Consider the following 57136-nt stretch of genomic DNA (forward strand, 5'->3'; position numbering starts at 1 on the left):
GCGTCCGGCAACGGCAAGGGGCAGATCTTCGTGAAGGGCGAGGTCATCAAGACGGTGCCCGAGTCGAAGATCGTCGAGACGCTCATCGAGGAAGCTCTGAAGATCGCCGAGCAGATGGAGAAGGACGGCATCGCCTCCGGCGAGCCCGAGGTCTCCGTCAGCTGAACCGATGACTCGCACCACAGCGCCCCGCCCGACGAACCACGTCCGGCGGGGCGCTGCCGTGAGCGACCTCACGGCCTCCCACAACCCCTGTTCACAGGCACGGGCGGCACGGATGAGCCGTGTCGGTTACAGTGCGGAAATCAGCAGACCGCATGGTGAGGCCCCCTCGTGTTGACGCAGACCACCACCCGGGTCCTCGAACCCAGCGACCTCGGAGCCGCTCTCGCCATCCTGGAGAGCGAGCCCGTCGCCAACGCCTTCGTGACGTCCCGGGTCCAGATCGCAGGTCTCGATCCCTGGCGCCTCGGCGGCGAGATGTGGGGCTGGTACGCCGACGGACGGCTCCGCTCGCTCTGCTACTCGGGCGCCAACCTCGTCCCCATCTGCGCCACCCCCGAGGCCGTCCGGGCCTTCGCCGACCGGGCCCGCCGGGCCGGCCGCCGCTGCTCCTCGATCGTCGGCCCCGCCGAGCCCACCGCCCAGCTGTGGCGACTCCTCGAACCCGGCTGGGGCCCCGCCCGCGAGGTCCGGGCGAACCAGCCGCTGATGGTCACCGAGAGCCCGTCCGCCGACGTGACCCCCGACCCCCGGGTCCGCCGGATCCGCAAGGACGAGATGGACGTCCTGATGCCGGCCTGCGTGGCGATGTTCACCGAGGAGGTCGGCATCTCCCCGCTCGCGGGCGACGGCGGACTCCTCTACCAGGCCCGCGTCGCCGAACTCATCGGAGCCGGCCGCTCCTTCGCCCGGATCGACGACGGCAAGGTCGTCTTCAAGGCGGAGATCGGCGCCGCGACCCCGCAGGCCTGCCAGATCCAGGGCGTCTGGGTCGCCCCCGAACACCGCGGCCGAGGACTCTCCGAGACCGGCATGGCGGCCGTCCTGCGCTACGCGCTCGCCGACGTCGCCCCCGTCGTCAGCCTCTACGTGAACGACTACAACACCCCCGCGCGCCGGGCCTACGCCCGGGTCGGTTTCCAGGAGACCGGCGCGTTCATGAGCGTGCTGTTCTGACCGGCCGGCGGGCCGCCCATCCGTACCCCGTTGCCCACCGGGGCCAGTAGGGTCGGCGCATGGCAGCAGTTCCCGGGGGCGGACCCCGCACTCCCAGCGTCCGGATCGGGCCCATCGATCTCGCCGCGCGCGTGGACGAGGCGCTCGCCGTACAGGCCGTCGCCTTCGGCCTGGGGCCCGAAGAGGTCGAGGTACGGCGCCACATCGTCCTCAGACACCTCGACCACCCGCACGCCCGCGCCCTCGGCGCCACCACCCCCGGCGGACGGCTCGTCGGCTTCGTCTACGGAATGCCGAACGAGCGCGGCCAGTGGTGGTCCACCGTCGTCGAGCCGTACCTCCGCGCCACCGGCTGCGTGCACTGGCTCGACGACTCGTTCGTCATCACCGAACTCCACGTCCTGCCGGAGTTCCAGAACCACGGCATCGGGCGCACGCTGATCACCACCATCACCGACGCCGCCGACCAGCCCCGGTCCATCCTCTCGGCCATCGACACCGAGAGCCCGGCACGTGGTCTGTATCGCAGCCTCGGCTACCAGGACCTGGCCCGGCAGGTGCTCTTCCCCAGCGCTCCCAAGCCGTACGCCGTGATGGGAGCCCCGCTCCCGCTGCGTCGCAAGGGCTAGGGCCTGCACCGGCCGCCGGCAATGGATTTCCGCCCACCCGCACCGCCCGGCTAACCTCCTGCACATCACCCTTTCCGAGCAGGAGTTCATCATGGCCCAGGTCCAGCGCATGTCCCGATTGATGATCAAGACACTGCGCGACGACCCGGCCGACGCCGAGACGCTCAACCACAAGCTGCTCGTCCGGGCCGGATACGTACGTCGCACCGCGGCCGGAATCTGGACCTGGCTGCCGCTCGGCAAGAAGGTCCTGGAGAACATCACCCGCGTCGTGCGCGAGGAGATGGACGCCATCGGCGGCCAGGAGGTGCTGCTGCCCGCGCTGCTGCCCAAGGAGGCGTACGAGGCGAGCGGCCGGTACGACGAGTACGGCGACCTGCTGTTCCGGCTCAAGGACCGCAAGGGCGCCGACTACCTCCTCGGCCCCACCCACGAGGAGATCTTCACCCAGGTCGTCAAGGACATGTGCTCGTCCTACAAGGACCTGCCCGTGATCCTGTACCAGATCCAGACCAAGTACCGCGACGAGGCCCGTCCCCGCGCCGGTGTGCTGCGCGGCCGTGAGTTCCAGATGAAGGACTCGTACTCCTTCGACACCACCGACGAGGGTCTCGCCGAGGCGTACCAGCTGCACCGCGCCGCCTACATCCGGATCTTCGAGCGCCTCGGCCTCGACCACCGGATCGTCTCCGCCGTCTCCGGCGCCATGGGCGGCTCCGCCTCCGAGGAGTTCCTCGCGCCCGCCCCGGCCGGCGAGGACACCTTCGTCGACTGCCCCGACTGCGACTACGCCGCCAACACCGAGGCCGTGACCTTCAAGGCGGTCGCCGCGGACGGATCGGCGCACGGCCCCGTCGAGGAGCTGGACACCCCCGACACCCCGACCATCGAGTCGCTCGCCGCTTTCCTGGGCGTCGACGCCTCCGCGACCCTGAAGAACCTGCTGGTCAAGGTCGACGGCGAGATCGTGGCCGTGGGCGTGCCCGGCGACCGCGAGGTCGACCTCGGCAAGCTCGGCGAGCACCTGGCGCCCGCCGTCGTCGAACTGGTCACCGCCGAGGACTTCGAGGACCGCCCCGACCTGGTACGCGGCTACGTCGGCCCGCAGGGACTGGAGAAGGTCCGCTTCATCGCCGACCCCCGCATCGCCGCCGGCACCGCCTGGATCACCGGTGCGAACAAGCCCGGCACCCACGCGAAGAACGTCGTCGCGGGCCGCGACTTCGAGGTCGACGACTACCTCGACGTCGTCGTAGTCGAGGCGGGCGACCCCTGCCCCAACTGCGGCGCCGGCCTCCGGGTGGACCGTGCCATCGAGATCGGCCACATCTTCCAGCTCGGCCGCAAGTACGCCGACATCTTCTCCCTCGACGTCCTCGGCCAGCAGGGCAAGCCCGTCCGCGTCACCATGGGCTCGTACGGCATCGGCGTCTCCCGCGCCGTGGCCGCCCTCGCCGAGCAGACCGCCGACGACAAGGGCCTGTGCTGGCCCCGCGAGATCGCTCCGGCCGACGTCCACGTCGTCGCGGCGGGCAAGGCGCTCCAGACCGAGCTGGCGCTCGACGTCTCCGAGAAGCTGAACGCCGCCGGCCTGCGCGTCCTGGTCGACGACCGTCCGGGCATCTCGCCCGGCGTCAAGTTCACCGACTCCGAGCTCATCGGCGTCCCGAAGATCCTGGTCGCCGGCCGGCGCTCGGCCGAGGGCGTCCTGGAGCTGAAGGACCGCCGCACCGGCGAGCGCGAGGAGCTCACCGTCGACGAGGCGATCGCCCGCCTCACCGCCGGCAGCTGACCCCACGAGAAGCCGCAGGCCCCGCGCACCGCGCGGGGCCTGCGGCTTTCGTCAGCTCACAGCCAGCTCGCGAACTCCAGCGTCAGCTCGCCCTCCTGGCGGCGGCCGGCCGCCAGCGCCCGGGTCCCCGACTCCACCGCACGGAACAGCGTCCAGCCGTGCAGCCGCTCCCGGTCCACGTCCAGCGAATCGGCGAGCCTCTTGATCCTGCGGCGGGCCGTCACCGCGCCGCCGGGGGAGGCGATCAGATCCTCGACGCGGTCGCGGACCAGGCGCGCCAGATCGTAGGCACGCTCACCGACCAACGGCTCGGGACCGACCGTCAGCCACGGCACCCGCTCACCGGCCAGCACCTTGCTCTGCCGGAAGTTGCCGTGCAGCAGCAGGAGTTCGGGGGAGTGGGCGACCAGTGCCTCGCGCGCCGCGAGCGCTGCGGAGACCAGCGGCTCCAGGCCCGGGTCGGCCGCCGCGCTCGCCCGCATCGGCTCGATACGGTTCCCGGTCCGTTCGGCGACCGTCTCGAAACCGTGCCCGGCCGGCGGCTCCACCCACAGCCTGCGCACCGTCCCGGCCGCCTCCAGCAGCGCCTTCGCCTCCGGCAGCGAGCGCAGCGACACCTCGGGGTGCAGCCGCTCCAGCAGCAGTGCGCCGGGGGCGTCCGCGATGAGCCGCACCGCGCCCCAGCCGTTCCAGTGGGCCAGCGCGGCCCGCTCCAGCTCGGGTGCGGCCCCGGGCGGCGCGATCTTCAGCGCGGCCGGGGTGCCGTCGGCACAGGTCACCAGCAGGACCAGACTGCTGCGGCCCCCGGGGGCGGCGACCCGCTCCACTGTCGTGTTCTGCCCGGTGGCGGACAGTGCTTCCTCGGTCAGTGCGGGAAGCCGCGCGAGCCAGTCGGCGGCGCCTTCGTCCCCGTACGACTCGCCCAGCGCCCGCACCAGACGCTGCGGCGGTTCGAAACCCATACGTGCCTTGTTCCCTTTCAGAGCTGCTTCAGTGCGTCGCGCCGGACCCGTTCGTCCCACCGGCCCCGGTCTTCGCGGCCGTCCCGGTCTTCGCGCCGGTGCCTTCGGAGGCCCGCTCGGCGAGCCCGGGAAAGGCTACGCCGCTGCCCCGCCAGCGGACCGCCCGCACCGCGGCCTCCCGCATCGCGTCGGCGGCCTCCCGCCTGAGCGGCCCCTCGGCGGCCCGGACGAGGTCGGAGTACACGCCCGCGACCCGGTCCTCCAGCACGGCCGCCAGCCGCACCGCCGCCGCCGGGTCCGGCACGGCGAACGGCAGAGCGTACGCGGCCTGTGCCGCCACCGGCTCACCGCCCAGTCCGCGCACGGTCCGCACCAGCGCGTCGCGCCGGGCCCGGTGCGCGTGGTGGGCCGCCGCCGCCTCGGCCCGGCGGCCCTCGGCGACCCGGCCGCCGACCACCCCGTACCCGTACACCGCCGCGTGTTCGGCGGCCAGGGCCGCCTGTGCGGCCTTCTGTGTCCCGGCGCTCATGACGAGGTCTCCTTGGCCAGTTCGGTCAGCAGATAGGCGTGGGCCGCGCCCGCCGCCGCGATCGACGCCAGCAGCCGGGCCAGCTCCGGCGGGGCCTCCATGAGGGCCGCCAGGTGCGCGTCCGCGGCACGGCGTTCCGCCGCGGCCAGTTCCCCGACGGCGGCCTTGGCGCCGGTCGCGCGCGAGCGCGTGAAGCCGAGCGCCTGCGCGCCGTCGGGGGCCAGCGCCTTCGCGTGGGCGCGCACGGCGTCCCGCAGCGGCGCGAGCCCGGCGGCGGTCGCCGGATGGGCCCTGATCACGTGCTCGTACCCGCCGAGCAGCTCCAGGCTGGTCCGTGCGGCCGTCGTACGGATCCGCTTCTCCGCCCGTGCCGCTGAGGCCTGCTCGGCCGTGGTCGCCGCCCCGGACCGGGCGGAGTCCTTCCCGCTCCCGGCGCCGTCACCGCAGCCGGCCAGCACCGCCCCCAGGGCGATGGCTCCCGTCGCGGTGAACACACCCCTGCGCGTCGTCCCCGTGCGCCGCACCTGTTCTCCTCTGAGCCTGGCCCTGACTTGACTGGATCTGTCCTGAAGTGATCACCGCAGGCGAGCGTACCCGCGGCCGTGAGGCCGGCGGACGGCAACACCCCTCGGGACCGGATACCCTTTGACCTGACACGCGACGATCCCCACAACAGCACACGCGGCCGAGGAGTCACCCGGATGAGCACCACCGAGAGCGAGAGGCTGCGCGGGCTGCTCGAACCGCTCGTCAGCGCCGAACAGCTGGATCTCGAAGAGATCGAGGTGTCCCGGGTCGGCCGCCGCCGCGTGCTGCGGATCGTCGTGGACTCCGAAGAGGGCGTCGAGCTGGACGCCTGCGCCGATCTGAGCCGCGCGATCTCCGAGAAGCTCGACGAGACCGACGCGATGGGCGACGGCGAGTACACCCTCGAAGTCTCTTCCCCCGGTGCCGACCGTCCGCTGACGGAGCACCGCCACTACGTACGTGCCACGGGCCGCCTGGCCAAGCTCAACCTGCACGAGGGCGGAGAGCTGGTGGCCCGCATCCTCGCCGTGGACGAGGACGGTCTCGACCTCGAAGTGCCGGGTGTCAAGGGCCGCAAGCCCACGTCCCGCCGGGTCGCCTTCGACGAGATCGCCAAGGCGCGCGTGGAGATCGAATTCAGCCGCAAGGACAAGAAGGAAGAGGAGGCGTAGCCGTGGACATCGATGTGAAGCTCTTGAAGGGCTTGGCACAGGACAAGGAGATCCCCTTCGACGTGCTCGTCGAGGCGATCGAGTCGGCCCTCCTCATCGCCTACCACCGTACCGACGGGAGCTACCGCCGCGCGCGCGTGAAGCTCGACGAGCGCGGCCATGTGACGGTGTGGGCGAAGGAGGACCCGGCCGACCTGGAAGAGGGCCAGGAGCCGAAGGAGTTCGACGACACCCCGTCCGGCTTCGGCCGGATCGCCGCGACCACCGCCAAGCAGGTCATCCTGCAGCGGCTGCGCGACGCCGAGGACGACAGGACGTTCGGTGAGTACGCGGGCCACGAGGGCGATGTCGTCACCGGCGTCGTCCAGCAGGGCAAGGACCCGAAGAACGTCCTGGTCGACATCGGCAAGCTGGAAGCGATCCTGCCGGTGCAGGAGCAGGTGCCGGGCGAGGAGTACACCCACGGCCTGCGGCTGCGTACGTATGTCGTACGGGTCGCCAAGGGCGTGCGCGGCCCCTCCGTGACGCTGTCGCGGACCCACCCCAACCTCGTGAAGAAGCTCTTCGCGCTGGAGGTTCCGGAGATCGCCGACGGTTCCGTCGAGATCTGCGCGATCGCCCGCGAGGCCGGTCACCGCACCAAGATCGCGGTCCGTTCGACCCGTTCCGGGCTGAACGCCAAGGGCGCCTGCATCGGCCCCATGGGCGGCCGGGTGCGCAATGTCATGGCCGAGCTGCACGGCGAGAAGATCGACATCGTGGACTGGTCGGACGACCCGGCCGAGATGGTGGCCAACGCGCTGTCGCCCGCACGGGTGAGCGAGGTCGAGGTCGTCGACCTCGGCGCCCGGTCCGCCCGGGTCACCGTGCCGGACTACCAGCTGTCGCTGGCGATCGGCAAGGAGGGGCAGAATGCCCGCCTGGCCGCCCGTCTCACCGGCTGGCGCATCGACATCCGCCCGGACACCGAGACCGATGCCGAGCGCGACGTCGCCGACCGGGAGCGCGCGGAGCGGGCCCGCGAGCGGTCCGAACGCCGCTGATCCGGTGCCCTGCGGGGCGCTGATCCGGCGCTCCGCGCGGACTGCCGGGAATATTTCTCAGCGGCATGCCGCTGAGATCACGACAACATCCGTTCGATTTTTGCCCCAAAGGGGTGAGGTCGGTGCGGGGAGGTAGACTTAGCCGTGTCTGGCCGGACGCAGGCCCGTCCTTGCCCTGAGCGAACCTGTGTGGGATGCCGGGAGCGGGCGGCCAAGAGCGAGTTGCTGCGCATCGTCGCGGACGAGGACGTTTGTGTCCCCGATCCTCGCGGTACGCTGCCCGGCCGGGGTGCATATGTACACCCCGCCTCCGTCTGTCTGGACCTGGCGGTTCGCCGCCGGGCCTTCCCCCGGGCCTTCAAGGCCAAGGGGCCGTTCGACCCCGCCGCAGTGCAGCGGTTCGTCGAGCGGGTGACACCGTAAGAAATGAACGGCACGGGACCCCGTGCGGTCAGGTACCTCGCGAGTTGGAAGTAGGTCGAGATTGCGATGAGCACTCGATGAGTACGCGATGAGTACGCCCATGAAGTAGCGACGGTCCGGCGGTAACCCGGACCTAAAAGGAGCGAAGTGGCTAAGGTCCGGGTATACGAACTCGCCAAGGAGTTCGGCGTCGAGAGCAAGGTCGTCATGGCCAAGCTCCAAGAACTCGGTGAATTCGTCCGTTCGGCGTCCTCGACGATCGAGGCGCCGGTTGTACGCAAGTTGACTGACGCACTGCAGGGGCCCGGCGGCAACGCCGGCAAGTCCGCTGCGAAGCCTGGCGCGCCCCGTAAGGCGACGCCCGCAAAGCCCGCAGCGCCCTCCCCGGCCGCTGCGGCACGTCCCGCTGCCCCGAAGCCCGGCGCCCCGGCCCCCAAGCCGGCCCCCGCCGCCCCGGTGAGCAGCACCCCCGCAGCGCCTTCCGCGCCGGCTGCCGGCCCGCGTCCGGGCCCGAAGCCCGCGCCCAAGCCCGCTCCGGTGACCCCGGTGCCCGCCGCCGAGTTCTCGGCTCCGGCTCCGGCCCAGCCCGCTGCCCCGCAGCAGCAGGCCCCGCGTCCCGCGGGTGCCACCCCCGGTCCCCGCCCTGCCGGTGGCCATGCCCGTCCGGCCCCGGCCGGCGGTCAGCGTGACGGTGGCCAGCGTGACGGCGGCCGTGGCGGCGAGCGCGGCGGCGACCGCCCCGCACGTCCCGCGGGCCAGGGCGCACACCCCGGTCCCTCCGGGCGACCTGGCGGCGCACGTCCGGCCGGTCCCCGTCCGGGCAACAACCCCTTCACCTCCGGTGGCTCGACGGGCATGGCCCGTCCGCAGGCGCCCCGTCCCGGCGGCGCCCCGCGTCCCGGTGGCGGCCAGGACCGTCCGGGCGCCCCGCGTCCGCAGGGCGGCCCCGGTGGCGCTCCGCGGCCCCAGGGCCAGGGCGGCGCCCGTCCGACTCCGGGTGGCATGCCCCGTCCGCAGGCTCCCCGTCCGGGCGGTGCCCCCGGTGGTAACCGTCCGAACCCGGGCATGATGCCGCAGCGTCCCGCTGCCGGCCCGCGTCCCGGTGGTGGCCCCGGCGGTGGCCGTGGTCCCGGTGGCGGCGGTCGTCCCGGCGGCGGTGGCGGCGCAGGCCGTCCCGGCGGCGGTGGCTTCGCCGGCCGTCCGGCCGGTCCCGGTGGCGGTGGCGGCGGTTTCGCCGGTCGTCCCGGTGGCGGCGGTGGCGGTGCGGGTCGTCCCGGCGGTGGTGGCGGCGGCTTCGGCGGTCGTCCCGGCTTCGGTGGACGTCCCGGCGGCCCCGGTGGCCGTGGTGGCACACAGGGTGCGTTCGGCCGTCCCGGCGGCCCCGCGCGTCGTGGTCGCAAGTCGAAGCGGCAGAGGCGCCAGGAGTACGAGGCCATGCAGGCCCCGTCGGTGGGCGGCGTCATGCTGCCTCGCGGCAACGGACAGTCCGTCCGCCTGTCGCGCGGTGCCTCCCTCACCGACTTCGCGGAGAAGATCAACGCCAACCCGGCGTCGCTCGTCGCCGTGATGATGAACCTCGGCGAGATGGTCACGGCGACGCAGTCCGTCTCCGACGACACCCTCAGGCTGCTCGCGGACGAGATGAACTACGTCCTCGAGATCGTCAGCCCCGAGGAGGAGGACCGCGAGCTGCTCGAGTCCTTCGACATCGAGTTCGGCGAGGACGAGGGCGGCGAAGAGGCCCTGGTCTCCCGTCCGCCGGTCGTGACCGTCATGGGTCACGTCGACCACGGCAAGACCCGACTGCTGGACGCGATCCGCAAGACGAACGTCGTCGCGGGCGAGGCCGGCGGCATCACGCAGCACATCGGTGCGTACCAGGTCTCCTCCGAGGTCAACGGCGAGGACCGCCGGATCACCTTCATCGACACCCCGGGTCACGAGGCGTTCACCGCCATGCGTGCCCGTGGTGCGAAGTCCACCGACATCGCGATCCTCGTGGTGGCGGCGAACGACGGTGTGATGCCCCAGACGATCGAGGCGCTGAACCACGCCAAGGCGGCCGAGGTGCCGATCGTGGTCGCGGTCAACAAGATCGACGTCGAGGGTGCCGACCCGACCAAGGTGCGCGGTCAGCTCACCGAGTTCGGTCTGGTGGCCGAGGAGTACGGCGGCGACACGATGTTCGTCGACATCTCCGCCAAGCAGGGTCTGCACATCGACCAGCTGCTGGAGGCCGTGGTCCTGACCGCGGACGCCTCGCTCGACCTGCGGGCCAACCCGGAGCAGGACGCGCAGGGTATTGCGATCGAGTCCCACCTCGACCGCGGCCGCGGTGCCGTCTCGACGGTCCTCGTCCAGCGCGGAACGCTGCGCATCGGCGACACGATGGTGGTCGGCGACGCGTACGGCCGTGTCCGGGCGATGCTCGACGACAACGGCAACAACGTCGAGGAAGCGGGTCCGTCGACCCCCGTCCTCGTGCTCGGTCTCACCAACGTCCCGGGTGCCGGCGACAACTTCCTGGTGGTCGACGAGGACCGTACGGCCCGTCAGATCGCCGAGAAGCGTGCCGCCCGTGAGCGCAACGCCAACTTCGCCCGCAAGGGTGTCCGGTTCTCCCTGGAGAACCTGGACGAGGCGCTCAAGGCCGGTCTGGTCCAGGAGCTCAACCTCATCATCAAGGGCGACGCGTCCGGTTCGGTGGAGGCTCTCGAGTCCTCGCTGCTCCAGCTCGACGTCGGCGACGAGGTCGACATCCGGGTCCTGCACCGCGGTGTGGGTGCGGTCACCGAGTCGGACATCGACCTGGCGACCGGCTCCGACGCCATCGTCATCGGCTTCAACGTCCGCGCTGCCGGGCGTGCCCAGCAGATGGCGGAGCGCGAGGGTGTCGACGTCCGCTACTACTCGGTGATCTACCAGGCCATCGAGGAGATCGAGGCGGCCCTCAAGGGCATGCTCAAGCCGGAGTACGAAGAGGTCGAGCTCGGTACGGCGGAGATCCGCGAGATCTTCCGCTCGTCCAAGCTGGGCAACATCGCCGGTGTGCTGGTCCGCTCCGGCGAGGTCAAGCGCAACACCAAGGCGCGCCTGCTGCGCGATGGCAAGGTCATCGCGGAGAACCTCAACATCTCCGGTCTGCGCCGCTTCAAGGACGACGTCACCGAGATCCGCGAAGGCTTCGAGGGTGGTATCAACCTCGGAAACTTCAACGACATCAAGATCGACGACGTCATCGCGACGTACGAGATGCGCGAGAAGCCGCGAGGCTGATCCACGGGGAACTCCGGGGGACAACCCCCGGAGCTCTCCTCAACAGTCGGGGCCGGTCGACGGGTCGTATTTCCGTCGATCGGCCCCGGCCGTTCCGTGTACGGTTCTGGTGTCCCTGCCAAGCACTGGCAGGGCGCGAACCCGAACCGGCGGGACATCCGGACACACATGTATGTGGGGACACTGTCCTTCGATCTGCTTCTCGGCGACGTACGGTCGTTGAAGGAGAAGCGCTCCGTCGTCCGTCCGATCGTCGCCGAGCTCCAGCGGAAATACGCGGTGAGCGCGGCGGAGGTGGGCGGTCAGGATCTCCATCGCAGGGCCGAGATCGGCCTTGCCGTGGTCTCCGGGGACACCGGACACCTCACAGATGTTCTGGACCGGTGCGAGCGACTGGTGGCCGCACGGCCGGAAGTGGAGCTGCTGTCCGTACGACGGCGGCTGCACAGCGACGAAGACGATTGAGCAAGGCGAAGAAGGAGACGGACCAGTGGCCGACAACGCGCGGGCGAAAAAGCTGGCGGACCTCATCCAGGAGGTGGTCGCCGAGAAACTGCAGCGCGGTATCAAGGACCCGCGTCTGGGTACGCACGTGACGATCACGGACACCCGGGTCACCGGTGACCTGCGGGAGGCCACGGTCTTCTACACGGTCTACGGCGACGACGAGGAGCGGGCGAGCGCCGCGGCCGGTCTGGAGAGCGCCAAGGGCATCCTGCGCTCGGCGGTCGGAGCGGCGGCGGGGACGAAGTTCACGCCCACGCTGGCCTTCGTGGCGGACGCCCTGCCGGGCAACGCCAAGGCGATCGAGGACCTGCTCGACCGGGCGCGCGCCTCGGACGCCCGGGTGCGCGAGGCGTCCTCGGGCGCCACGTACGCCGGTGGTGCCGACCCGTACCGCAAGGCGGATGACGAGAACGACGAGGACACCGCCTCCGAATGACACCGCAGAAAACGCCGGACGGCCTTGTCATCGTCGACAAGCCGTCCGGCTTCACTTCGCACGACGTCGTCGCCAAGATGCGCGGCATCGCACGGACCCGCCGGGTCGGCCACGCCGGCACCCTGGACCCGATGGCGACGGGTGTTCTCGTGCTCGGTGTCGAGAAGGCCACCAAGCTGCTGGGCCATCTCGCACTGACCGAGAAGGAGTACCTCGGCACGATCCGGCTCGGCCAGAACACCGTCACGGACGACGCGGAGGGCGAGATCACCTCGTCCACCGACGCCTCCGGGGTGACCCGTGAGGGCATCGACGCCGGGGTCGCGGCCCTGACCGGACCGATCATGCAGGTGCCGTCCAAGGTCAGCGCCATCAAGATCGACGGCAAGCGGTCCTACGCGCGGGTGCGCGGCGGCGAGGAGTTCGAGATCCCGGCCCGGCCGGTGACGATCTCGTCCTTCAACGTCTACGACGTACGCCCGGAGACCGCCGAGGACGGCACGCCGGTCGTCGACCTGGTCGTCTCCGTGGTCTGCTCCTCGGGTACGTACATCCGCGCGATCGCCCGGGACCTGGGCGCCGGGCTCGGCGTCGGCGGGCATCTGACCGCGCTGCGGCGCACCCGGGTCGGGCCCTACGGCCTGGACGCGGCGCGGACGCTCGACCAGCACCAGGAGGAGCTGACCGTGATGCCGGTGGCCGAGGCCGCCGCCTCGGCGTTCCCCCGCTGGGACGTGGACGAGAAGCGCGCCAAGCTGCTGCTGAACGGCGTACGGCTGGACATGCCGTCCTTCCCGCCGGGGCCGGTCGGCGTCTTCGGACCCGACGGGCGGTTCCTGGTCCTCGTGGAGGAACAGAAGGGCAAGGCCAAGAGCCTCGCCGTCTTCGCCTGAGAGCCTGGTCCCGGGACCATCGTGGAGCGGGCGGGGCATTCCCTGCGCCCGCTCCACGATCCCCCACCATGTTCTGTCCTCCGGACGCCGTTAATTCACCCCGACGGGCAGGCGCTCGGAGTGAATCAGGGGTGCATTCGGGGGCGCTTTTACTCCGAGTGGCCCAGGCGCTGATCATCGGACCTAACGTTCGGACCATGGCAAGCGGGGACCGGGCAGCGCTGGTACGTATCTGCGATTCGGCCGGTCGGCCGCGGGGGACCGGGTTCGTCGCGGACGACCGGGGCACGGTGGTGACCAGCCACGAAGCGGTCGACGGCGCCACCCGGCTCGTTCTGCACGGCGCGGGCGGCCGCAGCCGCACCGTCGAGGCCGACGACATCACCGCACTGCCCGCGCTGGACCTCGCCCTGCTGCACACCGGGGGCCCCGCCGAACTGGGCGTGGAGCCCGCCCCGATCGCCCTGCGGGACCGGATCGACGCCGGTACGTACGTGACGATCGCCGCGCACGGCTGGCGCGAGGCCCGGGTGCTCGGCACCGCCCCCGTGACGTACACCGCGAACGGCCGCTGCCACCGGATCGGCGCGGCGCTGGAGCTGGCGCTCGGCACGGACGGCAGGGACGCGCTGCGGCTCGGCGGAACGGCCGTGGGCGGGCCCGTCGTCGACCCGGAGAGCGGCGCGGTCATCGCCGTGCTGGGCAGCGCGCTGTGCGCCGGGCACACGGGCGCGGGGTTCGCCGTGCCGCTCCGGCCGGCGGGCACCGGAGGTCCGCTCGACGCGCTGCTGCGGTGCAACGCGACGAGCGTTCCCGGGTACGGACGTGACCTGAATCTCGCGGGCGCCCTGCACCTCACCGCGACCTCGCTCGGCTCGGCGACCGGACCGGACGCCTCGCCCGATCCGGTCGAACGCCCGGACGTCATCGCGGAGTTCGCCGCCTTCGCGGCCCCGGACGGCCCCGCCGTCGTCCTCGCCCTCGTCGGAGCGCCCGGCACCGGCCGCACCACCGAACTCGCCGCGCTCACCGCACGCCGGGCGCGCGGCCCGGTGCCCGCACCCACCCTCTGGCTGCGCGGCGCCGATCTGCTGGCCGGCGACACCTCGGTCGCCGACGCCGTCGCCCGTACGCTGCGCCGGGCCGGACGGATCGTCACCGCCGCCGGAGCCGGGGGCGACATGTCGGCCGCCACCCCCGAGCGGGTGGCCCGGCTGGCCGAGGAGTCCGGGAGCCCGCTGCTCGTCCTGCTGGACGGCCCCGAGGAGATGCCCCCAGCGCTGGCCCACGAGTCGGCCCGGTGGACCGCCGCCACCGTCGAATGGCTGCGGGGCAACGGGGTCCGGCTGGTGGTCGCCTGCGGGCCCGAGTACTGGGAGAGCGCCGGTGCGCTCTGCCCGCCCGGCGCGCTCCACCGACCCGCCAGGCCGGCCGGGCGGCTGCCCCTGGCGGTCCGCCTCGGCGACCTCACCCCGGTCCAGGCCCGACGGGCCGCCGAGCGGTACGCCATCCCGCCCGGTGCGCTCGCCCCCGGCCACGACCGGCACCCGCTCACCCTGCGCCTGCTCGCGGAGGTGCGCGCCGCACTGCCCGGGGACGTCGCCGGGCAGCCCGAGACCGAGGAGGTCTTCGCCGCCCACCTGGACCTGATGTGTCTGCGCATCGCGGTCCGGATCGCGGCCGCGTCCGGCCGGGCGCCGGGGGGCGGCGCGGTCCGCAGGCTGGCCGCGCGGGTGGCGGGGCAGGTGCATGAGGCGGCGCGGCGCTGTCTGGGCCCCGGGCAGGGGGAGCTGGGCCGGGAAGCCTTCGAGGAGGTCTTCCCGTGGCGCACGGGCTGGGCGTCCGCCGTCCTCACCGAGGGCCTGCTCGTCCCGGCGGGCGCCGGATACCGCTTCGCGCACGAGGAGCTGGGGGACTGGGTGCAGGGCGCCCACCTGGACGTGGACGCGGCGCTGCACGCGCTGGTGCACCGGTGGCACGCGGACGGGGAGCGCGACGACCGCCGGGTGCCGCGGCCCCGGCAGCCGGGGTCGGCGACGGGCCGGGCACCCCTGCCGGATGCGGTGGTGGCAGGGCGGCGCGCTTTGCCGGACGTGGTTGTGGCAGTGCCGCGCACCCCGCCGGACGCGGTGGTGGCAGTGCCGCGCACCCTGCCCGTACCCCGCCATCGCATCGGCCCGGTGATCCAGGCCCTGCTGCTCCTGGGCCGCCGCCGGGGGCCCGCCGCGCTCTCCCACCAGCTGGCCGATCTCATCGCGGCGCTGGACCGGCTGTCGGCGCAGGCGGACCCGGGCGCGGCGGACACCGCCAATGGCCGCGACGGGGCGGACGGCGCACCGGGGCATGACGCCCGCTGGTGGGCGGTCCGGCTGCTCTCCGAGACCCTGCTCCGGGTGCCCGACGCCCGTCCGTATCTCGGCGTGCTGCGGCTCCTGACCGGCCGGGTGGTGCGCCGGGCCGCCGCGGGCGGGCCGGCCGGGCCGGGGACGTACGCCGCGTTCGGGCCCTGGTTCTGGCGGCGGCTCAGGCTCTCCGAGAAGGACCGGATCGACCTGTTCCGGCGGCTGGTCCCCGCCGACGGCCCGCCCCCCGGCGACCCCCGAGCCGACGGCGACCGCGCCTGCGGCACGTACCCCGGCGACAGTGGCGAGCGGTTCCTGGACGCCGTGGCCCGGCGGCTCGTCGACCGGCCGCGCACCGTGCAGCCACTGCTCTGCGAGTGGTTCACCGACGAGCGGCCGCTGCCCGCCGGGGACGGGGACGCGCTGCGGCCGACCGTGGCTGCGGCGGCCCAGGCGCTCCTCTACGCCCGCCGGGACCTGGCCGTCGACGATCTGACCGACGCGCTCGTCTCGACCCCCCACCCCAGGGCCGAGGAGCTGCTCGCCACGCTGGCCGAGGACGAGCCCGCCGCGCTGTGCCGGGCCGCCCACCGCTGGGCCCACGACGAGGACCGGGGCGCCCGCCGCACCGCCGCCGCCTCGTACGCCCTGATCACCGCCGCCCACGCCACCCGCGACTTCGACCGCGAGCTGCTGCGCGGATCGGCCCTGGCCCTGCTGGCCCGCCCGGCCGACGCCGCTCTGCACGGGGCCGCGCTCACCCTCCTCGTGCAGGACCCGGGGACCAGGGACCGATATCTTCCGCAGGCGCTCCGGGCCTTCGTCGCGGGCGGGCCCGCGCCGTCCGCCGAGGCGCTCGCCGTCGCCCTGCCCTCCCACCCCGAGCCGGTGCTCGCCGCGTACCGGGAACGGCTCACCCGGCCCGACGACGGGGCAAGCGGGACGCTGTGCGCGCTGGCCGGGATCGACGCCCCCGCACTCGCCCTGCACACCGCCGGGCTGTTGCGCGCCTACATCGACAGCCACCCGGACGACGCCGTGCACGCGGCCTCGTACCTCGACCGGAGACTGGAGCGCGGCCCCGCCGCCCGCGCCCTGCTGCTGCCCCTGGTGACCGGGCTGCTGCGGGACCGTCCCGTGCCGCCGCCGGTGCGCGGCGCGCTCGCCGGGGTACTCGCCGCGCCGGGGAGCCCCGCCTCCGCCCCGCTGCGGGAACAGCTGCTGGAGGTCCTGCTGGACTTCGAGCAGGACGCCCACCGGGATCCGGCCGTGCTCGACGCGCTGCTGCGGGCCGCCGCGACCGGCTCCGGCACCCGCGCCCCCGCCCGCACCCGCGCCCTGGTCCACCGCACCGGGACACTGCTCGTCCGGACCCCCGAGGGCGCGGCCCGCTTCGACCGCCGGCTGGTCGAGCTCGCCCGTGACGTGCCCGGATTTGCCGCACTGGTCACCGGGTGGCTGGCCGAAGCCCCACAGGAATGGGCGGCGCTCGTCGGCCCCGCTGCACGGCGCACGATGGAAGCGCTGGACAGCGCGAAGGCGATGCCGATGCAGGCCGCGCGGCGTGAGCATGGCAGTCTTAGACCTGCGTAAGAGACAAACCCACGTACACAAGTTCGGGCGAGGAGCGGTCAGAGTGCAGCGCTGGCGTGGCTTGGAGGACATCCCCCAGGACTGGGGACGCAGCGTCGTCACCATCGGCTCCTACGACGGGGTGCACCGCGGACACCAGCTGATCATCGGCCGGGCCGTGGAGCGCGCCCGCGAGCTGGGCGTACCGTCGGTCGTGGTGACCTTCGACCCGCACCCCAGCGAGGTCGTACGGCCCGGCAGCCATCCGCCGCTGCTCGCCCCGCACCACCGGCGTGCCGAGCTGATGGCGGAGCTGGGGGTGGACGCGGTGCTCATCCTGCCGTTCACCGCCGAGTTCTCGAAGCTGGCGCCGGCCGACTTCATCGTGAAGGTGCTCGTCGACAAGCTGCACGCGCAGTTGGTCATCGAGGGGCCGAACTTCCGCTTCGGCCACCGGGCGGCCGGCAACGTACAGCTGCTCACCGAGTTCGGCGAGACCTACGACTACCGCGTCGAGGTCATCGACCTGTACGTGAGCGGCGAGGCGGGCGGCGGTGAGCCGTTCTCCTCCACCCTCACCCGCCGCTTGGTGGCCGAGGGCGATGTCGCGGGCGCCGCCGAGATCCTGGGCCGCCCGCACCGCGTCGAGGGCATCGTGGTCCGCGGCGCGCAGCGCGGCCGTGAGCTCGGCTTCCCCACGGCCAACGTGGAGACCCTGCCGCACACCGCGATCCCTGCCGACGGCGTCTACGCGGGCTGGCTGAACGTGAACGGCGAGGCGATGCCCGCCGCGATCTCGGTCGGCACGAACCCGCAGTTCGACGCCACGGAGCGCACGGTGGAGGCGTACGCGATCGACCGCGTGGGTCTCGACCTGTACGGGCTCCATGTCTCGGTGGACTTCCTCGCGTACGTGCGAGGGATGCTGAAGTTCGACTCGATCGACGAGCTGCTCGTCGCGATGGCCGGCGATGTGAAGCGGTGCAGCGAGCTGATCTCCGCGTACGAGCGCGGCTGAGCCTTTTCCCGTACGGGACCACGCGGGGCCGGGACCGTCGTCTCCTCGACGGTCCCGGCCCCGCGTCGTGCCCTGATCCAGACGAAAGACCCTACGCCCGTGCCTTCGCGGCCGCGGCAGCCCAGTGGCACGCCACCTGGGTCTCCTCGCCGCCCGCGAGCACCGGCAGGTCCTTCGTACGGCAGGCGTCCGCGACTCCCGCCCGTTCGGCCTCGCCCGAGGCCAGCACCTGGCAGCGGGCGTGGAACCGGCAGCCGGACGGCACCCTGGACGGGTCCGGCGCCTCACCGGTCAGGATCACCGGCTCCGCCCCGGACTCCGGCAGCACCGACAACAGCGCCTGGGTGTAAGGATGCTGAGGAGCCGTCAGGATCTCCTCCACCTTGCCCGTCTCCACGATCCGCCCCAGGTACATCACCGCGACCCGGTCCGCGATGTTCCACGCCAGCCCGAGGTCGTGCGTGACCACCAGAGCGGACAGGCCCAGCTCGTCCCGCAGCCGCAGCAGCAGCGCCAGGATCTCGCCGCGCACCGAGGCGTCCAGCGAGGCCACCGGCTCGTCGGCCACGATCAGTTCCGGCTCCAGCACCAGCGCGCCCGCGATCACGACCCGCTGGCGCTGACCGCCGGACAGCTCGTGCGGATACCGCAGGAAGAATCGTTCCGGCGGACGCAGTCCGGCCCGGGACAGCGCCCCGGCCACCGCCTCCCGCTCGTCCCCGGCGTACCCGTGGATCCGCAGCCCCTCGGCGACGGCGTCGTACACCGTGTGCCTCGGATTGAGCGAACCGCTGGGGTCCTGGAGCACCAGCTGGACCCGCTTGCGGTACGTCTTCAGCGCCCGGCTCGCGTAGTCGAGCGGCTTGCCGGCGAAGGTGACCTGCCCGGACGTCGGCGGGACCAGGCCCAGCAGCGAACGGGCCAGCGTCGTCTTGCCGCAGCCCGACTCGCCGACCAGCGCGACGATCTCGCCGGGCCGGATGTCCAGATCGACGCTGTCCACGGCACGCGCCGGGGCGGCCCCGCGCCGGCCGGGGAAGGTGACGTGCAGCCCCTGAGCGCTGAGCAGGGGAGTGATGGGTGTCATGGTGTGCTCCTTGCTTCCTCGGCGCCCGGCAGGGCCTGGGCCGCGGCCGCCGCCGGCTTCACCAGCACACAGGCGGCCCGCCGCTGTGGCCCCGCGTCCCGCAGCTCCTGGTCCTCGGTCGCGCAGGACTCCAGGGCCGCCGGGCAGCGCGGGTGGAAGGTGCAGCCGCCGGGCAACGCCGAGGGGTCCGGCGGATCGCCGGGCAGCCCGCGGGGCGCGAACCGGGAGGCCGGGTCGCCGATGCGCGGGAACGCGCCGGACAGGGCCTTGCCGTACGGGTGGTGCGCGTTCTCGTAGACCTCGGACGCCGGGCCCTCCTCGACGACCCGGCCCGCGTACATCACCGCGAGCCGGTCGCAGGTGTCCGAGAGCACCGCGAGGTCATGGCTGATCATGATCAGGCCGAGGTCCTGCTCGGACACCAGCTGCTCGATCAGCCGCAGGATCTGGGCCTGGATCATCACATCGAGGGCCGTGGTCGGCTCGTCCGCGATGATCAGCCCCGGGTCGCAGGCGAGCGCCATGGCGATCATCACGCGCTGGCGCTGACCGCCGGAGAGCTCGTGCGGATAGGCGGAGGCACGGGCGGCGGGCAGCCCCACCTGCTCCAGCAGCTCGCCCGCCCGCCTCGCTGCCGCGGCCTGGGTCGCCTTCTTGTGCAGCAGGATCGGTTCTGCGATCTGGTCCCCGATGCGGTGCACCGCGTTGAGCGAGTGCATCGCGCCCTGGAAGACGATCGACGCCCCCGCCCAGCGCACCGCCCGGACCTGGCCCCACTTCATGGCGAGGACGTCCTCGCCGTTCAGCAGGATCCGGCCGGACACCTCCGTACCGGCGGGCAGCAGCCGCAGCAGCGCGAGCGCCAGCGTCGACTTGCCGCAGCCCGACTCACCGGCGATGCCGAGCTTCTGCCCGGCGTCGACGGAGAGGTTCACACCGCGGACGGCCTGTGCCCCGCCGGCGTACGTCACCGTGAGGTCCTGTACGTCGAGAAGCGGTGTCTTCTGGATGCTCGTCGTGCTCAACGGGCCACCCCCAGCTTGGGATTGAGGACGGACTCGATGGCGCGGCCGCACAGCGTGAACGCCAGGGCCACCAGGGCGATGGCGATGCCGGGCGGTGCCAGGTACCACCAGTCGCCCGCGCTGACCGCGCCCGCCTCGCGGGCGTCCTGGAGCATGCCGCCCCAGGAGGTGGTGGTCGGGTCGCTGAGACCGAGGAAGGCCAGGGTGGCCTCGGTGAGGATCGCGCTGGAGATCACCAGCGTGGTCTGCGCCAGCACCAGCGGCATCACGTTCGGCAGCACGTGCCGGACCATGATGTGCCCGTGGCCGCCGCCCAGCGCGCGGGCGCGCTCGATGTACGGGCGGGACTCCACCGCGAGCGTCTGGGCCCGGACCAGCCGGGCCGTGGTCGGCCAGGTCGTGACCCCGATCGCGATGATGACCGTCCACATCGAGCGGTCCATCACCGTGGCGAGCGCGATCGCGAGGACCAGGGTCGGCATCACCAGGAACCAGTCGGTGATCCGCATCAGGACCGTCGAGTACCAGCCGTGGAAGTGGCCCGCGACGATGCCCACGACCGTACCGATGGCGACGCACAGGAACGCCGCGAGCAGGCCGACCGTCAGCGAGACCCTGGTGCCCCACACCAGCAGCGCCAGCACGCTGCGCCCGAACTGGTCGGTGCCGAGGGGGAATTCACCGCTCGGCGACTCCAGCGCGCCACCGGGGGCGCCGGTGACGCTCTGCGAGTCGGCCCCGACGAGCTGCGGCGCGAACACGGCGACGAGCGCGATCAGGACGAGCGCGCCCAGACCCCACAGTCCGCTCCGGTGGCCGCGGTACTCCCGCCAGAAACGGGCGGCGGACCGGCGCTTGCGCGCGCGGGCCAGCGCACGCGGATTCTGCGCGGGCTCCGCCTTCGTGGGCGTGGGCGTGGGCATGGATTCGGTCGTCATCGGCCCACCCGGGGATCGAGCAGCGGATAGAGCACATCGGCAAGGGTGTTCGCCAGGATCACCGCGGTGGCGAAGACGAAGAACAGCCCTTGCACGAGCGGGAGATCGGGCACGCTGAGCGCCTGGTAGAAGAGGCCGCCGAGGCCCGGCCAGGAGAACACCGTCTCGACCAGGATCTGTCCGGCGACCACATGCCCGAGGTTCACGAACATCAGGGTGAAGGTCGGCAGCATCGCGTTCGGCACGGCGTGCTTGCGGCGCACGACGTCGTCCCGCAGCCCCTTCGCGCGGGCGGTCGTCAGATAGTCGCTGCCCATCTCGTCGAGCAGCGAGGAGCGCATCACCAGGAGCGTCTGCGCGTATCCGACGGCGACCAGTGTGACCACCGGCAGGACCAGGTGGTGCGCCACGTCCAGGACGTAGGCGAAGCCGGTCTCATTGCCCGACTCCAGACCGCCCGTCGGGAACATCCCCGGGATCGGGCCGATGCCCACCGAGAAGACGATGATCAGCAGCAGGCCCAGCCAGAACGACGGCACCGAGTAGAGCGTCAGCGCGAACGCGGTGTTGAACCGGTCGCTCATGGAGCCGTTGCGCCAGGCGGTACGGGTGCCGAGCCAGACGCCGAGCGCGGTGTACAGGACGTACGACGTGCCGGTCAGGAGCAGGGTCGCCGGGAGCGCCTCGGTGATCTTGTCGATCACCGGCGCGTGGAACTGGAACGAGGTGCCGAAGTCGCCCGTGAGGGCGTCGCCGACGTAGCTCGTGAACTGCTGCCACATCGGCTGGTCGAGGCCGAACTGTCGCCGCAGCGACTGGAGTTGTTCCGCGGACACGGGCCGGCCACCCGTCATCTGCTTCACCGGGTCGCTGGGAATGAGCCGGAAGAGGAAGAAGCTGGTGACCAGGACCGCGAACAGCGACACCGCTGCTCCCGCGATCTTGGCCGCCACGTATTGGAGATAGGCCTTGGTGTTGCGCGCCCGTGGACCGCGGGCGGCCGACGGGCCGGCCGGAGCCGGGCCGTCGGTGTCCGCGTCCGCGATCTGCACGAGCGCCGGAGTGCTGTCAGCTGTCATGGGGAACTCTCGTTACTCGTGCTGCACGTGGAGGGGCCGGCCGACGATGTGAATGTTCACCGGCCGGTCCCTCTCGACCCGTCCGGGTGACTACTCGCGGTCGTCAGCCGTGTTGCGGCGGCGCTTCGCGATGAACAGCCCACCACCGGCGAGCACCACGACCACCACGATGATGCCGATGACGACGCCGGTGGAGCCCGACCCGCCGGAGCTGTCCGAACTGCCGCCGGATGCGGGAGCCGCCGACCACCAGCTCCAGTAACCGTCCTGGCCGTAGATGTTGCCGGCCGCCTCGGGCATGGTCGTGATCGACTTGATCTGGTCGGTGCGGTACGCCTCGACCGCGTTGGGGTACGCGATGACGCTCATGTACCCGGAGTCGTACAGCCACGACTGCATCTCGTTGACGATGCCGGTCCGCTTGGCCGGGTCGTACTCGGCGAGCTGCTTCTTGTAGAGCTCGTCGTACTGCTTGTCGCAGATGAAGTTGTCGGTGGCGGCGCTGTCCTTCGCCTTGATCGGCAGCGCGGCACAGGTGTGGATGCCGAGGACGAAGTCGGGGTCCGGGTTGACGGACCAGCCGTCGAAGGCGAGGTCGTACTCACCGGCGTACCAGGGCACCGAGACGTCGTCGAGGCAGTCGACCTTCAGGCCGATGCCGAGCTTGCCCCACCACTCCTTGAGGTACTTGCCGATCGCCTTGTCGTTCGGGTCCGTCGCATGGCAGAGGATGCGCAGGTCGAGCGGCTTGCCGTCCTTGCCGACCCGCTGGTCGCCCTTGAGCTTGTAGCCCGCCTCGTCGAGCAGCTTGGCCGCCTTGGCCGGGTCGTACGCCAGGCTCTGCTCGGCGGTCGGCTGCCAGTGGTACGCGGAGAAGCGCGGCGGGATGTAGCCCTGGCCCTCGACCGCGTGGCCCTGGAAGACCTTGTCGATGACGGTCTTGCGGTCGATGGACAGGAAGAGGGCCTGGCGCACCTTCTGGTCGAGAAGGGCCTTGTTGCCGTTGCCGAACTTCTTGCCGTCCTTGGTCTGCGCGCCCGGGTTGGTGGCCAGCGCGAAGAAGCGGCGGCCCGGACCCTCGTTGACCTTGATGTTCTTCTCGCCCTTGAGGGACGCGGCCTGAGCGGGCGTCAGCGCGGGGGAGCCGGCGACGAAGGAGACCTCGCCCTTGCGGAGCGCGGCGACCGCGGCGTCCTGGTCCTTGTACGTCTTGAAGATCAGCTCGTCGAACTTCGGCTTGCCGCGCCAGAAGTCCTTGTTGGCCTTGAGCTTCACATACTGGTCGACCTTGTAGTCGGTGACGACGAACGGGCCGTTGCCGACGATCGGGAACGTCTTGTCGTTGTTGAACTTGGAGAAGTCACCGACCTTCTCCCAGACGTGCTTCGGCACTATCGGCACATCGAGTGCCGCCATGGTGGCCTGCGGCTCCTTGAGCTCGATGACCAGCTGCGTGGGGCTGGGAGCCGTCACCTTCTTGAAGTTCGCGACGAAGTTGCCGTTGGCCTGCGCGGCGGCCTCGTCGGTCATCATCTTGTTGAACGTCCAGGCCGCGTCCTCGGCGGTGGCCTGCTGCCCGTCCGACCACTTGGAGTCGGACCGGATGGTGTACGTCCAGGTCAACTTGTCCGCGGACGGCTCCCACTTGGTGGCGAGGCCGGGGATCGCGTGGTTGTCCTTGGGGTCGTAGTTGGTGAGGAAGTCGTACATGAGCCGGGAGATGCTGGTGCTCATGAGCCGCTGAGCGAGGAACGGGCTCAGCGAGTCGACGCTCTGTGCGACGGCGACGGTCAGTGTCGACTTTCCGCTGTCGGCGGCCTGCGCCTGCTGCGGCGCGGCACCGAGCGGCACACCCGGGACGATGGATCCGGCGGCCAGCGCCAGTGCGGCGGCACCGGAGGCCAGGAGAACACGCAGACGTGAGCGTGGCTGGGCGGAGCGTGGTGGAACTCTTTCGACCATGGTCAGGGACCTCGCGTCATGACTCGCACGGAGAAGGCGGGTTGATCTGTGGTTCGCCAGCTGGTGAAGCGAAGGTTTATCAGCGGGGGTCGAGCTGCGTCAACGGTCATCGAAACCGCGTGTGGTCTGCGGGAATGCAATGAGGGCCCACACCGTGGAGACGGTGCGGGCCCTCATTGGTTTAGACCTCTGATGCCTTACTGCTGAGGCGCTGGCGGCGGCTGCTGCGGCCATCCGGCGGGCGGTACCGGACCCTGCAGCTCCGGCGGAACCGGCTGGCCGGGCTGCCCCTGCTGCCATCCGTTCTGCTGCGGTCCCGGGAGGCCGGGCTGCGGCGGATACGGCTGCGGGGGCTGCTGACCGCCGTACGGCTGCTGTTGCTGCGGGTACCCCTGCGGCTGTGGCTGCTGCGGGTACCCCTGCGGCTGCTGCTGCTGCGGGGCGTACTGCTGCTGGCCGGGCATCGGCGGGGCGTACTGCGGCGGCGGGGTGGAGCCGTTCGAGGTCCAGAGCCCCTGCTGCTGCTGGGCGCGGGCGAAGTCCTCGGCGACCATCGCGGAGAGATTGAAGTACGCCTCGCGGGTCTTGGGCCGCATCATGTCGAGGTCGACCTCGGCACCGGCCGACAGGTGCTCGTCGAACGGTACAACGACCACGCCGCGGCAGCGTGTCTCGAAGTGCTGCACGATGTCATCGACCTTGATCATCTTGCCGGTCTCGCGGACCCCGGAGATGACGGTGATGGAGCGCTGCACCAGCTCCGCGTACCCGTGCGCGGAGAGCCAGTCCAGTGTGGTGGACGCGCTGGACGCACCGTCGACCGACGGCGTCGAGATGATGATCAGCTGGTCGGCGAGGTCCAGCACCCCGCGCATCGCGCTGTAGAGCAGGCCGGTGCCCGAGTCGGTGAGGATGATCGGGTACTGCTTGCCCAGCACGTCGATCGCGCGCCGGTAGTCCTCGTCGTTGAACGTCGTGGAGACCGCCGGGTCCACGTCGTTGGCGATGATCTCCAGTCCGGAGGGCGCCTGCGAGGTGAACCGGCGGATGTCCATGTACGAGTTGAGGTACGGGATCGCCTGGACCAGGTCGCGGATGGTGGCACCGGTCTCGCGGCGCACCCGGCGGCCGAGCGTGCCCGCGTCCGGGTTGGCGTCGATGGCGAGGATCTTGTCCTGCCGCTCGGTGGCCAGGGTCGAGCCGAGGGCGGTGGTCGTCGTGGTCTTGCCGACGCCGCCCTTGAGACTGATGACCGCGATCCGGTAGCAGGACAGCACGGGCGTACGGATCAGCTCCAGCTTGCGCTGCCGCTCGGCCTCCTCCTTCTTGCCGCCCAGCTTGAAGCGGGATGCGCCGGACGGAGTGCGGCTGCTCTTCGCCTTCTGCTTGCCCCGGACCAGCCGGTCGGAGGAGAGCTCCACGGCGGCCGTGTACCCGAGCGGGGCGCCGGGCACGGAACGCTCGCGCTGGTCATGGGTGACCGGGGTCGGCCAGGCGCCCCCGGTGCGGGGGTCCACGGGCTGTCCCTGCTGCGGGTGTCCCTGCTGGGGGTGTTGGGCCTGTTGGGCCTGCTGGGCCTGCTGAGGCTGCTGGTGCTGGGCCTGCTGCTGGGCCTGCTGCTGAGGAGTGATCTGCGCGGGCAGGTGGGGCGCGGGCTGGGCCGGCGGCAGCGGGGCCTGGCTTCCCTGCGGGACCTGCGGCGGCAGGGGTGTGCCCGGCTGCGCGGGCCACTGGGCACCCTGGGCCGGCTGGGCTCCCTGGGGCGCATGGGCTCCCTGGGGCGGCTGGGTTCCCTGGGCCGGCTGGGGCTGGGGCTGGTGCGGTGCCTGCGGCTGCTGTGACGCCTGCGGGAATCCGTAGCCACCGCCCTGGGGCGGGGTCTGCTGGGCCGGGGGAGCGGGCTGCTGCGGGAATCCGTAACCGCCCTGGGGCGGTTGGGGCGCCTGCGGCTGCTGAGCCGCCCCGGCCTGCGGGAATCCGTAGCCGCCGGGCGCCTGGCCGGTCGGGCCCGGAGCCGGCCACTGCTGGGCCGGCTGGGGCGCGGTGGGCTGCGGCGCGGCGGGCTGGAAGGCGGGCGGCAGCGGCGGCAGGGCGCCCTGTGGCGGCGCGGGCGTCCAGGGGCTCGGTGCGACGGGCGCGACGACACCCTGCGGCGCGTCGGCGGGCGGTACGTCCTGGGGGGCCGCGTCAGCGACGGCGGCGTCGGTGAGGGCAGGGGCGGCAGCGGAGCCCTGCGGCCCGTCCGCCGGGGCATCGGCCGAGTCCGCGCCGGGGGCCGGGGCGGCAGCACCATCGGGCTCCTCGGCGGACGCGTCCGAAGTCTGCGCGGGGGCAGAAGCGGAGCCGGTACCGGGCGCTTCATCCGTACCCGTACCGCTGTCACCGGCACCGGTCTGCGCGGTGCCCGGGCCGGTGTCCGAACGGGCGTCCGAGTCCGGCCCCGAGTCGCTCCCGGCGTCGTCCCCGTCCCCGCCCCCGGCCTCGTCCGCCGAGCGCCCCTCGATCTCCGCGATCTGCCGCTTCAGCGAGGCCGGCGAGAACCGCATCGTCGAGCCGCTCTCCACGTCGCCGCTCCCGAACGGGTCCGACACAACGCCAAAATCCCCTGTCCCGCCCGCGGGAGCAGGCGCGGCGTCATCCGCCGAGGACTGGGCGGGAACCGGCGCCGGCATGGGTGCGGCCGGCATGGGCGCGGGTGGTGCGGGCGCGGGCGGTGCGGGAATGGGCGCGGGCGGCGCCGGCGTCCAGTCGGAGTCGAAACCGCCCCCGGGAGCAGGCGCGGGCACGGACAGCGGCGTTCCGCTCGGCGGCGGAGGCGGCGCCAGATGCGTACCGGCACCCCCCGACGAGTCCCCCGGCGCGTTCTGCGTGTACCAGGCGGGCGGGGTGTAGTCGATGGTGAACTCACCCGTCATCTCTGCGGGCTCCGCGTCGGACGACTCGTCGACGGGCTTGTTCCAGCCCCCGCGGATCTCGTCCCGATCGCCGTTCACTTTGCCTCCTGGTGTGGTCGAGCACCCTTGTGCCGTGGTGGGTGGGGGCGACCGTTTCCGTCTGTCCGACCGCCCGGCTCTCCCCCTGGGACACGCATTGCCTGCCCGCAGGTTCCTCTGCCGCGCCCGGACCCACCCTAATCGTCATGGGGCCCGCTCCGGCAGGGCGTACGGCACCGCAAGAACTGTCCCGTGCATCACGTACTCGCCCCGGGAGACCGAATACGGCGGAGCGCACAGATCGAAGCCGTTGATTCGCGACATATCCGGACGAGGTGAAGAGGGGCCGCGCCCTCACGAGGCAGCCACCCCCTCACCCGGCCCGTGCCTACGTGAGGTCGAACTCACCGTCCCGTGCACCCAGTACGAAGGCACGCCACTCGGCCTCCGTGTACCGCAGCACGGTCTCCGGGTCCAACGACGAGCGCATGGCGACCGCACCGCCCGGCAGATGCGCGATCTCGACCCGTTCCTCCACGTTCTCGGTCCCCGGTGCGCTCAGCCACGTCACGTCCGAGATGTCGAGAGCGTAGAGCTCTTCCTTTTCCTGCTGGGTGCCCATGTCGGCGTCCCTTCGATCGAGCGGTGTCGTTCCCCCGCCATCCTTCCGGAAGCGGCAGGTCCAGGGTCGCGAACAGAAGAGTTCAGCCCATCCGGTCAGTCCAGCCCGGTCCCCGGTCGGTCCCAGGTCAGTCCAGTTCCGGCCAGTCCAGTTCCCGGTCGGTTCCCGGCCAGTCCAGTTCCGGCCAGTCCGGTTCCCGGTCGGTCCCAGGTCAGTCCATCCGGCGAGCGGTGCCGAGCAGCCCGGTCTCTATGTCCGTCGCACTCGTCATGACCCAGTGGCGCTCGCCGCCCGCCACCCAGAGCGTGACACCGTCCGCCAGGGTGGGCAGGGCCTCGCTCTCGGCGCGGGCGAGCCCCAGGATCCGGCCGATCTGGTCCGCCTCGGCGGGCGAGACCCGCTGGACACCCACGAGCGTCGACGACCGCATCAACCGGGGCGCCACCGGGCTCAGATAGGGCAGCAGCGTCAGCACCGACTGCCAAGGTGAGGACACCACCCGGCCACGGGGCGGGCGCATCCCGCAGTCCCGCACCACCACCACCGGGCTGCCCACGGTCGCTCCGGTCGGCGGAACCCGGCCCACGTCATGGAGGGAGACGCATTCGAGACCGGCACCCGCAGCCTGCGCCAGGGTCGTCCACGCCTGGGTACGCCCGGTCTCCACCGCCACCCGTGCCCCGGTGGCCGCCGCACGCAGCGCCAGCACCTGCGCCGTCCACAGGCCGCCGATCAGCAGGACGTCATACGGTGCCGGGCGGTGGAACCCGATCATCTGCGGGTGCCCCTCGGCATCGGTGCCGATGATCACGCCGTCGTCCCCGACCGGCAACGACAGCGCGCCCAGGTGCTCCGCGGCCAGCGTGTGCCCCGCGTGGCGCGGACCGCGCAGTCCCCGCCTCGGCTCGGTGCGATTCGTCACTGTGCGCCTCCCAGCGGGAGCGTCGCCAGCACGCCCGGCAACTGCTCGCGGTCCAGCCGCACCAGACCGACCTTGGCGTGCCGTGCGGCTTGCTCCAATGTCCTTCGTACTCCGACCAGTTCCGTATCGGACCCGCCCGTGATCCGCACATGACCGGACACCGAGACCTCGCCCTGGCGCGAACGGCGTCGCACCGTCAGGCTGAAGGTCGTCGCATACGCGGGAACCGAGGTCAGCAGCGAGACGAGGCGGGGAAGAGGGGTCGCCCCCCGGCCCAACTCGGGCCAGCGGTCCACCGCATAGGCGGTGTGCCAACGGTCGTCGCACCGCCAGACCCTCGTCGTCTCCGTCGTCCGCCGCTGCGCCGCGGCATCCGGGCGTCCGGCGCGGGCCGAGAGCATGGGATTTGCACAAGCGGATGTGGCCACGGCGGAGTTCAGCTCCTCCTGGTCCAGCACCACGGCCCGGAACCCGGCCCCGGTGATCCGGCTCGCCACATGGTCCGCGACCCGGACCAGACAACGCTGAGCCCCGCCGATGCCGCCCCCGCGCGCCTCGACCGCCTCGCGGCACAGTTCCGGATCCAGCTTCACGGCCACCCAGGTCATCCGCAGCGCGGGCGCCCCGATCTGCTCCTGGAGCGGGGCGTAGGACAGCCGTGCCGCCGACTGCTGCGGCAGGTGCTGGGCCGGCGCGGGACGTACCTGCTGCACGAGCTGCGCGGACTCCAGCACGATGTCGTCCACCGACAGGGCATCGCCCAGCAGGGACAACGGGAGCGCCCGCGCACCGCGCGCCTGGCGCAGCGATTCACCGCTGGCCTCGACCCGTACGACAGCCGTCAGGAACGTACCGTCCCCGACCATGCCCACTGTGCGGCGGTCCCGGTCGACGTAGATGTACGGAGCGAAACCCGGCACGCTCTCCGCCACCGGCGCCAGCTGTGGCTCCGCATCCGCGTCGGACGCCACGGCCGTCCGCCGGCGGTCGCGGAGCGCGAGAGCCGTCGACAGCCAGTCCTGTACCGCCCGGCCCCGGCGACGTACCACCGCGAGCAGTACCAGCAGGCAGGCGACCGAGACCCCGGGCACCAGCCAGGCGCCGCCGAGTGCGAAGCCCACCGCGGCGACCGCCAGGGCCGCCTCGACGAGCACCATCTGCCGCAGCACGGTGGCGGGACGGCCGGTCCGCGAGATCGACCGCAGAGTCGTCGCCGCGGGTGCGCCCACAGGCGCCGCGGGTGCTGCTGCGGCAGGCTCGTTGCCACGTTGCCGTCGGGAAGGGCCGGACGCTCGATGGGTAGACCGCCCCGTGCGTTCGCGCGTCGCTGCACCCATCGCCGCGTTGCCCCCTTGTATCCGTTTGTACAGTTTTTTCACGGGTGTTGACCGGGCGATCACCCTACCTGAGCAGTGAGGGCCGAGTACCAACAGGCATAGCTGGAAGCCCAGTCGGCGTTCGAGGCCCACGGTGCGTATGGGAACCTGGTTGCTCACTGGGGAAAAGGGGCAGCGGACAGATGGCATCACGGCGGGACGAACTCAACGCCTACACCTTCGCGAAGCGGAGGTTGATCGCACAGTTCCTGCAACCCAACCCGAGCGGTTCGGAGGAGGGCGCGCCGCGTCCCCTGCGCGCGGTGGTGCCCGGCACGATCGTCGGCGTCGTCATCATCGCGGCGTTCGGAGCCTGGGGGATGTTCAAACCCGTGGCACCCCAGAAGTGGGACACCCCCTACGAGAACGTCATCATCGCCAGCAAATCCACCACCCGGTACGTGGTGTTGAAGACCGATGGAAAGACGCAGCTCCACCCGGTGCTGAACATGGCCTCCGCCAAGCTCCTGCTCGACCCGGACAAGGGCACGGTCATCAACGTCGACGAATCGGTCCTCGACAACGGCAAGATCCCGCATGGCGCCACGCTCGGCATCCCGTACGCCCCCGACCGGCTGCCGGACAAGGACGAAGCCGGTTCGAAGAAGCGGTGGGCCGTCTGCGAGCAGCCCGGCGAGGGCGGCAGGGCCATCCAGAAGGCGGCGTTCGTCTTCGCGGAGCGAGACCAGAAGAAGACCGAGGGCGCGGACCGGCTGCACGGCGGTGAGCTGATGTACGTCGAGGGTCCGGGACCGGACAGGACCCGCTACATCGTGGACGCCACGGGCAAGGCGTACAAGGTCAAGAAGGACGAACTGTTGCTGCGCGCCCTGCTCGATGAGCGCCGCACCCCCCAGCGGGTCTCCGCCGCATGGCTGGCCACCCTGCACACCGGGGACGCGATCGACTTCCCGACCCTCCCAGGGACGCCCGGCGCCGACGCGGGCATCCAGGGGGAGCTGCCGCCCGAGGCGAACCAGGTGGGCATGATCCTTGCGGCGACGTCCGGCACCAGGACCCAGAAGTACGTGGTCCTGCCCGGCCGGGTCGCCCCCGTGTCGGACTTCGTCGCGAAGCTCCTGCTCAGCAGCCGGGACCTGGTCAAGCTCGGCCAGGACGGCAAGGAGAGGTCCGTCAGCGCGGCAGCGTTCGTGCCCGGCGAGGCGTTCGGGCAGAACATGGACTGGCCCAAGAGCGAGCCGAAGCCCGTCAACTCCGCGAACACCGCGCCCGGCAGCCGCAACACCGTGTGCAACGTCCTGCGCGGTGTCGACACGAAGAACGGTGCCACCACGCTCAGCACGTGGGCGGGCACCGGCTTCCCCGCAACGCTGCCCACCGGCTCCAGCAGCGCCTACGTCACCCCCGGATCCGGCCAGCTCTTCCGGCAGTTCAAGGGATCCAGCGCCGACTCCGGCCCCCTCTTCCTGGTCACCGACACCGGTCTGCGCTACGCCATGCAGTCCAACGGCGACGGCGAGCAGGACGACTCCGGCATCGGTGAATCAGGCACGAAGGAGGAGCGGGCGCAGCGGCAGCAGGAGGCGCAACAGGCGCAGAACCGGCTCGGATACAAGGACGTCGTGCCCGCTCCCGTCCCGGCCGCCTGGTCCTCGTTCCTGCCCACGGGACCGCGTCTGTCGACCGGCGCGGCCCGCCAGCCGCAGGGTTCCTGAGGGGCGTATCCACATGACGACGCACACCTCTCCGTACCGGCGTCCGCTGACCGTCGCAGCCGCCACCGCCGTCCTCTTCGTCACGCTGCCGGTACTGCCCGCGGCGGCGGAGGACTCCACCCAGTGCACCTTCGGCTCGAAGATGTACGCGGGCCGCCCCTGGTCGTTGCAGCGCGTCCTGATGGACGAGCTGTGGAAGCAGTCCACCGGCAAGGGCGTACGCGTGGCCGTCATCGACACGGGCGTGGACATCAAGAACCCCCAGCTCAAGGGGGCCGTGGACACCAGGAGCGGCCGCAATTTCCTGGACAAGGACATCAAGGACGAGAACGGCAACAAGATCGAGCGAGGCAAGGAGGACGGCACCACCGACACGGTCGGCCATGGCACCAAGGTCGCCGGAATCATCGCTGCACGAGAAGTGAAGGGCACCGGCTTCACCGGCCTGGCCCCGGACGCGACGATCATCCCGCTCCAGCAGAACGACGCCGAGGGCCACGGAACGGCCAAAACGCTCGCCGACGCGATCACCTACGCAGCCGACGTCGCCCACGCGGACGTCATCAACATCTCCCAGGACACGGCCAACGCCGTGGAGCCCGCGAGCGTCCTGAAACAGGCGGTGGACGCCGCCCTGGCCAAGGAGATCGTGATCGTGGCCTCCGCCGGCAACGACGGGCTCGGCGGCAACGTCAAGAAAACCTACCCGGCCTCGTACCCAGGTGTCCTGGCGGTGGCTGCGTCGGACCGCAACAATGAGCGGGCGGCCTTCTCCCAGTCCGGCGACTTCGTCGGCGTGGCCGCCCCCGGCGTGGACATGATCTCGACGGTCCCCGGCGGCGGACACTGCACCGACAACGGCACCAGCTTCTCGGCCCCGTACGTCGCGGGAGTCGCCGCCCTCATCAAGGCCAAGCACCAGGACTGGACGCAGGAACAGATCGTCGCCCAGATCGAGCAGACGGCGGAACGCTCCGTGGCGGGCCACGACCACCTGGTGGGCTGGGGCGTCGTCGACCCGGTGCGCGCCCTGACGGAGGACGACAAGCCCATCGAGCACCCGGTGGCGCACGAAGGCGTGAGCAAGGGCGAAGCGCCGACACCGGCCCAACTCCACCTGGGCGAAACGGCGGACGAACGCAACGCACGCCTGGCGACCTACGTGGTGGTGGGCGGGGCGGTGCTGGTCGCCGCGATAGCGGGCGTCGCCGTGGCCGTACGCGATGCCCGACGGAGATCCACGGGCCGGTCGACCGGGAATCGTTCTGCCGAAGTTACGTGATGGATAAGAAGGTTGGCCCTGTCGTAGGCAGTGGCTAGGGTTTGTGCAATGAGGTCGGACAGGTTCACGCGGATGCGATAGCAACGCGCGGCAGTCCGAGCAAACGGGGAAACGGGGAGGGCAGGATCGTGGCCGGTCCAGGCGACCTCCGGCGCGGTGTTGGCGCGCTGGAGAAGTTCAGAGGGCGTGTCAACACGCTGCTCGCCGAGCTCGAGGGTTCGGCGGCCGGCAAGTCGAAGATCGCGGAGCAGACGGTGTCACGCGCTGCTCTGAGCGGCCAGAACGCGTGCTTCGCGGAGGCGGACGGGCTGTACACGCAGTACAACCGCGTCCACGAGGCGCTCGTCTCGCTCTCCAAGTCGCTCGGCGACCAGATCGAGTACTTGAGCCTGGGCGTGCACGCGGCAGCCGTCGGCTTCGACAACGTGGACGACGACGTGCGGCGCCGGTTCTACGAGATCCAGGCGCGCCTGGACAAGGAACAGGAGAAGGCGCAGGGGGAGAAGACCGACAGGCCTGCGCCCCAGAATGCCGACAACCAGAGTGACTCGGGGTGGGCAGCAGAATGAGTGATTCGAAGAAGCCGCAACTGACTGCCAAGGAACAGCAGGCACAGGACCAGCAGCGCGTCCAGAACCAGTTGATCGCCACTGACGTCAACCGGCAGGTCCAGGAAGTCATGGACTTGTTCCCTTTCGGAGGTTCGGGCAACTCGGGACGGACTTCGTTCGAGGGCTTCGACCTCAACGCGATGATCGACCTGATCGAGCACTCCAATCCGGAGCATCTCGAACACGCGGGTAAGGCGCTCACGGAGGCAAAGAGAGCCATCATCAAGGCCGCGGACGAGCTGGGCGACTTCATCAAAGCCGTTGATTGGGAGGGCGAGTCCGGAACCGCCTTCCGTGACTGGGGCAATGGCCTGGTAGCCCACGCCCGGAAGCTGGGCGACTTCGCGGAGACCGCCGGAATCCAGATCACGGTAGCGGGCACCGGCCTCGCCTCGGTGCGCAAGTCCCTGCCGCCGCGCGACAACCGCCTGGACCCAAAACCCGTCGAGAAGATCGAGGCCCCGAAGCGGGTCGAGGGCAACCCGGAGTACGCCGCGGCGCTGAAGGTCGAGAAGGACCGCCAGGAGGCCATCAACCAGGCGAACAGGCTGGCTTCGTACTACGCGGTGTCGGAGGAGACGCTGGCGGCGGAGGCACCGCCACGGTTCGAGAAGAAGCTTGATATTGCGATGCCGCGGCCGCATGGTCTCAGGGTGGATGATGCACCCGGCGTCTCTGCCGCAGGCTCCGAGGCAATGGGCAACAGCACTCCACCAAACCACTCAGGGCGCGCTGCCACGGCTGATACAGGCACCCCAGGCGTCACTAGCAATCGTGCTGCAATCGAGTCACTCGACACTGCAACCGCGCCGGACACAAGCACTTCGACGGAGATCGACAGTGTGAAGGCGCCACCGGCCCCTGTGACCCTTCCCGACACGTCCCCCGCGCCGCCGACTGCAAATCCTACGGGCCCGAGTACAGGTCCGAATCCGCCTATGGCGAATGAGTTTGTGAACCCTGTGGCAGGTGGCTCGCGGCGTTACGCGCCATCAACCGGGCTTCCCAGAGCAATTGGGCAGCCCGGAAAGAGTGGCCCCACGAGCAGTGGACCTACGATGACTGGGCGCCCTGGATCTCCGGTTGGACGTCCGGCTCCCATTGGCGGTGGCCCGGGCTCAGGCACGCCTGGACGCCCTGGTGGAGGCGGGAGCCAGCCACCCGCTGCCGGCCGATCTCCTGTGACTGGTGGCAGGCCCATGGCAGGTAGTCCGGCAAATACCTCCAAGTCGCCTGGCCCCCTTACCAGGCGCGCCAGGGCCATCGTAGGCGGGACCCCGCAGCGCACCGTTCCGGGCACAGACTCGTCTGGAGGGACTCGTGGCGTTCCGCGCGGAACGCCTATCGGCACCGGACAGCGCGGAGTGATCGGAGCCGGTGGAACGAACGCTGCGACTCGACCTGGCGGGCGCGGGACTCCCAGCTCGAAGGGCATCGTGGGTACGCCTCGCGGTACTGCCGGATCCGGCTCGGGTTCGAGGGGCTTCACGGCTGGAGGCGCGGGCCTTGTACGTGGTCCCGGAGGGCGGCAGGACTCCGACGACGAGGATCAGGACGGCGGCGCCCCGCGCCCGGACTACCTGTCTGAAGACAGAGAGACGTGGGAGGCCGGACGGCGTGGAGCCGCACCTCCGGTGATCGAGTAGGTACAGGGAAGGTTCGGAAGTCAGGATGACAGCAGGAATGAGCCAGACCCGGAAGCGCCGCATGCCTGCCGGAGTGCGTGGGCGTCTGCTTGGCACGATGGCCGTAGTCGCTGCCTGGAGTGCTGGATTTGGAGGGGTTTCCCCCTCTGCGGTGGCCGCGGACGTGCAATCGAAGCAGTGGTACCTCGGCGCCATGCAGGCAGAGGAGATGTGGAAGGTCACCACGGGCGAAGGCATCAAGGTTGCTGTTATCGACTCTGGTGTCAACCCATCGACGCCATCCCTCAAAGGCCAGGTCCTGAAGGGGTTTGACGCCACAGGGGCCGACGGCGATGAGTACGACGACTATCGCGGACATGGCACAACCATGGCTGAGTTGATTGCCGGAACGGGCAAGGGTGGGGGCCTGCGAGGCCTTGCCCCGGGGGCGAAGATCATCCCGATGCGGATCACCGATACAGAGTTTCAGAATCAGCATTCAGTGAATGCGCATGACTTCGAGGACGCTATCCGAGCTGCGGCTGACAGTGATGCAAAGATCATCAGCATGTCAGCTGGCAGTGAGTTTCCGACGCAAAAAGAACGAGACGCTGTCCAGTACGCACAAGACAAGGGGAAGCTGTTCTTTGCGTCGGTCGGCAATGGGGCGCAGAGCGGAAACAAAGAGGAGTATCCGGCGGCATATCCGCAAGTCGTTGGCGTGGCCGCAGCAGATCGCAACGGCAAGGTTGGCCAGTTCTCTCAGTACGGTCAGGTTACCGACATCGCCGCTCCTGGCAGTGACGTTCCGCACTGGTGCGATGAAACCTTCCGGAGGTATTGCGATGGAAATGGCACCAGTCAAGCAACCGCCATCGCATCCGCCTCCGCGGCCTTGGTGTGGTCTGCCCACCCCGACTGGACCGCGAACCAGGTTCTCAACGTCCTCTTCGACACAGCAGGCCGTGACTGGGAAAAGGGCACGCTCAGCAAGTACCTCGGGCATGGCCTGATCCGCCCTTCCATGAACATCCTCAAGGGCAAGGGAAACCCCGGCGCCCCGGACATAAGCCCCCTCACCAAGGAAAAGACGTCCGGTTCCTCTGCCTCCCCAGCCGCCTCCGCACCAGGTTCGTCACAGCCTCAGAAGAAGGAAACGGCTGACGACGCCGTCGTGGCAGGCTCCAGCAAGGAGAAGGATGACGGAACTCCGCTCGGCCTGATCATTGGCGGAGCGGCAGCGGTCGTCGTGCTCGGCGGCGGAGCCTTCGCGCTCGTCCGTAAGCGCCGCACCGCCTGATTGTCTGACTGACCGTACGTTCTTCACCCGTACCCACCGGCAAGCAATGCCGGGCCGAACAAGAGCACCAGGAAGGAAGCCGAGATCATGGCTGATCAGAAGCTCTCAGATGCCGCACTCCTCAAGCTGGAGGGTGAGCTCTCCACGCGATTCGACTCAGTGAAGGGCCAGCTGAAGACGCTCCAGGGGACGATCGACAGCCTGGAAGGCCACTGGAAGGGCATCGGCGCCGGCGCCTTCAACAAGAAGCAGGAAGAGGTCAACCAGAAGATGGTCAGCATTGCCCATCGGCTGCTCAACTTTCAGGAAGCCATCAAGGCGGCGCGCACCATTAAGGGCAACACCGAGGACGAGATCAGGCAGGCTCTCCAGGGCGTCGACGTCGTCGGCGGTTACTCGGGTGACGCCGGCGCAGAGGCCAGGACCTCTAACCTCAACAACTTCTGACCTCGACGCGCACGTTCCACGTACGAGGCATTCATACCAAACCTAGATAACACGGGAGGACCGCATGTCGGGCAACAACGACGGCACGATGGTTGTCACTTACGCGAGCCTGGACCTCGCAGCCGGCGCCATCGACCGGCAGAGCAAGCAGCTCCAGGAGGACCTTGCGGCCATCAAGCGGATGATCGCCAATGTGTCCGAGCTCTGGGTGGGCGAGGCCAAGAGCGCCTACGACACCGCTCAGAAGGGCTGGGACAATGACGCCACGGCGATTCACAATGCCCTGAGCGAGATCTCGCGCAAGGTGCGCGAAGCCGGTACGTCGTACCAGGCCGGCGACAAGCGGGCGAGGGCCAACTTCGAGTAGAACTCGGCAGAGCACAGCTCAGGGTGGGCACGCACGGGAGGTGCCCACCCTGAGCTGTGTCCCGTGCACACCGAGCCGAGCTGATCAAAGTCCGGCCGCAACCCGACCTGATCAGCTCGACCGCTGTCAGGCTCAGAACCGCTGGATCTCTTCGCCGTCCGGCACCTGGTAGCAGCCGGAGACGACCATCAGGCTGAGGCTCGGTGGGTCGGTCTTGGCCATTTCGACGATCTTGACGCTGTGCTTCTTCGCGTCGTTGTCGGCCGTGAGGTTGATGTTCTTGTTCTTACTGGTGTCCGGGCCGTAATCCACGACCTTCCACCCGTGCTTGGGCAGTTCCTTCTTGAGCCGCTCCATCAGGCCATCGAGCTGGTCTGCCGATGCCGGAGTGAAGCTCCACGGGTGAAAGATCTGGAAGTACTTCTCGCGGTCCTTGCCCGCGCATTCCGTGACGCCCGCCCCGGTCTTGGACGTCTTTCCCTTGATGCCGATCAGGTCGTAGATCTCGCTGGAGACCTTCTTTGCCTCATCAGCGGCCTTCTCAGAGGTGCTGGTGCCCGCGGACGGGATGCCGTGGGAGTCATCGGTGTCAGTCATGCTGCATCCAGTGAGGGTCGCGAGGGCGAGGGACAGGAGGAGCGCCGGGGCGCTCAGTCTGGTCTTCATGTTGAGGGGCCTTGATGCGTCGGAACGGTGTCGGGCCGGTCATGTCGTCGGGGGCTTCGAGGGGCGGTGCCCGCAGGCACGACACCTCTACTTCACATGCGCCCAGTAGTTCGGCGGTGGCTTCAACATCACGCTGTCGCTGTTGCCTGCCACGACCTGTCCCTGATTCCACAGGCTGTCGGTCCCCTCTTTCCAGTAGTCGCTGTGGCCCTCGGTGTCCGTGGTCATCTGGTTGGCGCCGAAGCGTTCGTCGCTGGGGATGGTCCAGGGGCCGTCCCAGTCGGTTCCACCGTGTCCGTAACGGCCGATGTCCGGAACGGGGTCCCCGTCGGCCTCCTGGTTCCAGACGTGCCCCGAGGGCACGTCCAGCTGCTCGGCCTTGGGTACCTGAACACCAGGGCTGCCCGCGAGGACCACGTCGTCAGCGTTCAGGTCACCCTGCCGGGCCGCGGAACCGATGAGGGTCGTTCCGTACGAGTGGCCGATCGCGGTGCGGTGCGGGTCCGAATCGCCGGTGTGCGACGCGTCGAGCCCGTCCATGAACTGGTTGAAGGCCGGCGCGCCGTCATTCGCGTAGTGACTGAACGGCGAGTCCTTGACGATGTCCTGCGGGGCGTCGTACCCGAGCCAGGTGATTGTGGAGACCGAATCGTTGCCGGGCGCGGCGTCAGCCACGCGCCACACGTTCACCATCCGTCCGATGTCACCGCTGATGCCGCCCAGGTTCGACGTCGTGCCCGGCACATAGACCGCCTGGTGATCGGCCGTGTCCGGATTCCCGTTGGCGACGATCGCTCGGCCATTTCCTTCCGGGCTGAACCCGAGCAAGTATGCCTCGGGCAGGCCTTCCTCACCGGTCTGGGCGAAACGGTCCTGGATGCTCTGCATCCCCTTGAGGGACTTGTTGAGCTGCTCGTACCGATCGCCGTACTTGTTGTGCCAGGCCATCCACTCGTCGGTGTGCACCCTGGACGGAATCGGACCGGCCTTGATCCACGTCCATTCGTCGGCCGGCGGCTTCGGGATGGAATCCAGTTCCAGTTGGAGCTCGCCCTGCTTCTCCGAGAGGACGACGCGATTCGCCTCGTCCCGAACCGTTGAAGGCAGCCCGTCGAGCGCTCCCACGGTGTCGGGGCGGAGGGAGAGCCACGCTGCCCGCTCCTCCGGGCTGAGCCCGTTCCACCACGATGCGTTGTCCTTCGGACTGCCGTCCTTCGGGGGCTCCGGCAGGGAGTCGAGATAGCTCTTGCCCGCTTCGCGGACTCCACCCATGTCCGACTGCGCGTCGGCCCAGTCCCGCTTGGAGACCTTCAGGTCGTCGTCGGCCTTCAGCGCGTGCAGCTTCGGTGCCCACCTCTCGTCGGCATCCGTGGCTTCCTTCAACGCGTCGGCGATCCGGTTCGCATAGGCCATCGCCCTGCCGTAGTTCGGATTCGGGTGCATGTTCGCCGCCTGGCGCTCCAAGGCGTCGGACGTCGGGCTGCCCCCGGCGCTCCCGATCACCGTGCCGCCGTCGGCGGTCTTCTCGGCGCCGGGTTTCTTGCCTGCCGGGTAGGTGACCGAACCGTTCGCGTTCACCGTGCAGTGGTCCGCGCGGGCGTCCTCGATCGCCGCCTCCAGCCTCTGCTTGGCCACCGCCATATCGAAGGCGAAACCATTGAGCGCGGTGCCTACCAGACCGCATTCGGTCTGCGCGTAGTGGAAGTTCTTCGACAGTTCGCGGAGCTCTCGAGAAGCTGCGTCCGCCGCTTCGCCCTCGAGCTGGTTGCGGATCCCAGCGCAGATCTGGTTGTCGATCGTGTCCTTGGCCGCACTGGCCATGTCACCGGTCGCCCGATAGGCCTCCGCGGCGCCCTCGTACTCCGATGGCTTGAAGGCCTTCAGTGTCGCAAGATCCATGATCGCGAATCACTTCTCTCTCGTGTGGCCGCCGACGGCCGCGGTGTCCTGGTACTTCAGCTGCAACTTGTCCAGCTCTTCCCTGACCGTCTGGTCGGACTTCGAAAGATCGTGCCCCGCACCCTCTAAAAGCCCACCTAACCCGTCGCAACGACTGCTCACATCGCCGACATACTTTCGCCAGGATTCGTACAGATCCTTCTGTGCGGCCGCACTCCGGCACCCGCCGGTGTCACTCAGCCCTGCCTGTCCCTGGCTCAGTTTCGCCAACGCCTTGCCGACGCCGTCCACCAGGCCTTTTACGTCCTCGCCGGCCTTTACCCATGCCTTCTTGTTCGATTTCAGATTTCCCGAGGCCGAGGCCGAGCCCGGCGCAGGGCCGCCACCTTGATCAGCCGGATACTGATTCAGCTGCATCTGCGCGGAACCACGCGCCGCCGCATCGGATTTGAGGTGCTCCCACTCGTCCCACGTCATCGGTGAAACCTTCCCCGTTGCTCCGTTCTCGGGCCGTCCGGGACGGTCCGTCATGGTCTCTGGTTCCGAGGGGCGAAATCAATGGCCGGGAATCGCTGTATCCCGCCGCGGTGACGCCGCCGAACCTATGCAGGGCGCTCTTTTTGTCGAACCCCACAGCCCCACTTCGGTAACTGACAGGAGAAAACCGTCGCCACCTGACACAACTCAATCCGGTTGTACGGGTTTCACCGATTGCTGGACTCCACGAATGCCCATCAAATACCCCCCCTTCGAGTGGCAGTCGCGCCGGCGGCCACGCACCGGCCTCGGAGGCAGGTAGGTAGGCAGGCGGGCAGGACGGAAGGAAGGCAGGAAGGCGGAAATGCAGGAGATGTAGGAAATGCAGGAAATGAAGAAGGCAGGGGACGCAGACGGGGCACGGCCGGTCGTGTCGACCGTCGCCGTGCCCCGCCTGTGCTTCCTGCCCGCGGTCCTACCGCTGACCGTCCATGAGCCCCGTCTGCACCAGCGGATTCCCGCGCCGCCGGGTGACGAAGACCCCGCGCCCCGGAGGCATCGGCCGCGGTCGTACGTTGCCGAGGACGTCGCCCTCGATGGGGTCGCCCGAGAGCATCAGGCCCTGCGCGCCCAGCTCCATGATGCGCTGCATGAACGACTCGTACAGGGCCCGGCCGGCACCCGCCGTGCTGCGGGCGATGATGAACCGGACGCCGACGTCACGTGAGAACGGCAGCATCTCCGTGAGCTTGGCCAGCGGGTTTCCGCTGGACGTGGAGACCAGGTCGTAGTCGTCGACGACCACGTACACCGTCGGGCCGCTCCACCAGCTGCGTTCGCGCAGTTCCTGCGCCGTGACGTCGGGCGACGGTGTACGACGCTTCATCAGGTCGTACAGCGCGTCCACGTGGTGCTCCATGTTGTTGGACATGGGCACGTACTCCGCCAGGTGCGTCGTGGGGGTGACGTCCAGGAGCGCTCGGCGGTTGTCGATGACGAAGAACTTGCAGGTGTTCCCGTCGTACCTCTCGCTCAGCTGCTTGATGAGCAGCCGCAGCAGGTTCGACTTGCCGGACTCGCTCTCGCCGAACACCAGGAAGAACGGGTCGCGCTCGAAGTCGAGGAAGACCGGCTCCAGGTTGTTCTCGTCGATGCCGAACGCGACGCCCCGCTCCGGATGCGCGTAGCCCGGGGGCAGTTCGCGCACCGGGAGCTCGCGGGGCAGCAGCCGGACCGCCGGGGCCGGCGCCGCGGTCCAGTGCCGGGCGACCTCCTGGTTCATGGCCGCCGTCGCCTCGGAGAGGTCGCTGTCGGAGTTGATGCCGTCGATCCGCGGTACCGCCGCCATGAAGTGCAGCTTCTCCGGCGTGAGGCCACGGCCGGGCACCCCTGCGGGCACGTTGACCGCGGCCTTGCGGTCCAGTTCGGAGTCCATGACGTCGCCGAGCCGCAGTTCCAGCCGGTTCATCAGATGGTCCTTGAGGGTGGCCCGGACCTCCATGGACCGCGACGCCGTGACGATCAGGTGGATGCCGTACCCGAGGCCGCGCGCCGCGATGTCCAACGCTGCCGGTTCCAGGGCCTCGTAGTCCGTACGGAAGTTGCCCCAGCCGTCGATGATCAGGAAGACGTCGCCCCACGGCTGGTCCGTGACCGAGATGTCGCCGCGCGCCCGCAGCCTGCGGAAGGTGGCGATGGAGTCGATGCCGGCGCTGCGGAAGTACTCCTCGCGCCGCGCCATGATCCCGTACACCTCGGAGACCGTGCGCCGCACCCGCTCGGGGTCGAGCCGGGAGGCGATCCCGCCGACGTGCGGCAGGCCGGATACGGAGGCCATGCCGCCGCCACCGAAGTCGAGTCCGTAGAACTGGACCTCCTGGGGCGTGTGGGTGAGCGCGAAGCCCGCGATGAGCGTGCGCAGCAGCGTGGACTTCCCGGACTGGGGACCACCGATGATCTGCATGTGACCCGCCGCACCGGAGAAGTCCCGGTAGAGCGTGTCGCGCCGCTGCTCGTACGGCTTGTCGACCACGCCGAGCGGTACGACGAGGCGGCCCGAACCCTCGAACCCGGGCTGGGTCAGCCCACGGCCCTCCACCGGGGAGAGCCCCGGGAGCAGCTCGTCCAGCGACGGCGGGTTGTCCAGCGGGGGGAGCCACACCTGGTGGGCGGAGGCCCCCCGGCCCTCAAGCCTGCGCACGATCACATCGAGCACCGTGTCCGCCAGGGCGTCGTCCTCCGGCGTACGCGCGTCGGGCACCAGGGCGTCGGGCTGCGGGCTCGGCTGCACGTACTGCACCGGCACCGGAGCCGCAGTGAACACCACCGGCCTGCGGTCCACCGGCAGGGGTCCTGAGGACACGGCCGGCTGGGCGCCCGAGCGGTACACCCCTGAGACGTACGCGGCCTTGAAGCGCACCATCTCGTCCGTGCCGTACTTCAGGTACCCGGAACCGGGGACGTTGGGCAGGTGGTACGCGTCCGGCACACCCAGCGCCGCCCGGGACTCGCCCGCCGAGAACGTGCGCAGGCCGATCCGGTACGACAGATAGGTCTCCAGACCGCGCAGCCGCCCCTCCTCCAGGCGCTGCGAGGCCAGCAGCAGATGGACGCCCAGCGAACGGCCGATGCGCCCGATCTGCACGAACATCTCGATGAAGTCGGGCTTGGCGGTGAGCAGTTCGCTGAACTCGTCGATGACCAGGACGAGAGAGGGGATGGGCTGCAGGGGAGCGCCCGCGGCACGCGCCTTCTCGTAGTCGTGGATGTTGGCGTAGTTGCCCGCGTCGCGCAGCATCTCCTGACGGCGGTTGAGCTCACCGCTGATGGAGTCGCCCATGCGGTCGACCAGCGTCAGGTCGTCCGCGAGGTTGGTGATCACCGCTGCGACGTGGGGCATCTGCGCCATACCGGCGAAGGTGGCACCGCCCTTGAAGTCCGCGAGGACGAAGTTGAGCGTCTCCGAGGTGTGGGTGACGGCGAGGCCGAGCACGAGCGTGCGCAGCAGCTCGGACTTTCCGGAACCGGTGGCGCCGACGCACAGGCCGTGCGGCCCCATTCCCTCCTGCGCCGCTTCCTTGAGGTCCAGCATCACGGGGCTGCCGTCCTCGCCGACCCCGATCGGGACGCGCAGCCGTTCCGCCTGGGAGCGGGCCCGCCAGGTCCTGCTGACGTCGATCGAGGCGGCGTCACCGAGGTTCAGCAGATCGGTGAACTCGAGATTGGCGAGAAGCGGCTCGTCGTCGTCCCCGCCCGTGGCCACATGGAGCGGTGCCAGCTGCCGGGCCAGCGCCTCGGCGGCCTCCTGGCTGAGCAGGTCGGGAACACCTTCGTAGACCAGTCCGTGCCCGGACTCCAGCTGGAGCAGCTGGGGGCGCACCACGACGGACAGGCCGCCGCGTGCCCCGTTGACCTCGCCCGGTACGACCTCGATGACCGTCACGCCCTGGAGGCCCTCGGCCGCGGCGAGCGCGGACACCGGCGACACGGACTGGCCGTCGAGCACGACGACGACATGCGGCTGGTCCATGAGCGGCTGGCCGTCGGGCTGGAAGCGCGGCCGGCCGTCGAGCCGGGGCGCGAGCATTTCCTCCAGCTCCGCGACGCTCGTGGTGATCAGGCGGCGGACGCCGGCACCGTCGACGAAGTCCGCGGCCTGGACGTGCGGAAGCCACTTCGTCCATTCCCAGCGCGCGGCGGCGTCCCGGTCCGTCGCGACGGCGATGACCAGGTCCTCGGGGGAGTGCAGCGAGGCGAGCGCACCGACCATCGCGCGGGCCGTGGAACGGACGGACTCCGCTTCGCCGCTGATCGTCAGGTGGTAGAAGGCGCGCAGCGAGACCGCCATGGGCAGGCCGTCCAGCGTGCTGTGGGTCGTCAGGAACTGCTGCATCGCCCCGGCGGTCAGCGGCTCCAGCTCGTCGACCGGCGCGGTGTCGGGTGCGATGAGCGGCGTCGCGAGTTCCTGAGTGCCCAGGCCGATGCGTACCTGCGCGAAGTCGGCGTCACCGACGCGGCGTTCCCAGACCCGGCTGCCCTCGGCGACGAGCGCCCACAACTGGTCCGGGGACGGGTGGAGATAGAACTGCGCGTCGCGCTGTTTCCGGGCCGTCTTCAGCACGGAACGTCTGGTCTGCGTCAGGTACTTCAGGTAGTCCCGCCGCATGTCGGCGAGCTGTCCCTGGGTCCCCCGCCGGAAGCGGACCATCATCGCGACGGCCATGGCGACCGTCGAGGCGATCATGATCATGCCCATGATCCGCATGATCGGGTTCGGGGTCATGAAGAAGAAGACCACGGAACCGCCCATGCCGAGCATCGGCAGCAGCTGCATCATCACCCCCTCCTGCTGCCCGCGAGGAAGCTCGGGCGGAGGTTGCAACTGCACCTGCTCGTCCGGCACTTCGGAGGGCAGGGCCCGCGGTGGGCGCTTGACGACAATCTGGCTCACAGCTCACCAATTCCCTTGCCGGACAGAACTGTTCGTATCGGCGCCCCCGTGGCGACGGGCTCCATCCGCGGGAGGATCCTACTGGCGTATGGAATGACACCGGGAGCGGTAGGGTGTCGCAACGCGTGTAAGCATTCGCTAACTACCGCAAGGAAACGGCCGTTCGGGGCGCTAGGGCTGCCCCGTGGTCCCTGGTGGATCGGTGTGCGGCGTCGGATGCGGTGCATCGCAAGGCGCAAGGATGCCCGGGTACCGGATGTATTCGGGTGTTCCGGCAACGCGGCGAGGTGCCGTGGTTGTCGTCTCGCGCCCGCAGGGGATCACGGGACGGCCCTCGGCGAGGTCCGCGGTCCCCGGTTCGTTTCCGGAAAACGATGAGGGGGAGCAGCAGGTGACTATGACGGCCCAAACGGCGGCCACCGGACAAGGTCGGCCCGGTCCCGGAGTTCCGTCCGGCAACGGAACCGGCTTCTGCCGGGTCACGGTCGTCGCGCCCGACAGCCGCGTCGACGTGGCGCTGCCCGAGGACATCCCCGTCGCCGACCTGTACCCGGAGATCCTCCGGCTGTCGGGACAGAGCCCCGCCCAGGGCGCACCGGTCGGCTATCACCTGGTACGTCGCGACGGCACCGTCCTCGACAGCGGGCGCACCCTGGCCGGTCAGCGCATCCTCGACGGCGAACTGCTGTCCCTGCGCCCCTTCTCCGAGTCACTGCCCCCCGCGGTCTTCGACGACGTCTCCGACGCGGTCGCCACCGCCGTCGCCCGCGACCGCACTCTCTGGGGCGACAGCCTCATGCGCGGTGCCGGGCTCTTCGCGGGGGCGCTCCTGCTGGTCCTGCTCGGTTTCGTGCTGTGGAACTCCGGCCCCCGGCACGACATGCACGGGCTGCCGGGCGTCCTCGCCGCGATCGTCGCCGTACTCGCCCTCGCGCTCGCCTGCGTACGTGCCCGCGTCTACGACGACCGGGGATCGTCCACGGCGCTGGGCATCGGCGCGCTCGCGAACGCCGGGGTCTCCGGCGCCGGGCTGCTGTCGCTCAGCGAGGGGCAGGGCATCGGCAGGCTCCAGTTCCTGCTCGCCTGCGCCGCCGTGCTGGTGGTCGCGGTGATCCTCATGATCGCCGCCCCCGGCGGGGACGGAATCTTCGTTGCGTTCGTGTTCGCCGCGGCCGTCGGCGTACTGGTGACCTTCGTCGCGATCACCGCCGGCCTGGAGCCCGCCGAGACCGCGGCGATGTGCGCGCCGATCTCCGTGGGCGTCCTCGCCTTCCTGCCCGGCCTCTCCACCCGTTTCGCCCGCCTCCCCATCGGCTTCGAGCCGCCCCGCACCACCGCCGGTGACTACGGGACGTCCGAATCGGCCCCGCAGGGCCCGGTCGACGCCGACCGCATCGCCGCCCAGGCACGGCGCGGCCACGAACTGCTCGTCGGCCTGGTCGGCGGATGCGCGCTGGTGGCCGTGGGCGCCGCCGCCGTCCTGGGATTCTCGGACAACATCTGGGGCCAGCTGCTGGCGCTCGCCACCGGGATCGCCATGCTGATGCGTTCCCACCTGTTCCGTTACACGGCCCAGGTCGGCTGCGCACTGGCGGCGGGTCTCGGCGCACTCGTGCTCCTGGGCCTCGGCCTCTCCCTCAACCCGCCGATCGAGATGCTGCGCGACGCCGCCACGGGGGACAGCACCGCGCTCGACATCCGTACGATCTGGCTGGCCGCGGCCGTCGCGGGCGCCGCCGCTCTGATCACCGCCATCGGGCTGATCGTGCCCCGCAAGGGAGTGACCCCGTTCTGGGGACGCTTCCTGGAGATCGCCGAAGCGTGTGTGCTCCTGACGCTGATCCCCCTCTGCCTCGCCGTTTTCGACCTCTACCAGTCGATCCGCGCTCTCACCAGCTGACCCGGGCACCCGGCGCGGCCGACCCGGCTGCGCCGGACTGGTACGCTGTGTGACGGCCGTTTGTGTACGCGCTCCCGGATCATCCTGGGATCTGCGCTCATCGGACCTTCGCCTCCGAGTCATGGAAGCTCCCCTGCGATCAAGACCAGGGGCACTCGTGGGCGCATCGAACATCAAAGAGGAGTACGCGTGCCGCTCGACGCCGCTACGAAGAAGCAGATCATGTCCGAGTTCGCCCAGAAGGAGGGTGACACCGGATCCCCCGAGGTCCAGGTCGCGATGCTCTCCCGCCGGATCTCGGACCTGACGGAGCACCTCAAGACGCACAAGCACGACCACCACTCCCGTCGTGGTCTGCTGATCCTGGTCGGCCAGCGTCGCCGCCTCCTTCAGTACCTGGCCAAGAAGGACATCCAGCGCTTCCGTGCCCTGGTCGACCGCCTCGGCATCCGCCGCGGTGCGGCCGGCGGCGCCAAGTAGTTCGCCGTGAAGGGAGCGGTTCCCACCACTGAGGGGGCCGCTCCCTTTGCTGTACGTACGATTGTGCGTACGTGGGCAGCCACCGGACGTGACGGTTCGCCCGCACGGCCGGAAATGCCAAGCAGAACCGAATCTCAGTAACCTGGTCGGAGAACGACCGCAGACGAGCGAGAAGCAGACCTCCCCGCCGCCGGTCCTCGGTAGTGGCCCCCGGACTCATCGACCCGGGTGCTTCGATCGAAGACCGGCCCGCCGATGGAGGGCTTCTCCGCTACCGTCCCCCGCCACACGGGCGTGGGGGCGAGAAGACGATATGTATCGGAGAAAACGCTAGTGGAGAACGAGACCCACTACGCCGAGGCCGTTATCGACAACGGAACCTTCGGCACCCGCACCATCCGCTTCGAGACGGGCCGCCTGGCCAAGCAGGCCGCCGGCTCCGCCGTCGCGTACCTGGACGACGACACCATGGTGCTGTCGGCCACCACGGCTTCCAAGAAGCCCAAGGACAACCTGGACTTCTTCCCCCTCACGGTGGACGTCGAGGAGCGCCAGTACGCGGCCGGAAAGATCCCCGGATCCTTCTTCCGCCGCGAGGGCCGCCCCTCCGAGGACGCGATCCTCACCTGCCGTCTGATCGACCGGCCGCTGCGCCCCTCCTTCAAGAAGGGCCTGCGCAACGAGATCCAGATCGTCGAGACGATCATGGCGCTCAACCCCGACCACCTGTACGACGTGGTCGCGATCAACGCCGCCTCCTGCTCCACGATGCTGGCGGGCCTTCCCTTCTCCGGCCCGATCGGCGCCACCCGCGTCGCCCTGATCAAGGGCCAGTGGGTCGCCTTCCCGACGCACACCGAGCTCGAGGACGCCGTCTTCGACATGGTCGTCGCCGGTCGCGTCCTGGACGACGGCGACGTCGCGATCATGATGGTCGAGGCCGAGGCCACCGAGAAGACCATCCAGCTCGTCAAGGACGGCGCCGAGGCTCCCACCGAGGAGATCGTCGCCGCCGGTCTGGAAGCCGCGAAGCCCTTCATCAAGGGCCTTTGCAAGGCCCAGTCGGACCTCGCCTCCAAGGCTGCCAAGCCCGTCGGCGAGTTCCCGGTCTTCCTCGACTACCAGGACGACGTCTTCGCCGCCCTCGAGTCGGCCGTCACCTCCGAGCTCGCCCAGGCGCTCACCATCGCCGGCAAGCAGGACCGCGAGGCCGAGCTGGACCGCGTCAAGGAGATCGCCGCCGAGAAGCTCCTCCCGGCCTTCGAGGGCCGCGAGAAGGAGATCTCCGCCGCGTACCGCGCGCTGACCAAGAAGCTGGTCCGCGAGCGCGTCATCAAGGACAAGGTCCGCATCGACGGCCGCGGCGTCACGGACATCCGTACGCTCGCCGCCGAGGTCGAGGCCATCCCGCGGGTGCACGGCTCGGCGCTGTTCGAGCGTGGCGAGACCCAGATCCTGGGCGTCACCACCCTCAACATGCTCCGCATGGAGCAGCAGCTGGACACCCTCTCCCCGGTGACCCGCAAGCGCTACATGCACAACTACAACTTCCCGCCGTACTCCGTCGGTGAGACCGGCCGCGTGGGCTCGCCCAAGCGCCGCGAGATCGGCCACGGCGCGCTCGCCGAGCGCGCCATCGTGCCGGTGCTGCCGACGCGCGAGGAGTTCCCCTACGCGATCCGCCAGGTCTCCGAGGCGCTGGGCTCCAACGGCTCGACGTCCATGGGTTCGGTCTGCGCCTCCACCATGTCGCTGCTGAACGCCGGTGTGCCGCTCAAGGCCGCCGTCGCCGGTATCGCCATGGGTCTGATCTCCCAGGAGATCGACGGCAAGACCCACTACGTCGCCCTCACCGACATCCTCGGTGCGGAGGACGCCTTCGGCGACATGGACTTCAAGGTCGCCGGTACGAAGCAGTTCGTCACCGCGCTCCAGCTCGACACCAAGCTCGACGGCATCCCCGCCTCGGTCCTGGCCGCCGCGCTGAAGCAGGCCCGCGACGCCCGCCTCCACATCCTCGATGTGATGAACGAGGCCATCGACGTCCCGGACGAGATGTCCCCGAACGCCCCGCGGATCATCACCGTCAAGATCCCGGTGGACAAGATCGGTGAGGTCATCGGCCCCAAGGGCAAGATGATCAACCAGATCCAGGAGGACACCGGCGCCGACATCACGATCGAGGACGACGGCACCATCTACATCGGTGCCGCCGACGGACCGGCCGCCGAGGCCGCCCGCGCCACGATCAACTCGATCGCCAACCCGACCATGCCCGAGGTCGGCGAGCGCTACCTGGGTACGGTCGTCAAGACCACCACCTTCGGTGCCTTCGTCTCCCTCATGCCGGGCAAGGACGGCCTGCTGCACATCTCGCAGATCCGCAAGCTCGCCGGTGGCAAGCGCGTGGAGAACGTCGAGGACGTGCTCGGTGTCGGCACCAAGGTCCAGGTCGAGATCGCCGAGATCGACTCCCGCGGCAAGCTCTCCCTGATCCCGGTCGTCGAGGGTGAAGAGGACGAGAAGAAGGACGACGCCGCCAAGTGACGTCCCGTAGTTCCGTGACGACGGCCCGCGCTTCCTCGGAGGCGCGGGCCGTCGCCCGTACCCAAACGCTTCTCAAGGGCACCAACGGCATCGGTACGGTCCGCCGCACCGTGCTGCCCGGCGGTCTTCGGGTGGTCACCGAGACCCTGCCCTCCGTACGCTCCGCCACCTTCGGCATCTGGGCCAACGTCGGATCACGCGACGAGACCCCCACGCTGAACGGCGCGACGCACTACCTCGAACACCTCCTCTTCAAGGGCACCGCCAAGCGCAGTGCCCTGGACATCTCCGCCGCGATCGACGCGGTCGGCGGCGAGATGAACGCCTTCACGGCGAAGGAGTACACCTGCTACTACGCGCGGGTCCTCGACACCGACCTGCCGCTGGCCATCGACATCGTCTGCGACATGCTGACCGGCTCGCTGATCACCGCCGAGGACGTCGACGCCGAGCGCGGCGTCATCCTCGAAGAGATCGCGATGACCGAGGACGACCCGGGCGACTGCGTGCACGACCTGTTCGCGCACACCATGCTCGGCGACACCCCCCTCGGCCGCCCGGTCCTCGGCACCGTCGACACCATCAACGCGCTCGACCGCGGCCGGATCGCCCGCTTCTACAAGAAGCACTACGACCCCACGCACCTGGTCGTCGCCGCCGCGGGCAACATCGACCACGCCACGGTCGTACGCCAGGTCCGCAAGGCGTTCGAGCGGGCGGGCGCCCTCTCCCGCGCCGATGCCGTCCCGGTCGCCCCGCGCGAGGGTGCCCGCACCCTGCGCACCGCGGGCCGGGTCGAGCTGCTGAACCGCAAGACCGAGCAGGCCCACGTCGTCCTCGGCGTGCCCGGACTGGCCCGCACCGACGACCGCCGCTGGGCGCTGGGCGTCCTCAACGCGGCCCTCGGAGGCGGCATGAGCTCACGCCTCTTCCAGGAGGTACGGGAGAAGCGCGGTCTCGCCTACAGCGTGTACTCGTACACCTCGGGCTTCGCCGACTGCGGACTCTTCGGGGTGTACGCGGGCTGCCGGCCCAGCCAGGTCCACGACGTCCTCAAGATCTGCCGGGACGAACTCGACCGGGTGGCGTCCGAAGGACTGACCGACGAGGAGATCGGCCGCGCCATCGGGCAGCTCTCCGGCTCCACCGTCCTCGGACTGGAGGACACCGGCGCGCTGATGAACCGCATCGGCAAGAGCGAACTGTGCTGGGGCGACCAGATGTCGGTCGACGACATGCTGGCCCGGATGGCACAGGTCACCCCCGACGACGTGCGCGCGGTCGCGGGCGAGGTCCTCGGACACCGCCCCTCCCTCTCCGTCATCGGCCCGCTCAAGGACAAGCAGGCCGACCGCCTCGAAGAAGCGGTCTCCTAACCCCACCGTTAAGGAACCAGAGCAATGAGCAAGCTGCGCGTGGCCGTTCTCGGCGCCAAGGGCCGTATCGGGTCCGAGGCGGTACGAGCCGTCGAGGCCGCCGACGACATGGAGCTGGTGGCCGCGCTGGGCCGTGGCGACAAGCTGGAGACCCTCACGGAATCCGGCGCCCAGGCCGTCGTCGAACTCACCACCCCCGCGTCGGTGATGGACAACCTCGACTTCTGCGTCCGGCACGGCATCCACGCCGTCGTCGGTACGACCGGCTGGACCGACGAACGGCTCGCGCAGCTGAACACCTGGCTGGCCGGCTCCCCGGAGACCGGTGTGCTCATCGCGCCGAACTTCTCCATCGGCGCCGTCCTCACGATGAAGTTCGCGGAGCGGGCCGCCCGCTACTTCGAGTCCGTCGAGGTCGTCGAGCTGCACCACCCCAACAAGGTCGACGCCCCCTCGGGCACCGCCACCCGCACCGCCCAGCTGATCGCCGACGCCCGCCGCAAGGCCGGCTGCGCCCCGCAGCCGGACGCCACCGCCACGGCCCTGGAGGGCGCCCGCGGCGCGGACGTCGACGGGGTCCCGGTCCACGCGATCCGGCTCCGCGGCCTCCTCGCACACCAGGAAGTGCTGCTCGGCGGCGAGGGCGAGACGCTCACCATCCGCCACGACTCCCTGCACCACAGCAGCTTCATGCCGGGCATCCTGCTCGGCGTACGCCGCGTGGTGACCACTCCCGGCCTCACGTTCGGCCTGGAACACTTCCTCGACCTGAACTGACTGAGCCCTGCCATGCGCGCAAAGATCACTTACTTCGTCACCGCTGCCGTCCTGGTCTTCTACTTCGCCCTGGTCGGCAGCCGTGGCGTGCTGCTCATCCGGCACGGCACGCTGCTGACGGTCGCCTTCGGGGCCGCGGTGCTGATCCTGCCGGTGATCGGCATCTGGTTCCTCTGGAAGAACACCCAGTTCGTGTCGCGGGCGAACGCGCTGGCCGCGGAGCTCGACGCGGAGGGAGGCCTGCCGGTCGACGAACTGGTCCGCACCCCGTCCGGCCGTATCGACCGCGACTCGGCCGACGCGGTGTTCGCCCGCCGCCGCGAGGAGACCGAGGACTCCCCGGACGACTGGCGCTGCTGGTTCCGCCTCGCCGTCGCCTACCAGGACGCCAGGGACACCCCGAGGGCGCGCAAGGCCATGCAGCGCGCCATCGCCCTGCACATGAAGGACGCCCGTCCCAGCACCCCCTGAAGGGGCCGGGCGGGCGTCCCGCCGAACTGTTCGGAGGCCTCAGACCCGCCGGTACTCGTCCCCCCACGCCTCCACCGTGTCGGCGGCGCGGTCGAACGCCTCGCTCCGCGTCAGGAAGTCGGCGTTGTTGTCGGTGAGCAGCGGCGGAATCGGCTCGCCCCCCTGACGTACGAGGATCAGCGCCTGCCCCTGGACCGTGCGCGGGAACCCGAGCCACTTCACCGGCTGCTGCACCGTGCGGATGGCGGCGACCCTGTTCCACGGCACGGTGACGCTGGTGAAGAAGCCCACCCGGCGCACGCCGTGCCGGCTGACCCACGTACCGACCCGCAGCAGCCGCAGCGCGCAGATGATGATCGCGAGGGCGAGTCCCAGACATACAGCCGCGCCCGGCAACGCCCCGGCGAACGCGATGATCATTCCCGCGAGCAGGACGAAGGACGCGAGCAGCAGCAGGAACGCCGCCGCCGCGACCCGCCAGGGGCCGGGGCGGTACGGTCGCCGCCAGCCGTCGTGGTCGTCGAACGGCAGCGCGATGTCCTCGGCGCTGGCGTCAAACGCGCGGTCGGCCGTCAGGAAGGGCAGGGGCACGACTGATCCTCACTCACAAACACGCTCGATTGCTGTGCCCGGTGAGGCTACCGAGGAGGCCGCCGACCCGACCACCCCAGGGGGCCGTACGAGTCAGTGCCCGTGGACGGCCTCGGTCTGCTCGGCGTGCGAGGCGCTCTGGGCGGGGCTGAGCGCGGGCATGCCGAGGATCAGCGCCCCGACGAGGCCGCCGACCACGGTCAGCCCGACGAGGGAACGGCTGGCCAGCTGGGAGACGGTGGCGCGCTCCCGGGGCGGGGGAGTGACGTTACTGCGGAATCGGTCGCTCTCGGCCACGAACGAGAACGGGACGGATTCACGCCGGCGGAACATGAGGAAGGTCTCCTTGAACTCTGTTATGGATGCTGCTATTGGGTCAGACGCTCGGCGGGCCCGATCGGTGCCCCGAATCGCCGAATTCGTCGAAGAAATCCCTGGACGGCCCTTCCGGCCCGGTTGTCAGTGGTGGCCCGTAGAGTGGGCGCCGCCCGAGCGACGCAACTGGAAGGACCCCGCCGGTGACCGAGACCCCCGAGCCCGCAAAGCCCAGCTTCCGCAGCGATGTCACCGTTGAGCTGGTGAAACACGCCGCGGGCGACTCCGACGTCCTGTTCGCGGCCCGTGTCTCCACGGCCGGCGAGCAGTCCCTGGAGGAGGTCACCAAGGACCCCGAGCGCTCCAAGGGGCTCATCAATTACCTGATGCGTGACCGCCACGGCAGCCCGTTCGAGCACAACTCGATGACCTTCTTCATCAGCGCCCCGATCTTCGTGTTCCGCGAGTTCATGCGCCACCGCGTCGGCTGGTCGTACAACGAGGAATCGGGCCGCTACCGGGAGCTGGAGCCGGTCTTCTACGTCCCCGACGCCTCCCGCAAGCTCGTCCAGCAGGGCCGCCCCGGCAAGTACGAGTTCGTCGAGGGCACCCAGGCCCAGCAGGAGCTCACCGGCCGCGTCATGGAGGACTCCTACCGCCAGGCGTACGAGGCGTACCAGGAGATGCTCGCCGCGGGAGTGGCCCGAGAGGTCGCCCGCGCCGTGCTCCCCGTCGGTCTCTTCTCCTCGATGTACGCCACGTGCAACGCCCGCTCGCTGATGCACTTCCTCGGCCTGCGCACCCAGCACGAGCTGGCGAAGGTGCCGTCCTTCCCGCAGCGCGAGATCGAGATGGTCGGCCAGCAGATGGAGGAGCACTGGGCCCGTCTCATGCCGCTCACCCATGCAGCCTTCAACAAGAACGGACGCGTAGCCCCGTAGGCGGTGTCCGTATTGCGGCGTTTCGTGAAGTTCATCTAGGCTGATCAAACGGACCCGGCACTGCTTGAACCCCCGAGCAGGCAGTGCCGGGCTCCTATCGCTTGTCCCCCCGAGGGGGCATTGGGCCCTGAGCAGCGAGTAGCGTGTTACCCATGGCTCCGATCTCCACTCCGCAGACCCCCTTCGGGCGGGTCCTCACCGCTATGGTCACGCCCTTCACGGCGGACGGCGCACTCGACCTCGACGGTGCCCAGCGGCTCGCCGTCCATCTGGTGGACGCAGGCAATGACGGCCTGGTCGTCAACGGCACCACCGGCGAGTCCCCGACCACCAGCGACGCGGAGAAAGACCAGCTCGTAAGGGCGGTACTGGAAGCCGTGGGAGACCGGGCCCACGTCGTCGCCGGCATCGGCACCAATGACACCCGGCACAGCATCGAGCTCGCCCGCACGGCCGAACGCTCCGGCGCCCACGGCCTCCTCGCCGTGACGCCGTACTACAACAAGCCGCCGCAGGAAGGCATCTTCCGGCACTTCACGGCGATCGCCGACGCCACCGGCCTGCCGGTGATGCTCTACGACATCCCCGGCCGCAGCGGTGTGCCGATCGACACGGAGACGCTGGTACGGCTCGCCGAACACCCGCGCATCGTCGCCAACAAGGACGCCAAGGGCGACCTCGGCCGAGCGAGCTGGGCCATCGCCCGCTCCGGCCTCGCCTGGTACTCCGGCGACGACATGCTCAACCTCCCGCTGCTCTCGGTCGGCGCCGTCGGATTCGTCTCCGTCGTCGGCCACGTGGTCACCCCCGACCTGCGCGCCCTCATCGAGGCCCACGTCGGCGGCGACGTCCAGAAGGCCACGGAGATCCACCAGAAGCTCCTGCCGGTCTTCACCGGCATGTTCCGCACCCAGGGCGTGATCACCACCAAGGCCGCCCTGGCCCTCCAAGGCCTCCCCGCAGGCCCGCTGCGCCTCCCGCTGGTGGAGCTCACCGAGCAGGAAACGGCCCAGCTCAAGATCGATCTCGCCGCCGGCGGGGTAGAGCTGTAACCACAGACTTCACAACTGAATACGCGAAGAACACTCGCAAGAGCGAAGACACAGACAACAGCAAGTGCACGATTGACATGCGCGCCACGTGCCCAAGCGGTACGTGGCGTGCGTGGTAAGGAGAGTCTTTTGAGTCATCCGCATCCCGAACTCGGCACCCCGCCGAAGCTCCCGAAGGGCGGCCTCCGGGTCACCCCGCTCGGAGGCCTCGGCGAAATCGGCCGCAACATGACGGTCTTCGAGTACGGCGGCCGCCTGCTCATCGTCGACTGCGGAGTGCTCTTCCCCGAGGAGGAGCAGCCCGGAATCGACCTGATCCTGCCGGACTTCACCACGATCCGGGACCGTCTCGACGACATCGAGGGCATCGTCCTCACGCACGGCCACGAGGACCACATCGGTGGTGTCCCGTATCTGCTGCGCCTGAAGCCGGACATCCCCCTCATCGGCTCCAAGCTGACCCTCGCGCTGATCGAGGCGAAGCTCCAGGAGCACCGCATCCGTCCGTACACCCTCGAAGTGGCGGAGGGCCAGCGCGAGCGCATCGGCGTGTTCGACTGCGAGTTCATCGCGGTCAACCACTCCATCCCGGACGCCCTCGCGGTCGCCATCCGCACCCCTGCGGGCATGGCCGTCGCGACCGGCGACTTCAAGATGGACCAGCTCCCGCTGGACGGCCGGCTCACCGACCTGCACGCCTTCGCGCGGTTGAGCGAGGAGGGCATCGACCTCCTCCTCTCCGACTCGACGAACGCCGAGGTCCCGGGCTTCGTACCGCCCGAGCGGGACATCTCCAACGTCCTGCGCACGGTCTTCGCCAACGCCCAGAAGCGCATCATCGTGGCGAGCTTCGCCAGCCACGTCCACCGCATCCAGCAGATCCTCGACGCGGCACACGAGTACGGCCGCAGGGTCGCCTTCGTCGGCCGCTCGATGGTCCGCAACATGGGCATCGCCCGCGACCTCGGTTACCTGAGGGTCCCCGCCGGCCTGGTCGTGGACGTCAAGACCCTCGACGACCTGCCGGACGACGAGGTCGTTCTGGTCTGCACGGGCTCCCAGGGCGAGCCGATGGCGGCCCTGTCCCGGATGGCGAACCGCGACCACCAGATCCGGATCGTCCCCGGCGACACGGTGATCCTTGCGTCGTCCCTGATCCCGGGCAACGAGAACGCGGTCTACCGCGTGATCAACGGCCTGACCCGCTGGGGCGCCAACGTCGTCCACAAGGGCAACGCGAAGGTCCACGTCTCGGGCCACGCCTCGGCAGGCGAGCTGCTGTACTTCTACAACATCTGCAAGCCGAAGAACCTGATGCCGGTCCACGGCGAATGGCGCCACCTGAGGGCCAACGCCGAACTGGGCGCGCTCACCGGAGTGCCCAAGGACCACATCGTCATCGCCGAGGACGGCGTCGTCGTCGACCTCGTCGACGGCCGGGCCAAGATCGTCGGCAAGGTCCAGGCGGGTTACGTCTACGTCGACGGCCTCTCGGTCGGCGATGTCACCGAGACCTCGCTCAAGGACCGCCGGATCCTCGGCGAAGAAGGCATCATCTCCGTCTTCATCGTGGTCGACAGCTCCTCCGGCAAGATCACGGGCGGCCCGGACATCCACGCCCGCGGTTCAGGCATCGACGACTCGGCGTTCAGTGCGGTCGTGCCGAAGATCGAGGAAGCGATCAACAGGTCCGCCCAGGACGGCGTGCTGGAGCCGCACCAGGTCCAGCAGCTCGTCCGCCGCACGGTGGGCAAGTGGGTCTCAGACACCTACCGCCGGCGCCCGATGATCCTTCCGGTCGTCGTCGAGGTCTGACGCAGACAGGCACGAACTCCGGAGCGGGGCCCCCGATTTGCATCGGGGCGCCCCGCTCCAGTACGTTTACGGCTCCGCCTGACCGGGAAGCACTGCGCACACTCGTGTGCGCTGAGCGCCCAGGACGGAGTGGAAAATCCGACTCAGAACTTCTGATAAAGTCGGGTCCGCCGAAAGGCAAGGCCACTCCAAAGGCCACCGGAATTCAAAATTCGGACCGGAAACGGAACGAAAAAGAGTCTGGTAAGGTTGGAACCGCCGGAAAGGGAAACGCGAAAGCGAAGAACTGGAAAGCGAAAAGCAGGATCCCGCTTCGACCGGGAATCG

Annotated in this window: 45 protein-coding genes and 1 pseudogene; 28 read left to right on the forward strand and 18 right to left on the reverse strand. The window is 70.0% G+C overall.

Annotated elements, in window-relative coordinates; translation table 11 throughout:
• The 4 genes and pseudogenes from ACFYY7_RS39645 to ACFYY7_RS39660 form a co-directional block, all read left to right on the forward strand.
• Window positions 1–165, forward strand: a pseudogene (locus ACFYY7_RS39645) (4-hydroxy-3-methylbut-2-en-1-yl diphosphate synthase); the annotation flags it as partial.
• A 168-nt stretch (window positions 166–333) separates the two neighbouring features.
• Window positions 334–1179, forward strand: coding sequence for a GNAT family N-acetyltransferase (locus ACFYY7_RS39650; RefSeq protein ID WP_388669486.1), 846 nt, complete (start codon window positions 334–336; stop codon window positions 1177–1179).
• 59 nt (window positions 1180–1238) lie between these two features.
• Window positions 1239–1808: a GNAT family N-acetyltransferase gene (locus ACFYY7_RS39655; RefSeq protein ID WP_388669489.1), complete on the forward strand. Its 570-nt coding sequence runs from the start codon at window positions 1239–1241 to the stop codon at window positions 1806–1808.
• Between the two features lie 91 nt (window positions 1809–1899).
• Window positions 1900–3600, forward strand: coding sequence for a proline--tRNA ligase (locus ACFYY7_RS39660; RefSeq protein WP_388669492.1), 1701 nt, complete (start codon window positions 1900–1902; stop codon window positions 3598–3600).
• A 56-nt stretch (window positions 3601–3656) separates the two neighbouring features.
• Here the strand turns inward: ACFYY7_RS39660 and ACFYY7_RS39665 are convergent, their stop codons facing one another.
• From ACFYY7_RS39665 to ACFYY7_RS39675, 3 genes are read right to left on the reverse strand one after another with little or no spacing between them, the layout of a single operon-like run.
• Window positions 3657–4562 (reverse strand): aminoglycoside phosphotransferase family protein, encoded by a 906-nt coding sequence (locus ACFYY7_RS39665; RefSeq protein WP_388669495.1) that lies wholly within the window; start codon window positions 4560–4562, stop codon window positions 3657–3659.
• A 28-nt stretch (window positions 4563–4590) separates the two neighbouring features.
• Complete coding sequence (locus tag ACFYY7_RS39670) at window positions 4591–5091, reverse strand: ferritin-like domain-containing protein (protein ID WP_351264836.1); 501 nt, start codon at window positions 5089–5091, stop codon at window positions 4591–4593.
• Window positions 5088–5615 carry a hypothetical protein gene (locus ACFYY7_RS39675; RefSeq protein WP_388669499.1) on the reverse strand — a complete coding sequence of 176 codons (528 nt, stop codon included), beginning with the start codon at window positions 5613–5615 and terminating at the stop codon, window positions 5088–5090. The genes ACFYY7_RS39670 and ACFYY7_RS39675 overlap by 4 nt, the downstream gene beginning before the upstream one ends.
• Before the next feature lie 177 nt (window positions 5616–5792).
• Between ACFYY7_RS39675 and rimP the strand changes: the two genes are divergently transcribed.
• From rimP to ACFYY7_RS39720, 9 genes are all read left to right on the forward strand, one after another.
• Window positions 5793–6290: a ribosome maturation factor RimP gene (gene rimP, locus ACFYY7_RS39680; RefSeq protein WP_388669502.1), complete on the forward strand. Its 498-nt coding sequence runs from the start codon at window positions 5793–5795 to the stop codon at window positions 6288–6290.
• A 2-nt stretch (window positions 6291–6292) separates the two neighbouring features.
• The gene (gene nusA / locus ACFYY7_RS39685) at window positions 6293–7333 is read left to right on the forward strand and encodes a transcription termination factor NusA (protein WP_342285450.1); all 1041 of its coding nucleotides are present in this window, start codon (window positions 6293–6295) and stop codon (window positions 7331–7333) included.
• 144 nt (window positions 7334–7477) lie between these two features.
• Entirely contained in the window at window positions 7478–7756 is a 279-nt protein-coding gene (locus ACFYY7_RS39690) for a YlxR family protein (RefSeq protein ID WP_388669505.1), read from the forward strand.
• Window positions 7757–7903: 147 nt separating this feature from the next.
• Window positions 7904–11032 (forward strand): translation initiation factor IF-2, encoded by a 3129-nt coding sequence (gene infB / locus ACFYY7_RS39695; RefSeq protein ID WP_388669508.1) that lies wholly within the window; start codon window positions 7904–7906, stop codon window positions 11030–11032.
• Between the two features lie 168 nt (window positions 11033–11200).
• Window positions 11201–11497: a DUF503 domain-containing protein gene (locus ACFYY7_RS39700; protein ID WP_072489324.1), complete on the forward strand. Its 297-nt coding sequence runs from the start codon at window positions 11201–11203 to the stop codon at window positions 11495–11497.
• Window positions 11498–11522: 25 nt separating this feature from the next.
• A complete protein-coding gene (gene rbfA / locus ACFYY7_RS39705) occupies window positions 11523–11975 on the forward strand; it encodes a 30S ribosome-binding factor RbfA (RefSeq protein ID WP_124716079.1) in 453 nt (150 codons plus the stop codon).
• The gene (gene truB, locus ACFYY7_RS39710; RefSeq protein ID WP_356090924.1) at window positions 11972–12868 is read left to right on the forward strand and encodes a tRNA pseudouridine(55) synthase TruB; all 897 of its coding nucleotides are present in this window, start codon (window positions 11972–11974) and stop codon (window positions 12866–12868) included. Before rbfA ends, truB begins: the two co-directional genes overlap by 4 nt.
• Window positions 12869–13065: 197 nt before the next feature.
• Entirely contained in the window at window positions 13066–16803 is a 3738-nt protein-coding gene (locus ACFYY7_RS39715; RefSeq protein WP_388669512.1) for a trypsin-like peptidase domain-containing protein, read from the forward strand.
• Between the two features lie 43 nt (window positions 16804–16846).
• Complete coding sequence (locus ACFYY7_RS39720) at window positions 16847–17800, forward strand: bifunctional riboflavin kinase/FAD synthetase (protein WP_266729377.1); 954 nt, start codon at window positions 16847–16849, stop codon at window positions 17798–17800.
• A 91-nt stretch (window positions 17801–17891) separates the two neighbouring features.
• On the opposite strand, the gene ACFYY7_RS39725 is transcribed toward ACFYY7_RS39720, so the two are convergent.
• The 9 genes from ACFYY7_RS39725 to eccE form a co-directional block, all read right to left on the reverse strand.
• On the reverse strand, window positions 17892–18887 hold the full coding sequence (locus tag ACFYY7_RS39725) for an ABC transporter ATP-binding protein (protein WP_388669516.1): 996 nt from the start codon (window positions 18885–18887) through the stop codon (window positions 17892–17894).
• Entirely contained in the window at window positions 18884–19912 is a 1029-nt protein-coding gene (locus ACFYY7_RS39730; RefSeq protein ID WP_388669519.1) for an ABC transporter ATP-binding protein, read from the reverse strand. Before ACFYY7_RS39730 ends, ACFYY7_RS39725 begins: the two co-directional genes overlap by 4 nt.
• Complete coding sequence (locus ACFYY7_RS39735; RefSeq protein ID WP_388669522.1) at window positions 19909–20850, reverse strand: ABC transporter permease; 942 nt, start codon at window positions 20848–20850, stop codon at window positions 19909–19911. Before ACFYY7_RS39735 ends, ACFYY7_RS39730 begins: the two co-directional genes overlap by 4 nt.
• Complete coding sequence (locus ACFYY7_RS39740) at window positions 20847–21929, reverse strand: ABC transporter permease (RefSeq protein ID WP_388669525.1); 1083 nt, start codon at window positions 21927–21929, stop codon at window positions 20847–20849. Before ACFYY7_RS39740 ends, ACFYY7_RS39735 begins: the two co-directional genes overlap by 4 nt.
• Window positions 21930–22019: 90 nt before the next feature.
• Window positions 22020–23891 (reverse strand): ABC transporter substrate-binding protein, encoded by a 1872-nt coding sequence (locus ACFYY7_RS39745; protein ID WP_388669528.1) that lies wholly within the window; start codon window positions 23889–23891, stop codon window positions 22020–22022.
• Between the two features lie 197 nt (window positions 23892–24088).
• Window positions 24089–26884 (reverse strand): SCO5717 family growth-regulating ATPase, encoded by a 2796-nt coding sequence (locus ACFYY7_RS39750; RefSeq protein ID WP_388669531.1) that lies wholly within the window; start codon window positions 26882–26884, stop codon window positions 24089–24091.
• A 328-nt stretch (window positions 26885–27212) separates the two neighbouring features.
• The gene (locus ACFYY7_RS39755; RefSeq protein WP_266729370.1) at window positions 27213–27446 is read right to left on the reverse strand and encodes a DUF397 domain-containing protein; all 234 of its coding nucleotides are present in this window, start codon (window positions 27444–27446) and stop codon (window positions 27213–27215) included.
• 211 nt (window positions 27447–27657) lie between these two features.
• Window positions 27658–28368 carry a hypothetical protein gene (locus ACFYY7_RS39760; protein WP_266729369.1) on the reverse strand — a complete coding sequence of 237 codons (711 nt, stop codon included), beginning with the start codon at window positions 28366–28368 and terminating at the stop codon, window positions 27658–27660.
• Window positions 28365–29705 carry a type VII secretion protein EccE gene (gene eccE / locus ACFYY7_RS39765; RefSeq protein WP_388669535.1) on the reverse strand — a complete coding sequence of 447 codons (1341 nt, stop codon included), beginning with the start codon at window positions 29703–29705 and terminating at the stop codon, window positions 28365–28367. Before eccE ends, ACFYY7_RS39760 begins: the two co-directional genes overlap by 4 nt.
• Before the next feature lie 182 nt (window positions 29706–29887).
• On the opposite strand from eccE, the gene eccB reads away from it, so the two are divergent.
• From eccB to ACFYY7_RS39795, 6 genes are all read left to right on the forward strand, one after another.
• The gene (gene eccB / locus ACFYY7_RS39770; protein ID WP_388669538.1) at window positions 29888–31420 is read left to right on the forward strand and encodes a type VII secretion protein EccB; all 1533 of its coding nucleotides are present in this window, start codon (window positions 29888–29890) and stop codon (window positions 31418–31420) included.
• Window positions 31421–31433: 13 nt separating this feature from the next.
• The gene (gene mycP, locus ACFYY7_RS39775) at window positions 31434–32702 is read left to right on the forward strand and encodes a type VII secretion-associated serine protease mycosin (RefSeq protein ID WP_388669541.1); all 1269 of its coding nucleotides are present in this window, start codon (window positions 31434–31436) and stop codon (window positions 32700–32702) included.
• Window positions 32703–32827: 125 nt separating this feature from the next.
• A complete protein-coding gene (locus ACFYY7_RS39780; RefSeq protein WP_388669588.1) occupies window positions 32828–33271 on the forward strand; it encodes a hypothetical protein in 444 nt (147 codons plus the stop codon).
• Between the two features lie 1713 nt (window positions 33272–34984).
• Window positions 34985–36238, forward strand: a complete 1254-nt coding sequence (locus tag ACFYY7_RS39785; protein ID WP_388669544.1) for a S8 family serine peptidase — start codon at window positions 34985–34987, stop codon at window positions 36236–36238.
• Window positions 36239–36325: 87 nt separating this feature from the next.
• Window positions 36326–36685 carry a WXG100 family type VII secretion target gene (locus tag ACFYY7_RS39790; RefSeq protein WP_388669547.1) on the forward strand — a complete coding sequence of 120 codons (360 nt, stop codon included), beginning with the start codon at window positions 36326–36328 and terminating at the stop codon, window positions 36683–36685.
• Window positions 36686–36749: 64 nt separating this feature from the next.
• Window positions 36750–37052, forward strand: a complete 303-nt coding sequence (locus ACFYY7_RS39795; RefSeq protein WP_388669550.1) for a WXG100 family type VII secretion target — start codon at window positions 36750–36752, stop codon at window positions 37050–37052.
• 132 nt (window positions 37053–37184) lie between these two features.
• Here the strand turns inward: ACFYY7_RS39795 and ACFYY7_RS39800 are convergent, their stop codons facing one another.
• The 4 genes from ACFYY7_RS39800 to eccCa all read right to left on the reverse strand — a co-directional run bounded on the left by ACFYY7_RS39800 (window position 37185) and on the right by eccCa (window position 44544).
• Window positions 37185–37649: a hypothetical protein gene (locus tag ACFYY7_RS39800; protein ID WP_388669553.1), complete on the reverse strand. Its 465-nt coding sequence runs from the start codon at window positions 37647–37649 to the stop codon at window positions 37185–37187.
• Between the two features lie 156 nt (window positions 37650–37805).
• On the reverse strand, window positions 37806–39617 hold the full coding sequence (locus ACFYY7_RS39805; RefSeq protein ID WP_388669556.1) for an alpha/beta hydrolase: 1812 nt from the start codon (window positions 39615–39617) through the stop codon (window positions 37806–37808).
• Window positions 39618–39626: 9 nt separating this feature from the next.
• Window positions 39627–40094, reverse strand: a complete 468-nt coding sequence (locus tag ACFYY7_RS39810) for a hypothetical protein (protein WP_388669559.1) — start codon at window positions 40092–40094, stop codon at window positions 39627–39629.
• Between the two features lie 475 nt (window positions 40095–40569).
• Entirely contained in the window at window positions 40570–44544 is a 3975-nt protein-coding gene (gene eccCa, locus ACFYY7_RS39815; protein WP_388669562.1) for a type VII secretion protein EccCa, read from the reverse strand.
• 397 nt (window positions 44545–44941) lie between these two features.
• Between eccCa and eccD the strand changes: the two genes are divergently transcribed.
• The 6 genes from eccD to ACFYY7_RS39845 all read left to right on the forward strand — a co-directional run bounded on the left by eccD (window position 44942) and on the right by ACFYY7_RS39845 (window position 52095).
• Window positions 44942–46444: a type VII secretion integral membrane protein EccD gene (gene eccD / locus ACFYY7_RS39820; RefSeq protein WP_388669565.1), complete on the forward strand. Its 1503-nt coding sequence runs from the start codon at window positions 44942–44944 to the stop codon at window positions 46442–46444.
• A 189-nt stretch (window positions 46445–46633) separates the two neighbouring features.
• The gene (gene rpsO, locus ACFYY7_RS39825; protein WP_003965855.1) at window positions 46634–46924 is read left to right on the forward strand and encodes a 30S ribosomal protein S15; all 291 of its coding nucleotides are present in this window, start codon (window positions 46634–46636) and stop codon (window positions 46922–46924) included.
• Window positions 46925–47257: 333 nt separating this feature from the next.
• Window positions 47258–49471 carry a polyribonucleotide nucleotidyltransferase gene (locus tag ACFYY7_RS39830; RefSeq protein ID WP_388669569.1) on the forward strand — a complete coding sequence of 738 codons (2214 nt, stop codon included), beginning with the start codon at window positions 47258–47260 and terminating at the stop codon, window positions 49469–49471.
• Window positions 49468–50847: a M16 family metallopeptidase gene (locus tag ACFYY7_RS39835; RefSeq protein ID WP_388669572.1), complete on the forward strand. Its 1380-nt coding sequence runs from the start codon at window positions 49468–49470 to the stop codon at window positions 50845–50847. The genes ACFYY7_RS39830 and ACFYY7_RS39835 overlap by 4 nt, the downstream gene beginning before the upstream one ends.
• Window positions 50848–50871: 24 nt before the next feature.
• Window positions 50872–51624 carry a 4-hydroxy-tetrahydrodipicolinate reductase gene (gene dapB / locus ACFYY7_RS39840; RefSeq protein ID WP_388669575.1) on the forward strand — a complete coding sequence of 251 codons (753 nt, stop codon included), beginning with the start codon at window positions 50872–50874 and terminating at the stop codon, window positions 51622–51624.
• 12 nt (window positions 51625–51636) lie between these two features.
• A complete protein-coding gene (locus tag ACFYY7_RS39845; RefSeq protein ID WP_388669578.1) occupies window positions 51637–52095 on the forward strand; it encodes a hypothetical protein in 459 nt (152 codons plus the stop codon).
• A gap of 39 nt (window positions 52096–52134) precedes the next feature.
• Here the strand turns inward: ACFYY7_RS39845 and ACFYY7_RS39850 are convergent, their stop codons facing one another.
• Window positions 52135–52686, reverse strand: a complete 552-nt coding sequence (locus ACFYY7_RS39850; protein ID WP_388669581.1) for a hypothetical protein — start codon at window positions 52684–52686, stop codon at window positions 52135–52137.
• 93 nt (window positions 52687–52779) lie between these two features.
• Window positions 52780–53019 carry a hypothetical protein gene (locus ACFYY7_RS39855; RefSeq protein ID WP_388669584.1) on the reverse strand — a complete coding sequence of 80 codons (240 nt, stop codon included), beginning with the start codon at window positions 53017–53019 and terminating at the stop codon, window positions 52780–52782.
• A gap of 185 nt (window positions 53020–53204) precedes the next feature.
• On the opposite strand from ACFYY7_RS39855, the gene thyX reads away from it, so the two are divergent.
• The 3 genes from thyX (at window position 53205) to ACFYY7_RS39870 (ending at window position 56809) form a co-directional block, all read left to right on the forward strand.
• On the forward strand, window positions 53205–53942 hold the full coding sequence (gene thyX, locus ACFYY7_RS39860) for an FAD-dependent thymidylate synthase (RefSeq protein WP_124716049.1): 738 nt from the start codon (window positions 53205–53207) through the stop codon (window positions 53940–53942).
• A gap of 152 nt (window positions 53943–54094) precedes the next feature.
• Window positions 54095–54994, forward strand: coding sequence for a 4-hydroxy-tetrahydrodipicolinate synthase (dapA, locus tag ACFYY7_RS39865; protein ID WP_383770068.1), 900 nt, complete (start codon window positions 54095–54097; stop codon window positions 54992–54994).
• A gap of 129 nt (window positions 54995–55123) precedes the next feature.
• Window positions 55124–56809: a ribonuclease J gene (locus ACFYY7_RS39870; protein ID WP_124716047.1), complete on the forward strand. Its 1686-nt coding sequence runs from the start codon at window positions 55124–55126 to the stop codon at window positions 56807–56809.
• Window positions 56810–57136 lie beyond the last annotated feature (327 nt).

The sequence above is a fragment of the Streptomyces sp. NPDC001933 genome (assembly GCF_042890955.1).
In the GTDB taxonomy this organism is placed as follows: domain Bacteria; phylum Actinomycetota; class Actinomycetes; order Streptomycetales; family Streptomycetaceae; genus Streptomyces.

What these genes read in the sequence shown, in the direction of transcription:
- ACFYY7_RS39655 (WP_388669489.1), top strand. Translation starts at nt 1,239, where the DNA reads ATGGCAGCAGTTCCCGGGGGCGGACCCCGCACTCCCAGCGTCCGGATC.
- ACFYY7_RS39660 (WP_388669492.1), top strand. Translation starts at nt 1,900, where the DNA reads ATGGCCCAGGTCCAGCGCATGTCCCGATTGATGATCAAGACACTGCGC.
- ACFYY7_RS39665 (WP_388669495.1), bottom strand. Translation starts at nt 4,562, where the DNA reads ATGGGTTTCGAACCGCCGCAGCGTCTGGTGCGGGCGCTGGGCGAGTCG.
- ACFYY7_RS39670 (WP_351264836.1), bottom strand. Translation starts at nt 5,091, where the DNA reads ATGAGCGCCGGGACACAGAAGGCCGCACAGGCGGCCCTGGCCGCCGAA.
- rimP (WP_388669502.1), top strand. Translation starts at nt 5,793, where the DNA reads ATGAGCACCACCGAGAGCGAGAGGCTGCGCGGGCTGCTCGAACCGCTC.
- ACFYY7_RS39700 (WP_072489324.1), top strand. Translation starts at nt 11,201, where the DNA reads ATGTATGTGGGGACACTGTCCTTCGATCTGCTTCTCGGCGACGTACGG.
- truB (WP_356090924.1), top strand. Translation starts at nt 11,972, where the DNA reads ATGACACCGCAGAAAACGCCGGACGGCCTTGTCATCGTCGACAAGCCG.
- ACFYY7_RS39715 (WP_388669512.1), top strand. Translation starts at nt 13,066, where the DNA reads ATGGCAAGCGGGGACCGGGCAGCGCTGGTACGTATCTGCGATTCGGCC.
- ACFYY7_RS39725 (WP_388669516.1), bottom strand. Translation starts at nt 18,887, where the DNA reads ATGACACCCATCACTCCCCTGCTCAGCGCTCAGGGGCTGCACGTCACC.
- ACFYY7_RS39735 (WP_388669522.1), bottom strand. Translation starts at nt 20,850, where the DNA reads ATGACGACCGAATCCATGCCCACGCCCACGCCCACGAAGGCGGAGCCC.
- ACFYY7_RS39740 (WP_388669525.1), bottom strand. Translation starts at nt 21,929, where the DNA reads ATGACAGCTGACAGCACTCCGGCGCTCGTGCAGATCGCGGACGCGGAC.
- ACFYY7_RS39745 (WP_388669528.1), bottom strand. Translation starts at nt 23,891, where the DNA reads ATGGTCGAAAGAGTTCCACCACGCTCCGCCCAGCCACGCTCACGTCTG.
- ACFYY7_RS39755 (WP_266729370.1), bottom strand. Translation starts at nt 27,446, where the DNA reads ATGGGCACCCAGCAGGAAAAGGAAGAGCTCTACGCTCTCGACATCTCG.
- eccE (WP_388669535.1), bottom strand. Translation starts at nt 29,705, where the DNA reads ATGGGTGCAGCGACGCGCGAACGCACGGGGCGGTCTACCCATCGAGCG.
- eccB (WP_388669538.1), top strand. Translation starts at nt 29,888, where the DNA reads ATGGCATCACGGCGGGACGAACTCAACGCCTACACCTTCGCGAAGCGG.
- mycP (WP_388669541.1), top strand. Translation starts at nt 31,434, where the DNA reads ATGACGACGCACACCTCTCCGTACCGGCGTCCGCTGACCGTCGCAGCC.
- ACFYY7_RS39785 (WP_388669544.1), top strand. Translation starts at nt 34,985, where the DNA reads ATGACAGCAGGAATGAGCCAGACCCGGAAGCGCCGCATGCCTGCCGGA.
- ACFYY7_RS39790 (WP_388669547.1), top strand. Translation starts at nt 36,326, where the DNA reads ATGGCTGATCAGAAGCTCTCAGATGCCGCACTCCTCAAGCTGGAGGGT.
- ACFYY7_RS39795 (WP_388669550.1), top strand. Translation starts at nt 36,750, where the DNA reads ATGTCGGGCAACAACGACGGCACGATGGTTGTCACTTACGCGAGCCTG.
- ACFYY7_RS39800 (WP_388669553.1), bottom strand. Translation starts at nt 37,649, where the DNA reads ATGACTGACACCGATGACTCCCACGGCATCCCGTCCGCGGGCACCAGC.
- ACFYY7_RS39805 (WP_388669556.1), bottom strand. Translation starts at nt 39,617, where the DNA reads ATGGATCTTGCGACACTGAAGGCCTTCAAGCCATCGGAGTACGAGGGC.
- ACFYY7_RS39810 (WP_388669559.1), bottom strand. Translation starts at nt 40,094, where the DNA reads ATGACGTGGGACGAGTGGGAGCACCTCAAATCCGATGCGGCGGCGCGT.
- eccD (WP_388669565.1), top strand. Translation starts at nt 44,942, where the DNA reads ATGACGGCCCAAACGGCGGCCACCGGACAAGGTCGGCCCGGTCCCGGA.
- dapB (WP_388669575.1), top strand. Translation starts at nt 50,872, where the DNA reads ATGAGCAAGCTGCGCGTGGCCGTTCTCGGCGCCAAGGGCCGTATCGGG.
- ACFYY7_RS39845 (WP_388669578.1), top strand. Translation starts at nt 51,637, where the DNA reads ATGCGCGCAAAGATCACTTACTTCGTCACCGCTGCCGTCCTGGTCTTC.
- ACFYY7_RS39855 (WP_388669584.1), bottom strand. Translation starts at nt 53,019, where the DNA reads ATGTTCCGCCGGCGTGAATCCGTCCCGTTCTCGTTCGTGGCCGAGAGC.
- dapA (WP_383770068.1), top strand. Translation starts at nt 54,095, where the DNA reads ATGGCTCCGATCTCCACTCCGCAGACCCCCTTCGGGCGGGTCCTCACC.